This window comes from Streptomyces sp. NPDC031497 (assembly GCF_055580905.1).
Map to the genome: position 1 here is coordinate 228,507 of NZ_JBVIKO010000014.1, position 45,821 is coordinate 274,327.

Sequence of the window (45,821 nt, forward strand, 5' to 3'; positions counted from 1 at the left end):
CTACGACCCCGATCTCTCCGTCAAATGGGACTACGAGGCCGAGATCGCGCTGGTCATCGGCCGGGACGGGCGCTCGATCCCGGAAGAGAAGGCCATGGACCACGTCTTCGGCCTCCTCGTCGCCAACGACGTCTCCCAGCGCGACCTCCAGCGGGCGCACGGCGGCCAGTGGCTCAAGGGCAAGAGCATCGACGCGACCATGCCGCTCGGGCCCTGGCTGACGACGGCCGACGAGATCGGCGACCTCACCGGTCTGCGGGTGCGGTGCGAGGTCAACGGCCGGCTGCTGCAGGACGCGACCAGCGGCCAGATGGCCTTCTCCGTCCCCCGGATCATCGCCGAGCTGAGCCGCGGCATGACCCTGCGCGCCGGGGACGTGGTCCTCACCGGCACCCCGAGCGGTATCGGCAGCGCCCGCGACCCGCAGATCTTCCTCGCCGACGGCGACGTGGTCGTCACCCGAGTCGGCGGCCTCGGCGAACTCCGCAACACCGTGCGCCGGACCCGCCTCACCTGAGCGGGATCCCGGAGACGAGCAAGGGGGTCTGCCGGACCACAAGGCCCGGCAGCCCCCCACTGTCCCGTCGCCGCTAGCCGCGACGCCCCGCGGCCTGGTACTCGTCGTCCGCGGCGGGCGAGGAGCCGGTGTCGGCTCCCGGCTCCGCCCGGTCGGCGTGGCCCGGCCACCAGGCTGCGTGACCGATGAGCGCGGTGAGGCTCGGGGTGAAGAACATCGCCATGACGAACGCGGCGACCGCGATGCCGAAGGAGACCGCGAAACCCATCTCCGTGAGCAGCGCGTTGCCCGCCAGCATCATCGTGGCGAAGGTCGCCGCCAGGATGAAGCCCGCCGCGGCCACCGTCGGCCCGGCGTGCCGCAGCGCCATCCCGGCCGCCTCGCGCGGCTCCCGGCCCTCGCGGGCCTCCTCGCGGAGCCGGGCGATCATGAGGATGTTGTAGTCCGTGCCGATGGCGACCACGAAGAGATACATGATCACCGGGAGCATGAACATCAGCCCGGGCTTGTGCTGCGCATCCTGGAAGATCCAGACCGTGGCACCGAGCGTGGCACCGAAGCCCAGCCCCACCGAGGCGATGAGGTACCAGGGAGCGACCACACTGCGCAGCAGCAGCCCCAGGATCACCATGATCAGCAGGGCGGCGACCGGGAACACCGTCCGGTAGTCGTGGTTGACCGCGGAGTCGATGTCCTTGTAGATCGAGGACATGCCGCCGACGAGGGCCTCGGTGGACCCGGGAGCGTTGGCGTGAGCCACGTCCCGCACCCGGCCCACGGCGTCGATCGCCTTGTCCGTGGACGCCTCGTACTTGAGCGTGACGGTGAAGTCCGCCGTGGTACCGGCCTTGTTCACCTGGCTCATCCGGGCGTTGGCGACCCCGTCCACGGCCCCGAGCTTCGAGGCGTAGGCGTCGAACGCGGACCTGTCCAGCGGCTTGCCGTCGGTGCTGGAGAGGTAGACGTCGGTGGGCGCGGCGGCACCCGCCGAGTAGGCCGTCTGCATCTGGTCCTGGACGACCATGGACTCCTTGGTCTTGGGCATCGAGCCCGAGGCCAGGTCGAAGGTGGCCTTGTAGCCGAGTGTGCCGAGCGACAGCACGACCAGGATCAGACCGGAGACCGCCGCGGTCAGCGCCGGGCGGCGCTGCACCCCACGGCCCAGGGCCGCGAAACGCGCGTTGGCCGGTTCCTGCTGCCAGGACTTCGAGGGCCAGAACACCTTCGGGCCGATGAGCGAGACGACGGCCGGGATCAGGGTCAGACCCGCGATCAGGGTGACCGAGACCGAGATGGCCAGCGCCGGGCCCATCTGCTTGAGGAAGCCCAGCGTGGACAGCACCAGCGCGAGGAAGGCGATGATGACCGCGCCGGCCGCCGAGGCGATGGCCTCACCGACCCGGTCGACCGCGTTGATCATGGCCTGCTTGGGCTCGTCACCCGCGCGCAGGCGTTCGCGGTAACGGAACATCAGGAACAGGAAGTAGTCCGTACCCACGCCGAAGAGCACGACGATCAGGATCGACGAGACGGAACTGTTGGCCTGAAGTCCGAACAGCTTGGTGGCGTACGCGATCAGCCCGTTGGCGATGGCCGACACCAGGCCGATCAGCAGGAGCGGCAGGAACGCCAGGATCGGCGCCCGGAAGATGATCAGCAGGGTCACCAGGATGATCACGAAGGTGCCGATGCCGATCAGCGCCTCACCGCGCTTGGACGAGTCCTGCTGGTCCAGGGCCTGTGCGGCCGAGCCGCCGAGCTTGACCTCCAGATCCGTGCCCTTGGCCAGTTGCTTGATGTCGTCGCGCAACACCTTGGCGGCGTCCGCCTGGACGGGCTGACCCGCCTTCTTGCTGTCCATCTGCACCAGGGTCAGGGTGTATTTGCCGTCCTTGGACGGCGGGCCGGGGACGACCTTCTGCACCTGATCGATGTGCTTGTCGCCCAGTTCGGTGGTGATCCGGGCGACGTCCTTCAGATCGGCGTCGCTGAGCTTGCCGCCGTCGGTGCGCTGGTACAGCGCGATCGCGGACGGCGTGAAGGCGCTGGGGAACGCCTTCTGCTGGAGATATGCCGCTTTGATCGACTCGTAACTCTTGGGCAGGAAACTGCTCTCGTCGCTGTTCGAGGGCAGGCTCGGGGCGGTGGCGACGATCGCCACCGCCGCGATCAGCCACGCCACGATCGTCCAGACAGGATGTCGGACGACGACAGTGCCAATACGTCGGAACATGCGGAAGGTCCTCCTGGGTAGGAAGATCACCGCAGCCCGGGGAGCGGACCCTGGCATCGGCGACCCCGACCGGCCCGCATCCGACGGACCGGTCGCATAGTTGTCTTGCGGTCATATCGTAGGGATCACGGGTGGCGATCGGTCCAGTGGGTTTCCGGCAGCGCCACGACCGCGTCGCCCCCGGCCCTGTCATCTGTACGGCAGAGGGCCGGTCGGCGACCATCGAAGACATGATCGCCGTCCCGTCGCCCGCCCGGAAGGCCGAACCATGTCAACGATCAGTCAATGGCAGCTGCGGGCCGCGTTCGCGGTGCGGCTGTCGGAGATGTACGGCCGGGAGGTGCCCGCCTACACGACGCTGGTGGACGTCTCGCGCGAGGTCAACGAGGACGTGCTGCGGGCCCGGGGATCCGACGCCGAACGCCTCGGGTCCATCGGCCGGGTGACCGCCGAGCGGCACGGCGCCATCCGCGTCGGCACCCCGCGCGAACTGAGCCAGGTCGCCCGGGTCTTCGGTGCCCTCGGCATGCACCCGGTCGGTTTCTACGACCTGCGGGAGGCCGCCGCCAGCGCCGTCCCCGTCGTCTCCACCGCCTTCCGGCCGGTCGACGGCGCGGAACTCGCCCGCAACCCCTTCCGGGTGTTCACCTCCATGCTCACCGTCGCCGACCCGCGCTTCTTCGACCCCGGCCTGCGCACCCGCCTGGAGACCTTCCTGGCCGGCCGTGAGCTCTTTCCCCCGGAACTGCTCACGCTGGCCGACCGCGCCGCGGCCGAGCGCGAACTGCCGGCGGACGACGCCGAACGCTTCCTCCGACTGGCCGTGCGGGTCTTCGAGTTGTCGAAGGAACCGGTGGACCGGGCCTGGTACCGGACCCTGGAGCGGGTCTCCGCCGTCGCCGCCGACATCGGCGGGGTCCGCGGCACACACATCAACCATCTCACCCCGCGTGTCCTGGACATCGACGAGTTGTACCGCCGCATGACCGACCGTGGTGTCGAGATGATCGACACCATCCAGGGTCCGCCGGCCTGGAAGGGCCCCGACGTCCTGCTGCGCCAGACCTCCTTCCGCGCCCTGGCCGAATCCCGCCCCATGCGCGCCGAGGACGGCGGCGTCGTCAGCGGCTCCCTCCGGGTGCGCTTCGGCGAGGTCGAGGCCCGTGGCATCGCCCTCACCCGCGCCGGACGGGCCCACTACGACGAACTCCTCGGCCGCGTCGACGAGCAGGCGTCCCGGCACCCCACGGCGGCGCGCGGCGACCTGGCCCGCGCCGTCTGGGAGCGGCACATGCCCGGCAGCGAGGAGGAACTCGCGGCGCGGGGCCTGGCGTACTTCACCTACCGGCTCGCCGACGGGCGGCCGCGCGACGGCGGCGGTCCGCCCACCGACGTCGGTGAACTGGTCCGGCAGGGCTGGGTGCTGGCCGAGCCCGTCGTCTACGAGGACTTCCTGCCCCGCTCCGCCGCCGGCATCTTCCAGTCCAACCTCACCGGCGAGGGCACCCGCGACAACGACCAGCAGGGCACCGCCTACGACGCCGACTGGCTCTCCGGCGCCATCGACCGCGAGGTCCTCGACCCCTTCGCCCTCTACGAGCAGCAGCAGAACGGCTCCCTCGCCCAGGTCGCCCGCGCCCTGGGCCTCACCGGCACCCTCCGCTGACCCCTCACCCCTGGAGGTCCCACGATGACCAGCACCGCGCTGCCCACCACGGACGACCTGCGCACCCGCGCCCGGGACCGCCTGCGGACCATCGGCGTGCGGGTCCCGGAGGGCGCCGACCTCCCGGCGCGCACCCCCATCACCGGCGAGCACCTCTTCGGGCTGAAGGCCGCCACCGGCGACGACATCGAGGAAGCCCTCGCGGCCGCCCGTACCGCCTTCCTCACCTGGCGTACCACCCCTGCCCCGCACCGCGGCGAACTCGTGCGCAGGCTGGGGGAGTTGCTGCGCGAGCACAAGGGCGACCTGGCCGATCTGGTCACCGTCGAGGCGGGCAAGATCCGCTCCGAGGCGCTCGGCGAGGTCCAGGAGATGATCGACATCTGCGACTTCGCGGTGGGCCTGTCCCGCCAGCTGTACGGCCGTACGATCGCCTCCGAACGCCCCGGCCACCGCCTGGCCGAGACCTGGCACCCGCTGGGCGTGGTGGGCGTCATCTCGGCCTTCAACTTCCCCGTCGCCGTGTGGTCCTGGAACACCGCCGTCGCCCTGGTCTGCGGCGACACGGTGGTCTGGAAGCCCTCGGAACTCACCTCGCTGACCGCCCTGGCCTGCCACCACCTGCTCGCCCGGGCCGCCGACGAGACCGGCGCACCGCGTGACGTACACCGTCTGCTGCTCGGTGACCGCACGGTCGGCGAGCGGCTCGTCGACGACCCCCGGGTGGCCCTCGTCAGCGCCACCGGCTCCACCCGCATGGGCCGTGAGGTCGGCCCGCGTGTCGCCGCCCGGTTCGGCCGCAGCCTGCTGGAGCTCGGCGGCAACAACGCCGCGATCGTCGCCCCCTCCGCCGACCTGGATCTGGCCGTCCAGAGCATCGTCTTCGCCGCGGCCGGCACGGCGGGCCAGCGCTGCACCACACTGCGCCGCCTCATCGTCCACCGGGACATCGCCGACGCCCTCGTCGAGCGCCTGACCGCGGTCTACGGCCGGCTGCCCGTCGGCAGTCCGTTCGACGACACGACGCTGGTCGGCCCGCTCATCTCCACCGCCGCCCTGGACGCCATGCACGACGCCCTCACCCGCGTCCAGGCGCAGGGCGGCAAGGTCCTGGCCGGCGGAAACCGGCGGCTGGCGGACGCGGCACCGGCGGCCGCCTACACCGAGCCCGTCCTGGTGCGCGTCGACGAACAGACCGACGTCGTACGGGAGGAGACCTTCGCGCCGATCCTCTACGTCCTCACCTACGACACCCTCGACGAGGCGATCGCGCTGCACAACGACGTCCCGCAGGGCCTGTCGTCCAGCATCTTCACCCGGGACCAGCGGGAGGCCGAGATCTTCCTGTCCGCGGCCGGCTCCGACTGCGGCATCGCCAATGTCAACATCGGCACCTCCGGAGCGGAGATCGGCGGCGCCTTCGGCGGCGAGAAGGACACCGGCGGCGGCCGCGAGTCCGGCTCCGACGCCTGGAAGGCGTACATGCGCGCGGCCACCAACACGGTCAACTACTCCGGCGAACTCACCCTGGCCCAGGGAGTCAGCTTCCTCTGACGGGTGGGCGGGGCCTGTCTCAGGCCCCCGGGAGCCGCTTCGCGATGTTCTCCACGACGGCCGCCGCGAGCTCCTCGGCGTCAGAGCACAGCTTCTTCTCCGGCAGCGGGGCGTACACGGTCAACTGGAACAGCTCCACGGTGCGGTCGCCGGCGGAGTCCGTGTACGTCCGGTGGGGTGTCCGTACGGTGCAGCTGTCGTCCTCGGCCTCGTCGGCGACGAAGTAGCTCCGGGTGCCGGCGACGTCCACCGGATGCCCGTCGTCGGAGTCCAGCGAGTTGTCGCGGCTGAACTGGATCTCCACCTCGCGGTCGCCGTCGTCGCTGGACCAGTCGCAGTCCCAGCCGCCGAAGCCGCGGTCCCGGTGGTCCGCGTCGACGCCGGGCACGCGGGCGAGGTCGGCCGTGCCGAGCAGGGTGCAGGCGTCGAGGCGGGCCAGGGATTCCGCGGCGGGCCGGGCCGTGCGGCGGGGCACCGGGCCGTCGTCCAGAACGCCGACGACGTGGTCGGTGGCGGCGTCGGCCAGGTCGCAGGGGTCGGGAGCGCCCGTTCCGAGCTTCTTGCCGACGATGCGGATCTGGTGGCGGTCGGCGGTCAGGACGGCCCGCTCGCAGGAGTCGTCGTCGGGTTTGAGGTCGACGACGGTGAGGTGCCCGACGACCCGGGTGGTGAGGTCGCCCTCGTAGTTGTCCTGGTCCGCGTCGAGATTGACCTGGACGTCGGCGTTGTCGTCGCCGTCGTTGTTCTTGACGAGGACGTCGCAGCGGTCGATCTCCCCGTAGTCCGGGTCCAGTTCGGTACCGCCGAAACGACTCAGGGAGGCCGCGTCGAGCAGTGTGCAGGGGTCGGCCGTGCGGGCCTCGCCCATCGTGCCCGCGGCCCCCGCGGCGGCCGGCGGCTTCGCGTCCGTGACGGTACTCCCGGCGCCCGCGTCCTTCGAGTCCCACGGGGCGAGCAGGACCAGCCCGGTCGTGCCCGCGGCCACCGTGGCCACGGCCGCGACGAGCAGCGGGCGGCGGCGACGGCGTACCGGGCGGGGCAGCCGGAGCGTGAGCGGGGTGAGGTCGATGGTGCGCCGGTCGTGCAGGTGCGCGGGCGGGCCGGCCGCCTTCAGCAGGAGCCTGCGCGCCCGTGCCGCGTCGGGGCGGTGCCGGGGCTCCAACACCAGCAGCGCGGCGAGCGGTTCGGCCAGCGGGCCGGCCCGGCGCGCGGTCTCGATATGTCCCTCGATCGCCCGGGCGACGTACGCCATCGGGTGCTCGGCCTCCCCGTACGGCGACCGGCCCTCGATCGCCGCGAACAGTGCGGCGCCCAGCGAGAACACGTCGGCCTTCTCGCCGGGCTGCTCCCCCCTGGCCACCTCGGGGGCCAGATAGCGGGGTTTGCCGCGCACCCCGCCCGTCACGCTCTGGGTGGCGTCGCTCCACAGGGCCCGGGAGATCCCGAAGTCGGTGAGCCGCGCCACCCCTTCGGCGGTGACCAGGATGTTCTCCGGAGTCACATCGCCGTGCACCACGCCCTCGGCATGCGACTTCGCCAGCGCGTCCGCTATCTGGCAGCCGACGGAGCCGACGTCCTCGGGGGAGAGCGGACCGTCCTCGGCCATGAGCTGGGCGAGGCTGCGCGAGGGCACGTACTCCATGACGATCCAGCAGGTGGCGCCCTCGTCGACGAAGTCGAAGACGCCCACGATGTTCGGATGGTGCAGCCGCCCCGCGTTGCGCGCCTCGCCCATCAAGCGTTGCGTGGCCCGGGGGTCGTCCAGGCGCGCGCACTTGACCGCGACCCGCCGCCGCAACCGCTCGTCCCAGGCCTGCCAGACGACACCCATGCCGCCCCGGCCGATGGCCTCCCGCAGCACGTACCGGCCGGAGATCCTGTCTCCTGCCTCGGGTTCTACCAGCACCGCCCCGCCCCTCGCCGCACGTCACCCGCGTGGTGATAACTCACGGTGGCGGAGTGTAGTCACCCGTGATCTGCCCCACAGGGCCTGACGGAGACCGGCCCAGAACCCTCACAGCACGCGTCATGCCGACGGCTCGTCCAACTCCCCGGAGGCAGCACCGTCCTGGCCGCCGACCGGCGTGCCGGCCGCTCCGGCGGGCAGCAGAAAGGCGGTGAGCGCGGCCGTGTCGTCCTGCAACTGGTCGCCGCTGTAGGCCAGCAGATCCTGATGGAGCCGTTCCAGCAGCTCCGGGGGAGGCATCGGACCCCACGAGCGCAGCCGCTGGAGCAGGGGGTAGAAGGAACCGTCCGGGTCGCGGGTCTCGGTGACGCCGTCCGTGTAGAGCAGCAGTTGGTCGCCCGGGCCGAAGGCGTAGGTGTCGACGTGATAGGGGTCCCCGACGAGCATGCCGAGGTTCAGGGGCGGCCCCGACCGCCCCCGGTCCAGCTCGCTCACCTCGCCGGGGCGGATGAGCAGCGGCGGCGGATGGCCGCAGTTGAGGACGCGGACGATCCTCTCGTCGTCGGGGATCTCGGCGAAGACGGCGGTGACGAACCGCTCGCCGGTCTCGCTTCCGCCGAGCAAATGGGCCCTGCGCGTCATGCTGATGTCCACCCGCTCCACCAGGGCGTTGAGGTCGGGTTCGTCGTGTGCGGCCTCTCGGAACGCGCCCAGCATGGCGGCCGCGGTCTCCACGGCGAGCAGGCCCTTGCCGCGCACGTCGCCGATGAGCAGCCGGACCCCGTACGCGGTCGGCACGGCCTCGTAGAGGTCGCCGCCGATCCGTGCCTCCGCGGCGGCGGACAGGTAGAAGCTCTCCAGCAGCAGGTTCCCGATCCGGTACGGGACCGGTCTGAGCAGGACGCGCTGGGCGATCTCGGCCACGGACCGGACGTCGGCCAGGGTGCGTTCCCGGCGGATCCGGTGCGCGGCCAGGATCGTGCCCAGGGCGCCCACCAGGGCCGTACACGCGTAGGCGGCGACGTAATGCCGTTCCCAGAGGTAGCCGACGTCGCGTCCCGCGCAGCACGGGGTTCCGGCCAGTAAAAGTTCGAGGCCGATGCCGAAGACGGTGGCGCCGGCGACGACGACCGGCGGGTGCGCGAAGGCGGTCACCAGGGGGAGGGCGATCAGCGCGAAGCTGACCGGCCACTGCACGGGGGTGACCGGCTCGATCAGCAGTACAGCGACGACGTACAGGACCGGAAGCCAGCGCATCCACCCGGGGGGCGCGGGCAGTGCTGGGTTGCGACCGTCGTGCCTCACCCGGGACTCCTGGCATACGAATCTCGACAAGAGACCCAGCCTCGCGGGCCGCCGCCCGCCGCGCCGGTGATTGCTCCACTCAGCGGCATGTTCCGGTGTCCGCAGCAGCATTCGCTTTCGATATCGAAACATTCGAAGATTTGGCGAGCGTGTTCCTGATCTTGAATTGGCTGAATGTCGACAGAGTCGATCACTGACTCGCTTGCCAGGGATATGAAGTGCGCAAATGGGTGACCGGTTAGAGCGAAGGTTTCGAAATAATCACCGAAACTGTTGACAGGTGACATGGGCAGACCAACACTCCCCACCAAGCCACACCCGCACAGGCCATACGAGGAGGCACCGCATGAACCCGCTCGACCACGCACTGAGCCGCCGCAGCGCCGGCGCCCTGCTGCTGGGCGCCGCCGCCGGGCTGGCCCTGCCCGGCACCGCCCGCGCCGCCACCGTCATCACGACGAACCAGACCGGCACCAACAACGGCTACTACTACTCGTTCTGGACCGACGCGCAGGGCACCGTCTCCATGACCCTGGGCTCCGGCGGCAACTACAGCACCAGCTGGCGCAACACCGGCAACTTCGTCTGCGGCAAGGGCTGGAGCACCGGCGCCCGCCGCAACGTGACCTACTCGGGCGGCTTCAGCCCGTCCGGCAACGGCTACCTGTCCCTGTACGGCTGGACGTCCAACCCGCTCGTCGAGTACTACATCGTCGACAACTGGGGCACCTACCGGCCCACCGGCACGTACAAGGGCAGCGTCACCAGCGACGGCGGCACCTACGACATCTACCTCACGACGCGGTACAACGCCCCGTCCGTCGAAGGCACCAAGACCTTCAACCAGTACTGGAGCGTCCGCCAGTCGAAGCGCACCGGCGGCACCATCACCACCGGCAACCACTTCGACGCCTGGGCCAGGGCCGGCATGTCCCTCGGCAGCTTCAGCTACTACCAGATCCTCGCGACCGAGGGCTACCAGAGCAGCGGCAGCTCCACCATCACGGTGGCGTGATGAGTGCCGTGTCGGAGCGCTCGTCACGCCCCTTGCTGGCGACCGCCGCCGCCCTCGCGCTGGCCGCCGCGGGCACGCTCGCCGTCGGCGCCGGCCCGGCCCACTCCGCCGGCTGCACCGGCTACGTCGGTCTCACCTTCGACGACGGACCGTCCACCGCCCACACGCCGGGCCTGCTCAGCGCCCTGAAGGCGAACGGACTGCGGGCCACCCTGTTCAACGAGGGCCAGTACGCGGCCGCCTATCCGGCCCAGGTCCGGGCCGAGGTGAGCGCGGGCATGTGGGTCGGCAACCACAGCTACACCCACCCCCATCTCACCCAGCAGACCCAGGCGGGGATCGACTCGGAGATCTCCCGCACCCAGGCCGCCATCGCCGGCGCCGGTGGCGGGACACCGGTGCTGTTCCGGCCGCCGTACGGCGAGACCAACGCGACCGTGCGCACGGTCGAGGCCAAGTACGGGCTGAAAGAGATCATCTGGGACGTCGACTCGCAGGACTGGAACGGCGCGAGCACCGACGCGATCGTGCAGGCCGTCTCCCGGCTCACCAGCGGCCAGATCATCCTCATGCACGAGTGGCCGGCCAACACGCTCGCCGCGATCCCGCGCATCGCGGGGACCCTCACGGCCAAGGGACTGTGTTCCGGCCGGATCTCCCCGGGGACCGGCCGCGCGGTCGCTCCCTGACAGCACCGGCACGCGTGGCGCGGCGGCTCGTCAACCGCCGCGCCATCCTCATGAATTCGGATGAACGGGATCTTTCGCGTGCTCTCCGCCGCTAGGTTCGTGGCCGTGGACTACTACGACCTGGGCAGTCACAGCCGGCGCGTGACGACGTCGTCCCCCGAGGCGCAGACGTGGTTCGACCGGGGGCTCGTCTGGACCTACGCCTTCAACCACGAGGAGGCCGTCCGCTGTTTCGAGGCGGCCGGCACCGCCGACCCGGAATGCGCCATAGCCGACTGGGGCGTGGCCTATGCCCTCGGCCCCAACTACAACAAGCCCTGGGAGTTCTTCGACCAGGAGGACCTGGCACGCACGGTGGAGCGCACGCACGCCGCCGTGGAGCGCGCCCACGCCAAGGCCACCCACGCGACCCCTGTGGAGCGCGCCCTCGTCGAGGCACTGCGCGCCCGCTACCCGCAGACCGCGGCCCCCGACGCCAAGGCCTGCTCGGTGTGGAACACGGCCTACGCCGAGAGCATGCGCGGGGTGTACGAACGGGCGCCCGACGACCTCGACGTGGCCACCTTGTACGCCGACGCCCTGATGAACCTCACCCCCTGGCAGCTCTGGGACATCCGCGGCGGCCGGCCGGCCGAGGGCGCCCGGACACCGGAGGCCAAGGCCGTACTGGAACAGGCCCTCGGGACCGAGGAGGGCACCCGCCACCCCGGCCTGCTGCACCTCTACATCCACCTGATGGAGATGTCACCCACCCCCGAGACCGCCCTGCCCGTCGCCGACCTGCTGCGCGACCTCGTCCCCGACGCCGGGCACCTCCAGCACATGCCCTCGCACCTGGAAGTCCTCTGCGGCGACTACCGGCGCGTGCTCTCCGACAACGCCGCGGCCGTCGCCGCCGACGAGAAGTACCACGCCCGCGCCGGCGCGATGAACTTCTACACCCTCTACCGCTGCCACAACCTGCACTTCCGGATCTACGGCGCGATGTTCCTGGGCCGTCTCCAGGACGCCCTCGCCACGGCCGACCGGCTCGAAGCCGCCGTACCCGAAGAACTGCTGCGCGTGGAGAGCCCGCCGATGGCCGACTGGCTGGAGGGCTTCCTGGCGATGCGGGTGCACGTCCTGATCCGGTTCGGCCGCTGGGACGACATCCTGCGCCTGCCGCTGCCCGCCGACCCCCGGCTGTACTGCGTGACCACCGCGATGCTGCACTACGCGCGCGGGGTCGCCCACTCCGCCACCGGCCGGACCGCCGAGGCCGAGGCGGACCGCACCCGCTTCCGGGAGGCGGCCGCCGCCGTCCCCGGGACCCGCATGCTGTTCAACAACACCTGCGCCGACATCCTGGCCGTCGCCGCCGCCATGCTCGACGGCGAACTGGCCTACCGCAAGGGCGACTTCGACACCGCCTTCACCGCCCTGCGCCGCTCGATCGACCTGGACGACAACCTTCCCTACGACGAACCCTGGGGCTGGATGCAGCCCACCCGGCACGCCTACGGCGCCCTGCTCCTGGAGCGCGGCCGGGTCGAGGAGGCCGAGGCGGTCTACCGGGCCGATCTGGGCCTGGACGACACCCTGCCCCGGCCGTTGCAGCATCCCGGCAACGTCTGGTCCCTGCACGGCTTCCACGAATGCCTCCAGCGGCTCGGCAAGGAGGGGGAGGCGCGGATCGTGGCCCAGCAGCTGAAGCTCGCGGCGGCCACTGCGGACGTACCGATCCGCGCGTCCTGCTACTGCCGGACCGACTGCTGCCGTACGCCTTAGAGCGTCCGCTCAGAGCGTCCGCGCGACCAGCAGTGCCACGTCGTCGTGGTCGTCCGGGTGGCGCAGGCCGTGCAGCAGCAGGTCGCAGGTCTCCTCCAGCGGCCGGTTCGGCTCGTCCAGGAAGCCGAGCAGGACGCCGAGACGGTCGTCGATGGGATGGCGGCGGGTCTCGACGAGGCCGTCGGTGTACAGGACCAGCAGGTCACCGGCGGCGAGGTCGACGGTGCTGGTCTCGAAGGGGATGCCGCCGACACCGAGCGGGGCGGCGGGCGGCAGCTCCAGCAGGGCAGGCGGCCCTCCGGAGTGCACCAGCGCGGGCGGCATGTGGCCCGCGTTGGCGATCTCGCAGCTCCGGGTGTGCGGGTCGTACACCGCGTAGAGACAGGTGACGATGTAGTGCTCCAGATCGCAGGTGATCTTGTCCAGGTGCTGGAGCACAGCGGCCGGGGGCAGCTCCAGGTCCGCGTAGGCGCAGGTGGCGGTGCGCAGCCGGCCCATGGTGGCGGCCGCGTCGATGCCGTTGCCCATCACGTCACCGACGACCAGCGCGGTCCGGTCCTCCGACAGCGGGATCACGTCGTACCAGTCGCCGCCGACCTCGCTGGTCGCCTGGGCGGGCTGGTAGCGGGAGGCCAGTTCGAGGCCCGTGTGATGCGGCGGGTGGTCGGGGAGCAGGCTGCGCTGGAGGGTGAGGGCGGTGTTACGGACGCTCTGGAACCAGCGGGCGTTGTCGATGGCCACGGCGGCACGGCCGGCCAGCTCCATGGCGAGGACGACGTCGTCCTCGTCGAAGGGCAGCGGATTGCGGGTCCGCTTCAGGTCCAGGGCGCCGAGCACCTCCCCATGGGCGATCAGCGGCACCGCGAGATACGAGTGCACACCGGCCTGAGCCAGCAGCTCGCCCGCCTCCGCGTTGCGGGCGATGCGTGGCAGATCGTGTGCGCCGACCTGCGGGACCAGGACCGGCCGTGCGGTGTGCACACACAGCGTCACCAGCCGGTCGCCTTCGTAGGCCGCGAGGTCACCGGGCGGGTCGGCGGCGCGCAGCGCGACCGTCGGATGGGCCGCCTCGAGAGCGAGGGCACGGAACAGCTCAGGGCCGTTCTCCGGTCTGCGGGAGCGGCGCAGGGCCAGCGCCGAGTCCAGTACGTCCACCGCGACCACGTCCGCGAGGACCGGGGTGGCGATCTCGGCCAGCTCGTGCGCCGTGCGTTCCACCTCCAGCGAGGTGCCCACCCGGGCCGAGGCGTCCGCGATGAGGGCGAGCCGGCGCCGGGCCCGGTCGGCCTCGGCGGCCGCCCGGTGCCGCTCGGTGACGTCGACGACCGAGGTCGCCGCGCCCAGGACGCGGCCGCCGGGATCCTCCAGCCGGTAGAACGACAGCGACCAGGCGTGCTCACGCTCGGGATCGGTCGGCGGACGGCCCACGTGGTACTGGTCGAGGAGCGGAGTGCCGGTGGTGAGCACCTGGCGCAGCGCGGATTCGACGCTGTCGATGTCGGGCAACGGCAGGGTCTCCCGCAGATGGCGGCCGATGTGCTCCTCGGCGGGGACGCCGTCGATCCGCTCCAGCGCCGGGTTCACCAGGAGATAGCGCAGATCCGGGTCGAGAAGGGCCAGGCCGATCGGGGACTGGTTGATCAGCCGCTCGCACAGCGCCAGGTCGGTCTCCACCCGCTGGAGCATGGCGTGGTCGGCCACGATGCCCAGCGCGTACACGTCGCCGAGATCGTCCAGCAGCCGCATGGTGCGGAACTCCATCAGCCGGCTGCCGCCGTCCTTGCACCGGACCGGGAAGGCCCCGGCCCAGCTGCGACCGGTCTCCATCACCTCCATGAACATGTTCACCGCGGCCTTCAGATGCTCCGGGTGAATGAGCAGTCGCGCCGCGTTCTGCCTCAGGGCCTCCTCGGCCGTGTAGCCGAAGAGTTCCTCGGCCTGTGGGGTCCAGAACACGATCCGGCCCTGCGAGTCCAGCGCCACCGCGGCCACGCTCAGCACGTCCAGCAGCCCGGTCGGGCGTGTTCCGCCGAGGCCGTACCCGTCACCGCCGGAGCCGTCCGAGCCACCGGCCCGCAGGAATCCCACAGCCATGCCACCACCACCTCCACCGGCCGGCGGCCCGACACCGTCGCCACGGCACTTCCATGCTGCCCCCGGCCGCCCGACCGCGCCGACCCAGGCCGAGTACCCCGATCCGCGCGGGGCTCCCGCCCTGTGCCCGCGTGACCTCGAAGCCCCACCCGCGTTCCCCCCGGGGAGCTGTGCGGAGTGAGTGGACAAGCAGGAACATTGGGGTACGTAGAGGATGTAACCAATGGATTTTGCGCGAGAAGATTTCGACGTGCCGCCCTCCATGGGCCCGCGCGACCTCCTCGACGCCTCCAGCGACGCGGCGGCGGTGCTGTCGGCCGAGGGCGTCGTGGTCGGCTGGACCCGTGGTGCCGAGGCACTGCTCGGCCGCCCGGCCGCCGAGGTGGTCGGCCGTCCCGCGGCACAGCTGCTCGCCATGCGCGCCGACCCGGCGCGCGCCGCCGGAGTCGCCGAGCGGTGCCGCTCCGGCATGGGATGGAGCGGGCTCATCCCGGTACGGCACCGCGACGGCCACACCCTCGACGTGGACCTGCGGGTCTCCGCAGCCTTCGACATCGACGGAGACGAGTGTTTCCTGCTCTCCGCCCGTGAGCGGCGGCCGCAGTGGACGGTGGGCCAGTCCGTCCTCGACGGGTTCCTGACCCGCTCGCCGATCGGCCTGGCCCTGATGAACCCGGAGCTGCGCTATGTGTGGCTGAACGACACCCTGGAGCGCTTCGGCGGAGTGCCCCGGGAGCAGCGCCTGGGCCGCCGGCTGAGCGAGCTGCTGCCCGGGCTGCAGGCGACCACCATCGAAGGCCTGATGCGCAAGGTGCTCACCACCCGGGAGCCGGTCAAGGACTACGAGTACCTCGGCTGGAGCTGGGCCGATCCCCACCGCCAACGCGCCTACTCCACCTCGTTCTTCCCGCTCGTCGACGCCGAGGACACGGTGACCGGCGTCTGCTACATGGTCTCCGACGTCACCGAGCGCTGGAACGCCCGCCAGCGGCTGTCGATGGTCAACGAGGCCGGCACCAGGGTCGGCACCACCCTCGACGTGCTGCGCACCGCCCAGGAACTCGCCGACTTCGCCGTCCCCCGCTTCGCCGACTTCGTCGTCGTCGACCTCCTGGAGCCCGTTCTCAGTACCGAGGACCACGGCACCTGGCTGAGCGACGCCGGCCCGGTCCCCACCGGGCCGGTGATGCGGCGTGCCGCGCTGAAGACCGTCCGGGACGGCAACCCCGAGGCCGTGGCGTACATCGGCGACCCGGTGGACTTCCTGCCCCCGACGTACGGCATCGACCTGCTCATCAACGGCGACCCGATCCTCATCCCCGAGCTCGACCCGGAGGACCCCCTGTGGCTCGCCGAGCAGCCCGAGCGGACGGCGCGTATGCGGGAGTTCGGACTGCACTCCCTCATCGCGGTCCCGATGCGGGCCCGCAACACCGCCCTGGGCCTCGCCACCTTCGCCCGCTCGCTCAACCCGGTCTCCTTCCAGCCCGACGACGTCCTGCTCGCCCAGGAGCTGGTCGCGCGCGCCGCCGTCTGCGTCGACAACGCCCGCCGCTACACCAGGGAGCACACGGCGGCCGTCACCCTCCAGCGCAGCCTGCTGCCCCAGGCCCTCACGGGCGGCACGGCCCTGGAGGTGGCGTCCTCCTATCTGCCGGCGGACGCCTCGGACGGCGTCGGCGGTGACTGGTTCGACGTGATCCCGCTGTCCGGGGCCCGGGTCGGCCTGGTGGTCGGCGACGTCGTCGGCCACGGCCTCACCGCGGCGGCGAGCATGGGCCGGCTGCGCACCGCCGTCCAGACCCTCGCCGACATGGAGCTGCCCCCCGACGAACTCCTCGCCCACCTCGACGACCTGGTGCTGCGGCTGGGGGAGGAGGAGAGCGGGAGCACGGCCTCCCAGGACAGCACGGCCACGTTCGTCGGGGCGACCTGTCTGTACGCGGTCTACGATCCGGTGACCCGGCGGTGCTCCATGGCCCGGGCCGGGCACCCGCCGCCGGTCGTCGTGGCACCCGACGGTCGGGCCTGGTTCGCCGAGATGCCCGCCGGACCACCGCTCGGGCTCGGCGGCATGGCCTTCGAGGCCACCGAGATCGAACTCGCCGAGAACAGCCTCCTCGGCCTCTACACCGACGGCCTCATCGAAGGCGCCGACCAGGACGTCGAACGGGGCATGGCCCGCCTGCGCGCCGCACTGGCCGACCCCGGCGCCGACCTCGCCACGCTGTGCACGGCCACCGTGCAACAGCTGCTCCCGGTGCCCCAGCCCGACGACATCGCCCTGCTCCTGGCCCGCACCCACGCCCTGGGCGCCGACCACGTGGTCTCCTGGGAGGTGCCCGTGGACCCCGCCGCCGTCGCCGACGTCCGGGCCCGGGCGGCCCGCCAGGTGGTGGCGTGGGGCTACGACGAGCTGGCGATGACCACCGAACTCATCGTCAGCGAGCTGGTCACCAACGCCATCCGCTACGCCCAGCCGCCCATCCGGCTGAAGCTGCTGCGCGACTCCCGGCTGACCTGCGAGGTCGCCGACGCCAGCAGCACCGCACCCCGGCTGCGGCACGCCCGCAGCACGGACGAGGGCGGCCGCGGCCTCTTCCTGGTGGCCCAGCTAGCCCACCGCTGGGGCGCCCGCTACACCGGAGAGGGCAAGATCATCTGGGCGGAGCAGGAGATCCCGCGGGACTAGTACTCCAGTTGTAGATCGTGATCTTGCCGGTGGGGCGGGGCTACGGCCATGGGAACGCAGCGAAATCGGATCGCGTGGCGCGGTCGGGGGCTGGCACGCTGCTTCCCATGGATCATCCGGAAGTACTGCTCATCGGAGGGCGTGCCGGTGTCGGCAAGACGACGGTGGGGTGGGAGGTTTCGGCGCGACTGCGCGCCGCCGCGGTCTCGCACGCGATCGTCGAGGGTGACTTCATGGGCCAGGTGCATCCGGCACCGGAGGGGGATCCCCACCGCTCGGAGATCACTGAGAGCAATCTGACGGCCGTCTGGGCGAATTTCGCCCGGCTCGGCTACCACCGCCTGATCTATACGAACACCGTGAGTGTGCTGCCCGAGGCGACGGGCATGTTCGAGCGCGCCATGGGGGCGGGCGTGCGGATCGTACGAGTGCTGCTCACCGCCTCCGATTCCACTACCGGCGAGCGGCTGGCAGGCCGGGAACTCGGCTCGGAGCTGGAGCAGGAGCTGAGGGGCAGTGCCCGCAAGGCGCGGCTTCTGGATGAGCGGGCACCCACGGACACGGTGCGGGTGGCGACCGACGGGCGGCCTGTCGTGGACATCGCGCTTGAAGTGGTGGCCGCCACCGGCTGGATCAGGCGGCACTCCACTGAGCGATCCTGATCTTGCTGGTCGGGGCCTGTCAGGGAAGGGTGCGGCCAACGGTGATCATCAGTGTGTGAAGACAGAAGATCAGTCGGTGGCCGTAGGTCACAGCATAGATCCTGCCCGGTGGCAGGAAACGTTCGAGGCCCTGATGGGCCGTATCGCGGGGCGGTTCGGCCGTGTGGAACCACGGCGTCGGGCACGGGAGTTCGTGCTTGTTTTGCTATCTGACCTGCCGCGCAAGAACTGCTGGACGCTCGCCGAGCACACCGGTGATGCGACCCAATACGGCCTGCAGCACCTGCTGTCGAGGGCCAAGTGGGACGCCGACGCGGTACGCGACGACATCCGCGGCTTCGTCGTCAGGAAACTGCACGGTGACACGGCGGTGCTGGTCGTCGACGAGACCGGCGACCTCAAGAAGGGCGCCGCTACGGTGGGCGTGCAGCGCCAGTACACCGGGACCGCCGGACGCATCGAGAACAGCCAGGTCGCCGTCTACCTCGCCTACTCCGCCCTGCGGGGCCACGCGACGATCGATCGGGAACTGTATGTTCCGCGCTCCTGGACCGAGGACACGGCCCGCTGTCAGGCCGCCGGGATACCCGACACCGTCGGCTTCGCCACAAAGGCCCCGCACTCGCCTCCCGCATGATCGGCCGAGCACTGGACGCCGGCGTTCGCGCGTCCTGGCTGGCCGGGGACGAAGTCTACGGAGGCAACCCGCATCTGCGGACCGAGCTGGAGAGACGCTAGATCGGCTACGTACTCGCCGTCGCCCGTGACCACCAGGTCACCACCAACGCGGGCAAGTTCCGCATCGATGCCCTGGTCAAGAAGCTGCCGAAACGGGCCTGGCAGAAACTCTCAGCCGGCGCCGGAGCCAAGGGCCACCGCTTCTACGACTGGGCCCTGGCCGACATCGCCGACGACCGGCCCGGCCACCACCAGTTGCTCGTCCGCCGCAACCGGCGCACCGGCGAACTCGCCTTCTGCCGCTGCTATTCAGCTACCCACGTGCCGCTGTCCACCCTGGTGCAGGTCGCCGGACGCAGATGGACTGTCGAGGAGACCTTCCAGTCCGGCAAGGAGCTGGCCGGACTGGACGAACACCAGGTCAGACGCTGGACGTCCTGGCACCGCTGGGTCACCCTCGCGATGCTCGCCCACGTCCGTCACTCGCCGAGGTGGTCGCGGTGCGCCACGTCGACGGTCGACGCCTGCTCCCCGAGAACCCCAGCGGTCACCGGAGTCGCCGTCCGGACCACGTTCGGACCGTTCGGACAACGATGTCGGCCGGACGGGAGGCGGGACGGGCGTCCGGGGACCTGTCGAATTCGCATGCTTGGCCGTACGCTGTCAATTCCGAAGGATTCGGCAGCAATTGGGGGGGGCCGCCATGTCCGGGGATGCCTACGGTCCGCATCAGGGACCGCCGAACCAAGAGCCGCCGAATCAGGGGCCTTCGCATGAGGGGCCGGCGCCTCAGGGAGCGCCGGCTCACAGCGCTCCCGGCTTCGGGATCCCGGACCGGGGTTTGCCCGGTCAGGGTTCTCCGGGCCAGGGTTCTCCGGGCCAGGGTTTCGCGGGACCGGGGTACTCGCAGCCGGGCTTCCAGCTCCCGGGTTCCTTCGTGCCGCCCATGCCGTCGAGTCCGCCGCCCGCCCCGCCGGACGCCCTGCGCGCCGCCGCCGTGGCCCTGCTCAACCTGACCGGCCTCGGCCTCGGCTATCTGCTCGTCCGGCGATGGATCCCGCTGGCCGCGTGTCTGGCGGCGACCGTCGTCCTGCTGCTCGTCGCCCTGCCCGCGGACGCCGACGGCGTGCCCGGGTCGGCGCTCGTCGTCTATGCCGTGTTCCTGCTGCTCGCGGCCCTCCACGGCGCGTCCGTCGGCCTGCGCACCCGGCTGGTGTGGCCGGGGCAGCGGCCCGTCGCACTCGCGCTGGGCGTCGTCCTGCTCGCCGTCCCGGTGGGCGGCGCGCTCTGGTACGACAGCGCCCACAAGGAAGCCGTCGAACGCGCGCTCCTCGACCGCCTCGCCGCCGCCGACGAACGGGTCGACGCGGCCGGGCGGAAGGACTTCGCCACCGCCAAGTCCGCCTACCAGGACGCCCTGGCCGTCTACCGTGACCTCGCGGTCCACCACTCCGGCTCCCGGGCCGCCGGGCAGGTCCCCGACCGTATGAGGACGTACTACACGACGGTCGCGGCGGCCTACGGTCACAAGGACTACTGCACGGCGGTCGAACCGCTGAAATACCTGCGGACGGTGCCCAACTCCATGCCCAGGGACCAGCTCGGCACGCTCACGCACTGGCCCGACGACCGGCTGGCCACCTCGCTGTACCAGTGCGGAGCGGGCGGCCTGGCCGACGGCGAGGGCGACTGGGTCCCCCAGTTCGGCGAGCTCCTGGACACCTTCCCCGACTCCGGCCAGGCCGCCAAGGTCGTCCCCGCCGTCGACGCGGCCGAGAAGAAGGCGGCGAAGGCCGTCTCCGGGAAGGATCCCTGCGGCGCCGTCAAGCAGTTGGAGGCGCTGAACACCCAGATCCTCCAGCTGTCGAACGGGACCAGTGCCGAGGCCGACGGCCTGGTCAAGGTCGCCGGCCGGGCCGACCGCAGCGGTGACGCGGGGAAGTACACGTGCGGTGTCAAGCAGTACGAGGACGGCGACTACGCGCAGGCGCAGGCGACCATGCAGCAGTTCGTCACCGACAGCCCGCACGACAGGAACCGTGACCGCGCCCGCAAGATCTCCATCGGCGCGGAGGTCGCCCAGACGCTCCCGGCCGCCGGCAAGAAGCTGCCCACCATGGCATCGGGCGGCGGCATCTCGGTGACCGTCAGGAACGACAGTCCCGATGAGATCACCGTCCTGTACACCGGCCCGGTCACCGGCAGCTTCACCCTCGGCGCGTGCGGGAGCTGCGAGGCGTACTCGTTCGCCAGCTCGCTCCTGCCCGGATGGGAGCCGTGCGGCGACAGCGGCAAGAACTACCCGCAGCGCACGATCAGCCTCCCGCCCGGCACCACGTACTTCGTGCACAAACCGAAGAACGACAGCACGGCCTCCCCGGGCTCCGACACCGCCAAGCTGCGCTACGGCTACATCTACACGGAGTGCGCGTACACGACGCAGAGCCTGGGGTCGTCGTCCTACTGAGCAGGCTGTTCAGTAGAGGTTGTCCCGGTACTGCTGCTCGGCGATCGCGGTGAGCTGCCCGAGCTGGTCGCCGAGGTTGTCCGCCATCTTGGCGGCGTTCTCGGCGACATGCATCGTGAAGAAGTCGCCGCCGAGCAGGACGGCGTCGGCGAGGTGGCGCGGGTCGCCCTCCCACAGCTTCGAGCGGACCACCGCCTTGCCGCACTGGGAGAACACCTCCCGCACGCGGACGACGATCGCCAGCACGGCCGGCTTGCCGTCGGCACCGAGCATGTTCAGCAGCTCGGGGTCGTCACTGATGAACGCGTCCCCGTTCACGCGTACGACCTCGCGCAGTCCGGGCACGAGGAACACCAGGCCCACCCCCGGGTTGCGGGTGAGGTTCTCGAACGTGTCGGCGAGTTTGTTGCCGGGACGGTCCGGGACGGCCAGGGTCCACGGGTCGAGCACCCGTACGGCTCCCGGGGGGTCGCCCTTGGGACTGATGTCGAGGTTCCCGGCGTCGTCCGCCGTGGCGAGGCAGAAGAACGTGCTGTGGGCGATGAACCTGGTGATGAACTCGCCGAGGTGGTCCTCCTTCTTGTCCGCGATGAAGGGTGCCGGGTATCCGATGATCTCCCGGACGCGGTCCATGGCGATGGGGTGGTAGTCGTCGGCGGCGGTCCGTCCCGCGGGCGCGGCGCGGGTGTCGTCGTGGCGGCTCATGGCGGTCCTCCTGGCAGTGGCTCGGATGTCCTCACAGGTCCAGGACGAGGCGTCCGCTCCGGGCGCGGGAGACGCAGAGGTACATGCGGTCGCCGGCGGCGCGGTCCTCGGCGATGAGGATGTCGTCGCGGTGGTCGGGCTCGCCGTCCAGGACCCGTGTCTCGCACGTGCCGCAGACGCCCTCGCGGCAGGAACCGGTCACCGGCAGCCCCGCGTCCTCCAGCGCGCTCAGGATGGTCCGGCCGGCCGGCACGGTCACCGTGCGCTCGGACCGGGCGCACACCACCTCGACCTCGGTGTCGGGGTGGGCCGGCCTGGGGCGTGGCCGGAACCGCTCCAGGCGCACCGAGCCGGGAGCCCAGTGCGCGGCCCCGTCCTCGACCGCGGTCAGCAGGGACTCCGGGCCGCAGGCGTAGATGGCGGTGTCCGGGCGCGGCCGCTCCAGCCACTCGCCCAGCGGGATCCGCCCGCCCCGGTCCCCGGGGTAGAGCCGGACGTCGTCGGCATGGCCGGCCAGCTCGTCGAGGAAGGCCATCGAGCCGGCGGTGCGGCCGCCGTAGAGGAGCTGCCACGGTACGCCCCAGGCGACCGCCTGTCTGACCATCGCCAGGATCGGGGTGATCCCGATCCCGCCCGCGATGAACAGGTAGGCCTTCTCCTGCCGGAAACCGAAGTTGTCCGACGGTCCGCGGAGCCGCACCGGCTGCCCCGGCCGCAGGAAGGCGTGCACGTATTCCGAGCCGCCCCGGCTCGCCCGCTCCCGCCGTACCCCGATGCGATAGCGGGACCGGTCGTCCGGGGACCCGCACAGCGAGTACTGCCGTACGATCCCGGTGGGCAGCGCGAGTTCGACATGGGCACCCGGCCGCCAGGGCGGCAGCTCCGACCCGTCCGCGGCGGAGAACTCGACCGAGACCACCCCCGCGGCCTCCCAGCGCAGTTGGCGCACCATCACCTGCATGTCAGCCATCGTCGCCTCCGTCCTGTGCGGCCCGGCCGGTCATCGTGCGCCGGATCCCCCGGTCCTCGATCCGCACCTCGCGGTCCGGTGTCCCGTCGCCGCCGGCCGCGCCCGGTGCCCCGCGGGCCGCCGGCAGGTCCGGTTCGGGCAGCGCCGCGTGGGCGGGGGAGGAACTCGCCATCGATGAACATGACCCACTCCTCTCTCTTGTCCAGTGGACAATACTCTCGCCATCTGACCTTGTCCATTGGACAAGAGGTGCTGTCGTGCGAAGGATGCCGAGGCGTCATGGTCGGCGCTGACCAGCTGATTGGCCCTGTCGGTCGCGGATGTCGAACTCTCCGGCGCCCCGGCTGCCGTATCGCCGCCGGGGTATATTTCCCGCGGGGTATTTCCCACTGGACAAGAGGGGTCGTGAAGGAAGGCACCATGGTCGTCAGTCGTGCGGCGGTCGTCGACGCGGCACTGGACGTGCTCGACGAGGAGGGCCTGGACAAGGTGACGATGCGAGCCGTCGCCGACCGGCTGGGCGTACGGCACAACACGGTGCGCTGGCACGCGGACAGCAAGCAGCGACTGCTCGTCCTCATGTCGGACGCCGTCCTCGCGGGCCTGGACACCGATGCCCTGCCCGTTCCGTGGGAGGAGCGGGTCCGGGCGCTGGCCCGCTGGTGCCGGGGGGCGATCCTGGCGCATCGTGACGCGGCGCGGTTGATCGCGGGGCTCGCCACGACGGAGACCAACACCTACCGGTTCGCCGACACGATGATCCAGACCCTTCTCGACGCCGGATTCCCGCCGCGCACCGCGTCCTGGGCCAACTGGACGGTTTTCTATCTGATCCTGGGCATCACACAGGAACAGCAGGCCCAGCCCGCCGAGGCGCCCGACCTCGCGACCGCCTTCGACGACGCGGAATTCCCCGCTCTGCGGAAGGCCTCCGCGTACATCACCGCCGGCACCTTCGACGAGCGCTTCGAATTCGCCCTCGACATGCAGGTGACCGCGTTGCGGGCGGAGCTGTCCCGAGGCGCATAGGCGCTGCGCCCGCCCCGAACGCCCTCAAGCCGCCCACGTACGGGACGCGGCCGGAGTCCTGCTGGTCGAACAGGCGGCACACGGCGCCGACTTGGGAGAGGACGGCTTCGGAGCGTGCGGGCATGCCGGATGTCCCGGAGCGGGGGCGAAGAACGAGTCGGGCGGGCGTGGGCCGATGTCCGGGTGCCACCGTCCGTCGACCTTCCTCGGCACGCGGTGGGTCAGGCGTCAGCGGCGTTCACCTTAGGTTGCAGGCCCAAGGGCATCTCCGCAGGCCACGCCTCGGTATACGGTCCGTAGCGCTCGCCCCGACAGAACTGGCCCACGTCAACGGAGATTCCGGCCGAACCCACCGCGCAGGCGCCGCGCGGCCGGCCGACGGGATCGACATGACGGGGCCCGGGCTGTCGGACCGGCGGTAGAGCCGCGGTGCGCCAGTCGATCGGGAGTCGACGGGCCGCCGGTCACCGCCCCCGCACGTCGCCCTGTCACTCCACTGCTTCGAGGTGCCCTGTGGCCATGCCTTCTCCTGCCTCGTCCCCGTCCGCGCCGCCCGACACGGGCACCCGGCACATCACGGCCACCGTCGTGCTGGCCTGCCTGGGTGTGTTCGTCTCCTACCTGCCCGTCGTCGGTGTCTCCGTCGCGCTTCCGGTCATGCAACAGGCCCTCGACGCTTCCACCGTCGGGCTCCAGTGGATCACCGACGCCTTCATCCTGCCGACCGCGGCACTGCTGCTGACCTGCGGCATGGTGGGTGACCTGTACGGCCGCAAGAAGACGTATCTGGCCGGGCTGGTGCTGTTCTGCCTCGGCTGCCTGGTGTGCCTGACCGCCGGCAGTGTCGTCCAGGTCTGTGTGGGCCAGGCGCTCACCGGCGTCGGCACGGCCGCGCTGCTGCCGTCCACGCTCGCCCTGATCGGTCATGTCATCCCGGACCCCCGTAAGCGCGCCCGGGCGATAGCCCTGTGGACGGCCGCCCTCGGTCTCGGACTCACCCTCGGCCCGGTCGTCAACGGCGTCATCGTGGAGCACGCCAGCTGGCGCTGGATCTTCCTGCCCTCGCTCGTCCTCGCCGTGGTCACGGCCGTGATCGGCGCCGTCGTCCTGACCGACTCCCGCGCCGAGCGCGAACGCCACCTGGACATCCCCGGGCAGCTCCTGGCCGTCGTCGCCATCACCGGACTGGTCTACGGCGTCATCGAGGGCGGCAGCGACGGCTGGGCGTCGGCCCAGGCCGTGATCGCCTTCGTGGCCGCCGCCTTCGGTGCGGTCGGCTTCGTGTTCGTGGAACTCCGTTCCTCCTGCCCGATGCTGGACATGCGCCTGTTCAAGTCCGCGGCGTTCTCGGGGGCCGCGCTCGTCATGGCCGTCACCCTGTTCGCCCAGGTCGGTCTGGTCTTCGCGCTGAGCGAGTACTTCGGGCTCGTCCACCACGCCTCGACGCTGGACATCGGCATCCGTCTCATCGCCATCAACGGCTTCACGGTGGTGCTCGGCCCGCTGGTCGGGCGGCTGATGAACCGGGTCACGCCCGGCCTCCTGCTGGTCACCGGTCTGGTGATCGGCGGAATCGGCGCCCTCGTCATGAACGTCTTCCAGGCCGACACCGGCACCGGCGAGGCCGCCCTGGTCATCGCGGTGCTCGGCATCGGTATCGCGCTCGCCATGGCGCCGATCACCACCATCGCCATGGACGCCCTGCCGCACCGGCTCGGGGGCACCGCCGCCGCGGCCAACAGCGCGCTCCGCCAGATCGGCAGCGCCCTCGGCCCGGCCGTCTTCGGCGTCATCCTCACCCACCGCACCCTGGCCACCCTGCCCGGACACCTCGCCTCGTCCGGGCTGAGCCCCGCCGACCAGGGGCAGGTCGGGGGACTGGTCTCCGGTGTCGGTATCCAGGCCGGAGCCTTCCTGCACCTGAACACCCCCGAGAGCACCGGCCGGGCCCAGGCCGCCTACGGCGCGAGCTTCACCGACGCCCTGCACACCTGCGCCCTCGTCGGCGGGATCGGGATGCTGGTGGCCGCGGTCATCGCCGTAGCCCTGATCGGGATCCGTCCGGCACGGGCTCCGCGGGCGGCGGCGGAAGCGACGGCACACCCCGCCGGGGCCGCGAGCTGACGGGCACCGCGAAGCGGGGGGGCGTCGTCGGACGGGCGGCCGCTCCGCCCGGCCCACCCGCGTGTGCGGAAGTCTGGGGTGTCTATCACCCCGTTCTCGAAATCCCACCCCTTTTTTTCCCCGGCGACCACCTTGATGTGGCGGCCGTCGACGCGGGTGAGGGCCGAGTCGAAGATCGCCGAGGCCGGGTTGCCCGTGATGTCCGACGAGACCAGCGGGTCGTCCGAGTACTCGAGGACGCCCACGAGCGGACCCTCCGCGGCGGCACGGTACGCCGCCAGCACGTCGTCGCGTGTCACGTCACGGGCGACCGTCGTGTTGAGCTCCACGATCGAGCCGACCGGCACCGGCACCCGGATCGAGTCGCCGGACAGCCTGCCGTCGAGGTTCGGCAGCACCAGGCCGATCGCCTTGGCGGCGCCGGTCGTGGTCGGCACGATGTTGACACCGGCGGCACGGGCGCGACGGGGGTCGCGGTGCGGCCCGTCCTGGAGGTTCTGCTCCTGCGTGTAGGCGTGCACCGTGGTCATGAACCCGTGCTCGATACCGGCGAGTTCGTCGAGAACGGCGGCCAGCGGCGCGAGCGCGTTGGTCGTGCACGAGGCGTTGGAGACGATCGTGTGCGTGTCCGGGTCGTAGGCATCGGTGTTCACGCCGTACGCGAGCGTGACGTCGGCACCGTCCGACGGCGCGCTGACCAGGACCTTCCTCGCGCCCGCGTCGAGGTGGGCGCGGGCCGCCTTGGCCGACGTGAAGCGGCCGGTCGACTCCAGCACGATGTCCACGCCGAGAGCGGCCCAGGGAAGCTGCGCCGGGTCCCGCTCGGCGAGCACCTTGATACGACGGCCGTCGACGACGAGGACGTCCCCGTCCACGGTCACCGGGCGGCCGAGGCGCCCTGCCGTCGAGTCGAAGGCGAGCAGCCGTGCGAGAGCGGTGGGCTCCGTGAGGTCGTTGACGGCGACGACCTCCAGGTCGCTGTCCCGCTCCAGCAGCGCGCGCAGCACGTTGCGTCCGATGCGGCCGAATCCGTTGATGGCGATGCGAGTCATAAGTGGTGTCCCTTCGCTGTGCCACCAGGTTCGCTGGCCGTACCCACCCACGACAGCGGCGAGATCGCCATGGTTCAAAAGGATCCCGCCAATCCGCCGCGAGACCGGGGGAAGCGCCGGGATCACCGTCGGCCGCGCCCTCTTCCAGGGGTCTCGCGGCTCGAGCCGTGGTCAGGCGGCGGCGTACACGTCGGCCCAGTGGATCGCGTGGCCCCGTTCCAGACGGTCGCCGTGTGCGGTGGTGAGGAAGTCGATGATCTCCAGGCCGCGGCCGTGCTCTTCGGGGGTGCAACTGGCCGCCCAGTCGCCGTCCGTGGCCGCCGGGCCCCCGTCGGAGACCTCGATGTGCACCCGGTGGCTGGACAGGTCATGGCTCAGCCTCAGGTTCAGCGGCGGCTCGGCGTGCTCCACGGCGTTGGTGACGAGTTCGGAGACGGTCAGCAGCACCGAGTCGGCCGGGGCGTCGGCGACCTGCCATCGGGCGAGTACGTCCTTGGTGATCTGACGGGCCTCGCCGGCGGCTTCCGGGCGGTGGGCCAGGGGCCAGGCGAGGGGTGGGGTGCAGGCGCAGGTCACGGTCATCACCTTCTCCGTCCGGCGCCCCTCAGGGCTCGCCACTATCTATATCACTGTCTATATAGTTTGTCTATATGTATCCTGAAATGCCCCGGTTTCGGATGGTCATCATGCCGCCACTGCTCCCCCTTGTCCTTGCTGGGCCGTCGCTAGATGTGGACATTTACTACTCAATCTATATAGACGTTATATATAGATCGTGTTATGAATATGGGTATGGATGAGACATCCGAAGAAGGAGCCCAGAAGGTAGCGGCCGCACTGCACGAGCTGACCACCGGTCTGGTCCGGTACCTCATGGCCACCTGGCAGGGCATGAGCCTGACCACCGCCGCCACGCTCGGCAGGCTCGGCCGGGAAGGCCCGGTCCGGCTGACCACGCTGGCCGCGGCGGAGAGGGTGACCCAGCCGTCGATGACCGTGCTGGTGCAGCGGCTGGAAGCCCAGGGTCTGGCATCGCGGATCAGTGATCCCGAGGACGGGCGGGTCCGCCTCGTCACCATCACGGACGCCGGGCGTGAACTCCTCGCCGAGCACCGCCGGGTGGGGGACGCCCGGGTCGCCGAACTGCTGGCCAGGTTGCCCGAGCACGACGTGCAGGTGCTGGGAGTGGCCGTACACACGGTCATGCCCATCATCCGGCGCATGCTCGGGACCGATCCGCGGTCCGCCACCAAGGACGGCGGCGGACCGCCGACCGCCTGAACCTGCGGGTCCGTTCCTCGATGTCTCCTCCCGCAGGCAGGACCTGCCTCCCGAACCACCTTTCCGGAGAGGGCGGAGAACCCATGAGCACCAACTACTCGGCACCTGACACCGACGTACTGCCGACGGACGTGCCGTACTACCCGATGCCCCGGGCGGCCGGCTGTCCGTTCGACCCGCCGCCGACCCTGCGCGCCCTGCAGGACCGGGCCCCGGTCAGCAGGGTCCGGCTGTGGGACGGCAGCACCCCGTGGCTGGTCACGCGCTACGAGGACGTACGGGCGCTGCTGGCCGATCCCCGGATCAGCTCGGACAGCACCTGCCCGCACTTCCCCCATCAGAGCCCTGCCATGAAGGAGCGCCGGCAGCTGACGCGGACGTTCATCTCCATGGACGATCCGGAGCACGCCCGGCTTCGCCGGATGGTGACCGCCACCTTCTCCATCAAGCGGGTGGAGGCCCTGCGACCGACCGTCCAAAAGATCGTCGACGGTCTGATCGACACCATGCTCGCCGGGCCCAGGCCGGTGGACCTGGTCCAGGAGTTCGCGTTGCCGGTGCCGTCACTGGTGATCTGCGAGCTGCTCGGAGTGCCCTACGCCGACCACGACTTCTTCCAGGCCAACAGCAAGATCCTGATCAGGCGCACCACCACCGTGGAACAGTCACGAGTGGCCACCCGGGAGCTGATGGACTACTTGGACCGGCTGATCGGCGTCAAGCTGGCCCACCCGGCCGACGACCTGCTCTCCACGCTGGCCGAGCGGGTCAGGACCGGTGAACTCCCCAGGTCCGAAGCGGCCGGTACGGGGATGCTGCTGCTGATCGCCGGGCACGAGACCACCGCCAACATGATCGCGCTCGGCACCCTGGCGCTGCTGCGGAACCCCGGCCAGCTGGCCCGGCTGCGCGAGAGCGACGACCCGAGGACGGTCGCCTCGGCGGTCGAGGAACTCCTGCGCTACCTCAGCATCGTGCACAGCGGACGCCGCCGGGTGGCCCTGGAGGACATCGAGGCCGGCGGCGTGACCATCCACGCCGGCGAGGGCGTCGTCCTCGCCAACGACGTCGCCAACCGCGATTCCGCCGCCTTCCCCGCCCCCGACCGGCTGGACATCGACCGCAACCCCCGCCACCACGTGGCCTTCGGCTTCGGCGTCCACCAGTGCCTGGGCCAGCCGCTGGCCCGGGTGGAGCTGCAGGTGGTCTACAGCACCCTCTACCGCCGGATCCCCACCCTGCGGCTCGCGGCGGATCTCGACCGGATCCCGTTCAAGAACGACGGGAACGTCTACGGCGTCTACGAGCTGCCCGTCACCTGGTGACCGCGGCCGACTGGCGTACAGGAAAGGAGAATCCGATGAAAGTGATCGTCGACCAGAACAAGTGCGTGGCCTCCGGCCAGTGCGTGCTCAGCGCACCGCAGGTGTTCGACCAGCGCGAGGAGGACGGCATCGTCGTCCTGCTCGCCGCGACCCCGCCCGAGGGCGTCGAGGACGACGTCCGGCAGGCCGCCGCCCTCTGTCCGGCCCAGGCCATCTGGCTGGAGGAACGGGGTGACGAACAGTGAAGCGAATCGTCGTCGTGGGAGCCTCGGCCGCAGGCCTGACCGCGGCCGAGGCCATCCGCCGCCGAGGCTGGGGCGGCACCCTCACGCTGATCGGTGCGGAGCCCCGCCCGCCGTACGACCGGCCGCCGCTGTCCAAGCAGATCCTGACCGGCGCCTGGGAACCCGAACGGGCCACCCTGCGCTCGCTGCCGGATCTCGCGCGGCTGCGGGCCGACCTGCGGCTCGGACAGCGCGCCACCGCCCTCGACGTCCCGCGCCGCCGGGTGCGCCTGGCCGACGGCGCGAGCGTCGGCTTCGACGCCCTGGTCATCGCCACCGGTGTGGCACCCCGGCGCATGCCCGACAGCGACCTGGCCGGAGTCCACGTCCTGCGCACCCTCGACGACGCGATCGCCCTGCGCGCCGCGCTGCGGGCCGGACCCCGGGTGGTCGTGGTCGGGGCCGGATTCCTCGGCACCGAGGTCGCCGCGGCCGCCCGGACCATCGGCCTGGAGGTGACCGTGGTCGAGCCGGAGCCGGTCCCGGTGCGGCGCCCGTTCGGGGACCGTGTCGGCGCACTCGTCGCCGACCTGCACCGTGACCACGGAACGCGGCTGCGCTGTGGGGTGCCGGTACGCCGTCTGCGCGGCGCGAACGGCCGGGTGACCGGAGTGGAACTCGGCGACGGCACCACGCTGCCGGCCGACGTCGTCGTCCTGGCCCTCGGTGCCACGCCCGCGACCGGCTGGCTGGCGGGTTCGGGCCTGCGCCTGGGAGACGGAGTGGAGTGCGACGCGTACTGCCGGGCCGCACCCGGCGTCTACGCCGCCGGTGACGTCGCCTCCTGGCCCAACGCGCACTTCGGCACCCGCATGCGCCTCGAACACCGGATGAACGCCACCGAACAGGCCATGGCCGCGGTCGGCAACCTGCTCGGCGACGCCACGCCGTACGCTCCCGTTCCCTACTTCTGGACCGACCAGTACGACACCAGGATCCAGGCGTACGGCATCTTCCCGCCGGGTGCGGAGGTGCGGTTCGTCCACGGCGATCCGTCGGACGGTCACTTCGCCGCCGCCTACGGGCACCACGGGAGGATGGTCGGCGTACTCGGCTGGAACGCCCCGCGCCAGGTGCGCACGCTGCGCCGCCTGGTCGTCGACCGCACGCCGTGGACAGCGTTCCGGGCGGCCCCCGCGCGCAGCCCGGCACCCGTGAACTGACCGCCGGTTCCGCATCGGAAGCGACGAGGGAGGAGCGCCGGTGACCACCGACCCGCCCTGCAGGCACCGCCCCTGGCGTCCGGGCCCGCGGTCGCCGTACCTGGATCGGCGCCGACCACCCCCGCTACAAGTGGGTGGCGCTGACCAACACCACGCTCGGCGTCCTGATCGCGAACACCTCGATCGTGCTGATTGGCCGGCCGCTACTCGCCCTTGGTGAAGGTGCGCCGGTAGTCGCTCGGCGTCGTACCGAGAATCCGCTGGAAGTGCAGCCGCAGATTCGCCCCGGTACCCAGCCCGACGTCGCCGGCGATCTGCTCGATGCTCCGCTCCGAGCGCTCCAGCAGTTCCCGGGCCAGGTCGATCCGGGCGCGCATCACCCACTGCATCGGCGTGTACCCGGTGTCCGCCACGAAGCGCCGCGAGAAGGTACGCGCCGACACCCCCGCATGCCGGGCGAGTGCGTCGAGGGTGAGCGGCTCGCCGAGCCGGTGCAGCGCCCACTCGCGGGTCACCGCGAACCGCTCACCCAGCGGTTCGGGCACACTGCGCGGTACGTACTGCGCCTGGCCGCCGCTGCGATAGGGGGCCGCGACCAGCCGCCGGGCCGCGTGGTTCGACGCGGCCACCCCGAGGTCACCGCGCAGGATGTGCAGGCACAGGTCGATGCCCGAGGCGGCGCCGGCCGACGTCAGCACGCTGCCCTCGTCGACGAACAGCACGTTCTCGTCGACCTTGACCAGCGGATGTCTCTCGGCGAGCGCGCGCGTGTAGTGCCAGTGCGTGGTGGCGCGCCGGCCGTCGAGCAGTCCCGTCGCGGCGAGCGCGAAGGCCCCCGTCGAGATGGCCGCCAGCCGCGCGCCCCGCGCGTGCGCGGCGACCAGCGCGTCGACGACGGCCCGCGGCGGGTCCTCCCGGTCCGGGAACCGGTAGCCGGGCACGAACACGATCTCCGCCCACTCCAGCGCGTCGAGGCCATGAGCGACGTGGTACGACAGCCCGTCGCCGCCGGTGACCAGACCGGGCGCCGCACCGCACACCCGTACCTCGTACGGCATGCTCGCCCGGGTCGTGAACACCTGCGCCGGGATACCGACGTCGAGGGGCTTCGCCCCCTCCAGCACGAGGACGGCGACACGATGCAGGCAGGTGGGAGGCACGTCGAACAGGGTACGAGGACACGACCGGCGCCCGGTACGGCCCGCACACCGGGCTCGACGGCGTCAGAGCTCCTCTTCCATCCGGATCACCTTGCGCAGCTCCGCCGCCGCTCCCTCCGGAGTCTCGCCCGCACGCTGATCGAGCAGCGCGGCGGCGATGCCGTCGAGCTTGCGCTGAATGGCGTGTTCCGCGCGACGCTCGGAGTTCTTCAGCAGGGCCAGCAGCAGCAGGTTCAGGGAGGTCATCACATCACCGACGAGGAGCTGCCAGCTCAGGTCGAGTCCCGAGACGTGGACGGCGACGAAGGCCCCGACCATGGCCAGGCAGAAACACATGAACAGCAGCGAGCTGGTGACGTTCGAGGCCGTCTCCGCCAGCCGCTCGAACCAGCCCCGGCCATTGCGGGTGCGCTCGGCAGGATGCGTCATGGACATGGGAGCTTCGACGCCCGACCCTCCACGCCGGTGCGGTGCCGTTCACCGCGTTCGGCGCCCGGGTACCCCACCACCACGTACTTCACCCGCCTCCCGGCCGCCGCGCCACGCACACGAACTCCCGCACCGGCCGGTCGGGCGCACCCCCGGCCTCGTCCAGCGCGAACCCCGCCGCGACCAGATCCGCCTCGGCCTCCGCCCGCACCCGGAACCGCGCCGTCGACCTTCGGGATCTCCGTCACCCGGAAGGTCTTCAACCTGTGTCACGAGGACGTGTGACGGATGCGCCCCCTGTCTTCAACGGTCGGCGCATGCACGCCGGTGTCGCCGACGTGCACAACCTGTGCTGGAAGCTGGCCGGTGTGCTCCACGGCTGGGCCGGACCGTCCCTGTTGGGAACGTACGGGACAGAGCGGCAACCGGTGGCCTGCGAGACCCTGCGCCAGCCGGTCGGGAACACCCGGCTGCTGATCCAGGTGCAGAACCTGCGCAACGAGCAGCTCCGCGGCGGCGTCTCGGCGTCGGTCGAACTGCCCTGGTCGGAACGGTACTTCGCACAACTCGGCCTGGTGCTCGGCGCGACCTACCGTTCCGAGGCCGTGCTCACCGGCCACGCCGACCCGCCTCCCGAGCCCTCCAGTACCGAGTACGTCCCCACCGCGGAGCCGGGCCACCGCATGCCCCACCACTGGCTCACCCCCGACCGCTCCACGCTCGACACGCTCGGAGCGTGGTTCACCCTGCTGAGCCCGGCCCCGGCCCGCTGGCAGCGACAGGCCGTCGCCCCCTGGCCGTTGCGTGTCGAGGCGCTGCCCCGCGAACACGCCGACCGTTACCGGCTGAGCCCGCACGGCGGAGCACTTCTCGTCCGCCCGGACGGCCATGTCGCCGCCCGCTGGGACGAACCCCCGCCGGACGACTCCACCCTGCGGCACGCCCTGAGCGCCGTCACGTCGTACGCGCCGGCCAGGTGACCGGGAAACCGTCGGCGACGGACGCCCACCGCATCGCCGGCGCGGACACACCGGCCGGCCGGAGGGAGAGGCCTACGCGACGGCGGGCTATCCGCGGCCCGGTGCAGTGCGCGGGGGAGCGGTACTGTCCCTGACCACCAGACGGGCCGGGACGAGATCGGTGCCGGGACGGGAGTCGTCCCGGGTGCGGATCTGGCGCAGGACGCCCTGGACGCAGCGGCGGCCGACCTCGGCGAAGTCCTGGTGGACGGTGGTGAGGGGCGGGATGAAGAAGGCCGCGTCGGGCGTGTCGTCGAACCCGACGACACTCACGTCGGCGGGCACGGACCGGCCTTGCTCGTGGAAGGCGCGCAGCAGGCCCAGGGCCATCTGGTCGTTGGACGCGAACACCGCGGTGCACTCCGGCTCCTGGGCGAGCGCGAGTCCGGCCGCGTAACCGGACTCGGCCGACCAGTCGCCGTGCAGCGGCGCCGGAACGGGGCGCCTCGCCGCCTCCAGCTCGGCCCGCCAGGCCTGGGTGCGGCGCTGGCCCGCGTACGACGTCCCCGGACCGGTCACATGCCATACGGTCCGGTGGCCCAGCTCCAGCAGATGCCGTACGGCCTTCCGGGCGCCGTCGGCCTGGTCGGTGTCGACCACGCTGTAGCGGTCCCCGGCGTCCGAGTCCACGACCACGACATGGACGCCCGGCGGCAGTTGGACCGTGCTGGTGTCGAGCAGATGGATCTCCATGATGACGATGACGGCGTCCACCGCCAGCTCGCCCATCCGGGTGAAAGCCCCCAGCACGTTGTCCTGTGTGGCCATGTCGATGGGGATGAGGGTGATCGCGTACCCCTCGGCCGCCGCGTGCGTGGCGATCGCCTCCACGGTCCGGCTGCTGCCCGTGGAGGCGAGGCTGAACAGGATCACGCCGATGGTGTTGAACCGGCCGTAACGCAGGGCGCGGGCCGCGCTGTTGGGCCGGTAGCCGAGCTCCCGCATCGCGGCCAGCACCTGCTCCCGGGTGGAACCGATCACCCCGGCATGGCCGTTGGAGACCCGGGAGACCGTCTGTGAGGAGACCCCGGCGAGCTTGGCGACGTCCGCCATCGAGACCCGCTGCTTACGGCGCCCGCCCGGCACTCCGGAACCGCCCCGCCGCGCACCGCCCGTGGCCGGCGTCACCCGTGGCACCGGCTCGTTCAGCTCCATCGGCTCACCCCTCAAGTCTCCTTCGCGTACCGGATGTTACGGAGCGGGAAACCTTGACGGCCGCAGGGGCGGATGCCACGATTCCGACGCTTCCGAGTTTACGTGAACATCGCCGCGTGCCCAGCCCGGACGGAGATCTCCCCGCCGCGTCGTGCAGCGGATGTTCACGTGAACACGCCGGGTCGATGTTTACGTGAACACGCGACCGGGACAACGAGCCACCGCGCCGAGCCGCCGTCTCCTGAAAGGGCACGTTGATGCGCAAGACCCCCGCCGGAACCCGGATCACCCCTCGTACCCGCGCCGCCCTGGCGGCGGTCGCGATCGCCGCGGTCGGCGCCACGACCCTCACCGGCGGCCCCGCCTCCGCCGCGTCACCGGGCCACGGCACCAGCCAGTTCAAGGGTGTCAACTGGGCCGACCCGCGCGACAACTACGCCGACGACCCGGTGGTCCTGTCCGGCCTGTCGCTCTCCGACAGCTACGCGCAGACCTACGCCAAGGCGACCCGGGTGATCGCGGCGTTCCGCGCCAACCTCGGGGCCAACACCGTACGGCTGCCCATCAACCCGTACACGGTGAACGGCTCCTACTGGAAGTCGTACCGCGGGGTCATCGACGCGGCCTCGGCGCAGGGCTTCAAGGTGATCGTCTCCTACTGGGAGGGCACCGGCGCGAACAAGGACGGCTTCATCGACGACGAGGCCACCTACTGGCCGATGTGGAACACCGTCGTCAAGGCCTACCGGCACGACCCGCACGTCTACTTCGAGCCGATGAACGAGCCGCACGGCTACACCGACGCCGAGTGGGCCGACCTCGCCGCCAAGTGGCTGGCGGCCTACCCGTCCGTCCCGCACGACCGGGTCTTCGTCAGCGGCGCCGGCTACAACGACCACGTCACCACCGTCTGCGCCGACCCACGCCTGAAGGGCACCTACCTCTCCCTGCACCACTACGGCTTCTGGAAGAGCTACGCCACCTACGACCAGTGGGCGGCCGACCTGAAGGAACGTCTCGGCGACTGCGCGGGCCGGACCGTCGCCGACGAGTTCGGCGCTCCGATGACCACGGGCCTCGACTACAACGTGCCGACGCCCGACGACAACTCCGTCAACTTCATCCAGGCCGACACGGACCTGTTCCGCAAGCTCGGCATGGGCTCGGTGTACTGGCCCGGCCTGCGCACCGACGACACTTACTCGATCCAGAAGCTGGTCGGCGACGCGTCCCGCCCCTGGCTGGCCACCACGAACCAGTCCGGTGCCGACCGCCTCGCCTGGGCGTGGGGCCGCGGCCGGCCGGTGAGCGGCTGACCGGCTCAGGGAGGGCCGCGGCGCGTGACGAGCACCGCGGCCCGGCGGCACGACCTATCGGCCCCGGCGGCCCGCCGCCGAGGCGAAGCCCAGCCAGGTACGCCGGTTGCCCGCCCAGCACCAGCCCACCTTGGGCGCGTTGCGGCGCTCACGGCCGTCCCGTCCGGTGCCGTTGCTGATCCAGATCGCCGGAGTGCGGGAGTCCGGGCCGCCGTTGGCCTTGCGCAGTCGCTAACCAGTCGTCATGAAGCAGTGGTTGCGTTTCAGGACGGCGGGCTGTTGCAGCACCCAGTGGATGCCCTCGCTGAGCAGCAGCGGGGTGCGGTCCTGCGCGGTGAGCGCGGGCAGCGCCTCGTCAGGGCTCCAGTTCGCCATCCGGTCGCCCCGGTCGAGGGAGACGGCCCACCGGGTTGTCACTGCGAATCCCTACAGACGGCGCAGATACGTCAGACCGGGGCGGCCGGAGAGCCGTGTCTCGCCGGTGACGGCGAAGCCGACACGGGCGAGTACGGCCTGGGACGCGGCGTTGTCGAGGGTGGTCGCGGCCCGCAGGGTGGTCAGTCCGTACCGGGTGGCGGCGAGGCCGCAGATCTCCCGCACGGCCGAGGTGGCCAGCCCCCGTCCCGTGGCCCGCTGCGCCATCCGGTAGCCGAGGTCGGCGCCCCCGTCCGCCACGTCGAACAGGTTGAACCGCCCCAGCACCTCGCCCGCCTCCCCGACCAGCACGTGGAAGTAGCAGGTCCCGGCCTCCTGTTCGGCCAGCAGCGCGCGGTGGCGCTCCTCGAACCGGGCGAAGTAGTCGTCGCCGCGGTCGGGGATGATCGCCGCGAAAAAGGCGCGGTTCTCCTCCTCGAAGGCGAGGAGCGCCGGGGCGTGGTCCGGACGGAGCAGGTGCAGCTCGGGCATGCGGAGGAGAGTAGGCACCCCGGCGGTGCGCCCGCCAGCGTATTAGGGCCTGTCTGACAATTCCCGTCGTCGCCCGGAGGGCGGCCTCGCGGCGTCAGGTGCGTGCTCTCGGCGTGCCGGGCGTAGGCCCTCGTACTGGACGTACTTGGGTCTGCGCCCGGTGCGGCGAGTGGGGGCACCTCCCACGCCCTTGAGGCAGTGGGGGAGCGTGTCACCAACGTCCCGGGACAGCACACCTAGCCCTTGCGCAGGTCCTTGACCCGGCGGAGCTTGCCGACCGAGCGCTCCAGGGTCTCCGGGTCGACGACGGCGACCTCCACGGTGACCCCGACGCCGTCCTTGATGCCCTGGGCGATCGCCTTCGTGGCGGCCTCGCGGTCGGCGGCACCGGCGTCGGGCCGTGCCTCCACGCGGACGGTCATGTGGTCCATCCGGCCCCGCTGGGTGAGCTGGATCTGGAAGTGGGGGGCCACGCCGGGCGTCCGCAGCACGATCTCCTCCACCTGACTGGGGAAGACGTTGACCCCACGCAGGATGATCATGTCGTCGCAGCGGCCGGTGATCTTCTCGATCCGGCGCAGTCCGGGACGCGCGGTGCCCGGCAGCAGCCGCGTCAGGTCCCGGGTGCGGTAGCGGATGATGGGCAGCGCTTCCTTGGTGAGCGAGGTGAAGACCAGCTCGCCGCTGTCGCCCTCGGCCAGCACCTCGTCGGTCAGCGGGTCCACGACCTCGGGGAGGAAATGGTCCTCCCAGACGTGCAGTCCGTCCTTGGTCTCCACGCACTCCTGGGCGACACCCGGACCGATGACCTCGGACAGTCCGTAGATGTCGACCGCGTGGATGTCCAGGCGCTCCTCGATCTCACGGCGCATCTCCTCCGTCCAGGGTTCGGCGCCGAAGATGCCGACCTCCAGGGAGGTGGAGCGGGGATCGATGCCCTGACGCTCGAACTCGTCGAGCAGGGTCAGCATGTAGGAGGGCGTGACCATGATGATCTCGGGACGGAAGTCCTGGATGATCTGCACCTGGCGTGCGGTCATGCCGCCGGAGGCGGGGATCACGGTGCAGCCGGCGCGTTCCGCGCCGTAGTGGGCCCCCAGGCCGCCGGTGAACAGGCCGTAGCCGTAGGAGATGTGCACCTTGTGGCCGGGCCGGCCGCCCGCGGCGCGGATGGAGCGGGCGACGACGTCCGCCCACATGGACAGGTCGTTGTCGGTGTAGCCGACCACGGTCGGGCGGCCGGTGGTGCCGCTGGAGGCGTGCACGCGCCGCACCTCGGACATCGGGACGGCGAACATGCCGAAGGGGTAGGTGTCCCGCAGGTCGGCCTTGGTCGTGAAGGGGAAGCGGGCGAGGTCCGCGAGGGTGTGGCAGTCCTCGGGCCGCACCCCGGCAGCGTCGAACTTCCCGCGGTACAGCTCCACGTTGTCGTAGGCGTGCCGCAGTGTCGTGCGCAGCCGGGTGAGCTGGAGCGCCGCCAGCTCCTCGCGGGACATCCGCTCGGCGTCGTCCAGGAGTGCCTCGGGAAGTGGCTCTCCCCGGCGGGTGGCCCTCGGCTCGGGCGCGATCACTTCGCTGCTCATCACGGCTCCTCAATCCGCGCGCGGAGGGTGCGACTGCGCCCGCGGAACTCCGCGATCACTTCGTCTCCGCGCGCAACGCTCACGTCGTAGACACCGCTGCGGCCGAACCGAACGCGCTCCCGCGCCGTGGCCACCAGCACATCGCCTTCGTACGCGGGCGCGATGAAGTCGATGTCGGCGCCGGCGGCGACGGTCACGGGGCCGTGGCTGTTGCAGGCACAGGCGAACGCCGAGTCGGCGAGGAGGAAGAGATAGCCGCCGTGGGCGATCCGGTGCCCGTTGACCTGGGAGGACGTCACGGTCATCCGTAGTACGGCGGTCCCTTCGCCGTACTCGAGCAGCTCGATGCCGAGCCCTCGTGACGCCTCGTCCGCGGCGAACATCGTCTCGACGGGGCCAGGCGTCGTATCCGGTACCCGGGTCGTCATTTCCACCACCTTGTGGACCGACCGAACATTCGGTTAGCGTGCGGTGTGGTCAAGTAATCCAGTAAGCCCTCCGCATGTCAAGAGGTGCACCGCATGCCGCGAAAGGCCCCTGAGGGACCCGGCCACTTCGCGCGTCACCGCCCGCTGATCGAGCGTGCGGCGGACGCCGTCACGAGCCGCGATCACCGGTCCCGCGCCTGGTCCGGGCCCGTCTCCCTCGTCTTCGTGGCCCCACGGTCGCGCCGCCCTGTCCCCACCGCAGCCGAGGAGGCCGCCTGATGCCGGACGTCTACCTGATCGACGGGGCCCGCACCCCGCAGGGCCGCTACGGCGGCGCCCTGGCCGGTGTGCGCCCCGACGACCTCGCCGCCCTCGTCGTCGCCGAAGCCGTCCGGCGTGCCGGCGTGCCCGGCGAGGCCGTGGACGAGGTCGTCCTCGGTGCCGCCAACCAGGCGGGCGAGGACAACCGGGACGTGGCCCGGATGGCGGCGCTGCTCGCCGGGCTGCCGCACACCGTGCCCGGGTACACCGTCAACCGCCTGTGCGCGTCCGGCCTGACGGCGGTGGCCTCGGCGGCCCAGACGATCCGCGCCGGAGAGGCGGACCTCGTGGTCGCCGGGGGAGTGGAGTCGATGACCCGGGCGCCCTGGGTCATGGAGAAGCCCGGTACCCCGTGGGCCAAGCCGGGGCAGGTGCACGACACCGCCCTGGGCTGGCGGTTCACCAACCCGCGCTTCACCGCCGCCGACCGGGCCGTCCCCCGTGGCACCGGACCGGAGACGCCGAAGGTCACGCTGTCCATGGGCGAGACCGCGGAGGAGGTCGCGGCCCTGGACGGCATCACCCGCGCCGAGTCCGACGCCTTCGCCCTGCGCAGCCACCAGCGGGCCGTGGCCGCCCAGGAGGCGGGCCGCTTCGACCGCGAGATCGTCCCCGTCCCCGTGCGTGACGGCGAGGTGACCCGCGACGAGGGCCCTCGCCCCGCCACCACCCTGGAGAAGCTGGGCTCCCTGCGGACCGTCTTCCGCGAGGACGGCGTCGTCACCGCCGGCTCGTCCTCCCCGCTGTCCGACGGCGCGGCGGCCCTGATCGTCGCCGGCGCCGAGGCGGTGGAGCGCTACGGCCTCACCCCCCGGGCCCGGATCGTCGCCTCGGCCTCCGCCGGTGTGCAGCCCAACCTGATGGGGCTGGGCCCGGTCCCCGCCACCGAGAAGGTGCTGGCCCGGGCCGGCTGGGGGACCGGCGACCTGGACGCCGTGGAACTCAACGAGGCGTTCGCCGTACAGGCCCTGGCCGTCATCCGCCGTCTCAAGCTCGACGAGGGCAAGGTCAACGCCGACGGCGGCGCCATCGCCCTCGGGCATCCGCTCGGCTGCTCCGGCGCCCGCATCCTGCTGACCCTCCTCGGCCGCCTGGAACGGGAGAACGGCCGCCGCGGCCTGGCCACGCTCTGCGTGGGTGTGGGCCAGGGCGTCGCGCTCCTGGTGGAGCGGGTGTGACCACCTCTGTGTCGTACGCGCACGACACGCTGCCGGTGGCGGAGCGAGCCGACCGGCTCGTCGTCGCCCGCCACCGCCCCGAGGCCCGTGCCGCCCTCGGCGGCCGCGTGATCGTCGAGGACCGCCTGGCGGGTTCTCCTGAGAAGAGGACCGCATGACAGGTTCTCCTGAGAAGAATGAGGAGTCGCGCATGACGTCGGCACCCGACACCGTCGCGGTCATCGGCGGCGGCCGGATGGGGGCGGGGATCGCCCAGTCCTTCGCCACCGCCGGTTCCGCCGTCACCGTGGTGGAGAGCGGTGAAGAGGCAGCCGCGGCGGCGCTGGAGCGGATCGGCGGCAGCCTGCGGCGGGCCGGGGAGCGCGGCCGTCTGAGCGAGCCCGCGGAGCGGGTGGCCGGCCGGGTGACCGTCGTACCCACGGTGGACGCCCTGCCGCCGGGGACAGAACTGGTCGTGGAAGCGGTACCGGAGGACGCGGCGCTCAAGGCCCGCCTCCTGAAGGCCGCCGAGGAAGCCGTGGGCGACACGACCGTCCTGGCCACCAACACCAGCTCGCTGTCGGTCACCGACCTCGCCGCCGTCCTCAGGCGGCCGGACAGGTTCCTCGGTATGCACTTCTTCAACCCGGTGCCCGCCTCCGCGCTGGTCGAGATCGTCGTCGCGCCCGACACCGCCGAGGGCACCGTCCGGGCCGCTCTGGAGTGGACCAGGGCGCTGGGCAAGCAGGACGTCGTCGTCAAGGACTCGCCCGGCTTCGCCAGCAGCCGGCTCGGCCTGGCCCTGGGGCTTGAGGCGATCCGGATGGTCGAGGAGGGCGTCGCCGCCCCCGAGGCCATCGACGACGCGATGCGGCTCGGCTACAAGCACCCCATGGGGCCACTGCGCCTGACCGACCTGGTCGGACTCGACGTCCGGCTCGCCATCGCCGAACACCTCCACGCGACCCTCGGCGACCGGTTCGCCCCGCCGCGGCTGCTGCGCGACAAGGTGGCCCGCGGTGAACTCGGACAGAAGACGGGCCAGGGTTTCTACGCCTGGTGACCGGCGCGGGCCGCCGCCGTGTGACCGTGCGCACCGTCCCCGGCGGACGGCGGCCGCCTTCTGCCGGGGACCGATCCGGTGCGGCCCTTGCCAGATCAGGGAGTGCATACCTTATGATGAACCGAACGAATGGTCGGTAGGGAGTGGGTGGAGATGACTGAAGCGGCCGGAAGGGACGCCGAGCACGACCTGGAGTCCCATTTCGAGACGACGATCTCGCGCGACCAGCGGATCGAACCGCGCGACTGGATGCCGGAGGGCTACCGCAGGACCCTGGTCCGGCAGATCGCCCAGCACGCGCACTCGGAGATCATCGGCATGCAGCCGGAAGGCGAGTGGATCACCCGGGCGCCCTCGCTGCGCCGCAAGGCCATCCTGTTCGCCAAGGTCCAGGACGAGGCGGGCCACGGCCTGTACCTGTACTCCGCCGCCGAGACCCTGGGCATCGACCGGGCGGAACTCACCCAGCGCCTCCTCGAAGGCCGCCAGAAGTACTCGTCGATCTTCAACTACCCCACGCCCAGCTTCGCGGACGTCGGGGTCATCGGCTGGTTCGTCGACGGCGCGGCCATCTGCAACCAGGTCCCCCTGTGCCGCAGCTCGTACGGGCCCTACGCCCGCGCGATGGTGCGGATCTGCAAGGAGGAGTCCTTCCACCAACGGCAGGGCTACGAACTGCTGATGACGATGATGCGCGGCACCGACGCCCAGCGGGAGATGGTGCAGGACGCGGTGGACCGCTGGTGGTGGCCGTCCCTGATGATGTTCGGTCCGCCCGACGACGACTCGCCCAACTCCGCGCAGTCGATGGCCTGGAAGATCAAGCGGCACAGCAACGACGAACTGCGCCAGCGCTTCGTCGACATGACCGTGCCCCAGGCGGCCAAGCTCGGCGTGACCCTGCCCGACCCCGAGCTGCGCTGGAACGAGGAGCGCGGCCGCCACGACTTCGGCACCCCCGACTTCTCCGAACTCAAGGAAGTCATCAGCGGCAACGGCCCCTGCAACGCACAGCGGATGCAGCGCAGGCGCGAGGCCCACGAGGAGGGCGCCTGGGTGCGTGCGGCCGCCGGCGCGCACGCCGCCAAGCAGGCCGCCCGGGCACGTAAGGAGGCAGTCGCATGAGCGACTCGGAGAACTGGCCCCTGTACGAGGTGTTCATCCGCGGCAAGCGCGGCCTCAACCACGTGCACGTCGGATCGCTGCACGCCGCGGACGACCAGATGGCCCTCACCCACGCCCGCGATCTGTACACCCGGCGCAACGAAGGCGTCAGCATCTGGGCCGTGCGCTCGGACCACATCGCCGCCTCCAGCCGGGACGAGAAGGACCCCTTCTTCGCCCCCAGCGCCGACAAGGTCTACCGGCACCCGACCTTCTACGACATCCCCGACGATGTCCCGCACATCTAGGAGCCGGTGATGAGCGACGACCACGTCTACCTGTCGCTGGCCGAGGGCCACGACGACGGCGACGCCCGCTGGGCCTTCGGCACCGGCTTCGAAGACCCGCTGTACGGCGTCGACACCGCCGTACCCGAGGGCGTCGACGCCGCCGCGCTGGCCGCCCGGTGCCTTGCGCTGGGCGACGACGCGCTGGTCCTGGCCCAGCGGCTCGCCGAATGGGTCACCCGCGCCCCCGAGCTGGAGGAGGAGGTGGCGCTGGCCAACATCGGGCTCGACCTGCTCGGCCAGGCACGGCTGCTGTACGCGCGCTGCGGCCAGGTGGACGGCACCGGCCGTACGGAGGACGCCTACGCCTACTTCCGCGACGCCGGCGACTTCCGCAACGTACGCCTCGCCGAACTCCCCAACGGCGACTTCGCCTTCTCCGTCCTGCGGCTGCTGGTGTTCGCCAGCTGGCGCCTCGCCCACTTCACCGAACTGGCCGCCGCACCCGACCCGGTGCTCGCCGCGATCGCCGCCAAAGGCGTGAAGGAGCTGGCCTACCACCGGCAGTACGCCGCCGAATGGGTCGTACGCCTGGGCGACGGCACCGAAGAGTCCCACGCGCGCATGCTGACCGCCCTGGAATCGCAGGCGCCCTACTGGGAGGAACTGTTCGCCGCCGAGGACATGCGCGAGGCGGTCCTCGCCGATCTCCAGCAGGTCCTCGACGCGGCCGGACTCCCCGTGCCGCACACCGCGGCCCTGCCCGGCCACGGCCGGCACGGCGGACACACCGCACATCTCGCCCCGCTCCTGGCCGAGCTGCAGAGCGTGGCCCGCGCGCACCCGGAGGCGACATGGTGACGGTCCTGTCCGACGTCCGGCGGGCCCGGCAGATCGCCGAACAGGTCCCCGACCCCGAGCTTCCCATGCTCACCCTGGCCGACCTGGGGGTGCTGCGGACCGTGACGATCGAGTCCGACGGCACCGTGATCGCCGGTCTCACCCCCACCTATTCGGGCTGCCCCGCCATGGCCGAGATGCGCGCGGGGGTCGCCGCCCGCCTGCGGGACGCCGGGTTCGACCGCGTCGAGATCCGCACGGTCCTCGACCCGCCGTGGACGAGCGACTGGATCACCGCCGAAGGGCGCCGCAAGCTGGCCGCACACGGCATCGCCCCGCCCGGGACGGCCCCGCGGCACCTCACCGGTCCCGTCCCGCTGAACCTGTCACCGACCCGGCGCACGCTCGCCTGCCCGCGCTGCGGATCGGCCGACACCGAGGAGACCTCCCGCTTCGCGGCCACCTCCTGCAAGGCGCTGTGGCGGTGCCTGGCCTGCCGCGAGCCGTTCGAGTACGTCAAGGAGATCTGATGGCAGAGCTGATGGCACCGACCGCCGGTGCCCCCGCGAGGACAGCCCGCCGGCGCCGCCCAGCCTTCCATCCCCTGCGCGTCGCCGCCGTCCAGCGCCTGTGCGAGGACGCCGTGGCGGTCACCTTCGACATCCCCGAGGCCCTGGCGGAGGAGTTCGCCTTCGGCCCCGGCCAGTCGCTCACCCTGCGCCGCGAGATCGACGGCCGCGACGAGCGGCGCTCCTACTCGATCTGCTCGCCCGTCGGCGCACCGCCCCGCATCGGCGTCCGGGAGGTGCCCGGCGGCCTCTTCTCCTCCTGGCTGGTCCACGAGGTTCGGCCCGGCGACACCGTCCAGGTGATGGCCCCGACCGGAGCCTTCACCCCCGACCTCACGGTGCCCGGCCACCATGTGCTCATCGCCGCGGGCTCCGGCATCACTCCCATGATGTCCATCGCCGAGTCCGTCCTGGCGGCCGACGACCGCTCCAGGGTCACCCTGTTCTACGGCAACCGGCGCACCGACACCGTGATGTTCGCCGACGAACTGGCCGACCTGAAGGACGAGTACCGCACCCGCTTCCACCTCGCCCATGTCCTGTCGCGCGAGCCCCGCGAGGCCGAGATCCTCTCCGGCCGCCTGGACGGCGACCGCCTGGCCGCCCTCGTCGCGGGACTGATCGACGCTCCCGCCGCCGATCACTGGTGGCTGTGCGGCCCGCACGGCATGGTGCTCGACGCCCAGCAGGTCCTGGCCGGGCTGGGCGTTCCCGGCGGGCGGATCCACCAGGAACTCTTCTTCGCCGACGAGCCGATCGAACCCGTCCGCCATGAGGAGGCGGTGGCGACGGGCCCGGCCAGCGAGGTCACCGTCACCCTGGACGGCCGCTCCACCACCGCCCTGCTGCCGCGCGGCACCGCACTCCTCGACTCCGCCGCCCGCATCCGACCGGACCTCCCCTTCGCCTGCAAGGGCGGCGTCTGCGGCACCTGCCGGGCACGGATCACCGACGGCGAAGCGGACATGCGCCGCAACTACGCCCTCGAACCGGCCGAGGTGGACGCCGGCTATGTGCTGACCTGCCAGACGTACCCGGTCTCCGAGAAACTGACGGTCGACTACGACAGCTGACCGACCGGGAGGGGGAGTGCCCGCGGGAGTTGGGTTCCCTGCCGGTCGGGCGTCGTCGTCCGCACCCTGCGCCGCGACGCCCCCGGGCATACGGCGTGGGGGGGGGGGGGGGGGGGGGGGGGGGGGGGGGGGGGGGGAGAGGGGGGGGGGGGGGGGGGGGGGGGGGGGGGGGGGGGGGGGGGGGGGGGGGGGGGGGGGGGGGGGGGGGGGGGGGGGGGGGGGGGGGGGGGGGG

38 protein-coding genes and 4 pseudogenes (1 of these 42 only partly in view) are annotated in these 45,821 nt (G+C 71.5%); 26 read left to right on the top strand and 16 right to left on the bottom strand.

The window, feature by feature from the left end; translation table 11 throughout:
* Positions 1–517, top strand: the 3' portion of a protein-coding gene (locus ACZ5K7_RS27705) for a fumarylacetoacetate hydrolase family protein (protein WP_351696343.1). It extends 368 nt beyond the left edge of the window; 517 of the gene's 885 nt are visible here — the last part of the coding sequence; its start codon lies off the left edge, out of view; it ends in the stop codon at positions 515–517.
* A gap of 73 nt (positions 518–590) precedes the next feature.
* Here ACZ5K7_RS27705 and ACZ5K7_RS27710 read toward each other — a convergent pair whose 3' ends face one another.
* A complete protein-coding gene (locus tag ACZ5K7_RS27710; RefSeq protein ID WP_468917272.1) occupies positions 591–2,750 on the bottom strand; it encodes an MMPL family transporter in 2,160 nt (719 codons plus the stop codon).
* 268 nt (positions 2,751–3,018) lie between these two features.
* On the opposite strand from ACZ5K7_RS27710, the gene hglS reads away from it, so the two are divergent.
* Together hglS and amaB are read left to right on the top strand one after the other, a co-directional pair.
* Positions 3,019–4,416, top strand: a complete 1,398-nt coding sequence (hglS, locus tag ACZ5K7_RS27715) for a 2-oxoadipate dioxygenase/decarboxylase (protein WP_468917273.1) — start codon at positions 3,019–3,021, stop codon at positions 4,414–4,416.
* A 24-nt stretch (positions 4,417–4,440) separates the two neighbouring features.
* On the top strand, positions 4,441–5,970 hold the full coding sequence (gene amaB / locus ACZ5K7_RS27720) for an L-piperidine-6-carboxylate dehydrogenase (RefSeq protein WP_468917274.1): 1,530 nt from the start codon (positions 4,441–4,443) through the stop codon (positions 5,968–5,970).
* A gap of 19 nt (positions 5,971–5,989) precedes the next feature.
* Here amaB and ACZ5K7_RS27725 read toward each other — a convergent pair whose 3' ends face one another.
* The gene (locus tag ACZ5K7_RS27725; protein ID WP_468917275.1) at positions 5,990–7,876 is read right to left on the bottom strand and encodes a serine/threonine-protein kinase; all 1,887 of its coding nucleotides are present in this window, start codon (positions 7,874–7,876) and stop codon (positions 5,990–5,992) included.
* 120 nt (positions 7,877–7,996) lie between these two features.
* Complete coding sequence (locus ACZ5K7_RS27730; RefSeq protein ID WP_351696330.1) at positions 7,997–9,181, bottom strand: PP2C family protein-serine/threonine phosphatase; 1,185 nt, start codon at positions 9,179–9,181, stop codon at positions 7,997–7,999.
* A 346-nt stretch (positions 9,182–9,527) separates the two neighbouring features.
* Between ACZ5K7_RS27730 and ACZ5K7_RS27735 the strand changes: the two genes are divergently transcribed.
* The 3 genes and pseudogenes from ACZ5K7_RS27735 to ACZ5K7_RS27745 all read left to right on the top strand — a co-directional run bounded on the left by ACZ5K7_RS27735 (position 9,528) and on the right by ACZ5K7_RS27745 (position 12,652).
* Positions 9,528–10,196, top strand: coding sequence for a glycoside hydrolase family 11 protein (locus tag ACZ5K7_RS27735; RefSeq protein ID WP_351696328.1), 669 nt, complete (start codon positions 9,528–9,530; stop codon positions 10,194–10,196).
* Positions 10,196–10,882, top strand: a pseudogene (locus ACZ5K7_RS27740) (polysaccharide deacetylase family protein); the annotation flags it as partial. The gene ACZ5K7_RS27735 and the pseudogene ACZ5K7_RS27740, both read left to right, overlap by 1 nt.
* 63 nt (positions 10,883–10,945) lie before the next feature.
* Positions 10,946–12,652, top strand: a complete 1,707-nt coding sequence (locus ACZ5K7_RS27745; RefSeq protein ID WP_468917277.1) for a tetratricopeptide repeat protein — start codon at positions 10,946–10,948, stop codon at positions 12,650–12,652.
* 9 nt (positions 12,653–12,661) lie between these two features.
* Here the strand turns inward: ACZ5K7_RS27745 and ACZ5K7_RS27750 are convergent, their stop codons facing one another.
* Positions 12,662–14,746 (bottom strand): SpoIIE family protein phosphatase, encoded by a 2,085-nt coding sequence (locus ACZ5K7_RS27750; RefSeq protein ID WP_468917278.1) that lies wholly within the window; start codon positions 14,744–14,746, stop codon positions 12,662–12,664.
* Positions 14,747–14,969: 223 nt separating this feature from the next.
* Here ACZ5K7_RS27750 and ACZ5K7_RS27755 point away from each other — a divergent pair, with 223 nt between their 5' ends.
* From ACZ5K7_RS27755 to ACZ5K7_RS27770, 4 genes and pseudogenes are all read left to right on the top strand, one after another.
* The gene (locus tag ACZ5K7_RS27755) at positions 14,970–17,438 is read left to right on the top strand and encodes a SpoIIE family protein phosphatase (protein WP_468917279.1); all 2,469 of its coding nucleotides are present in this window, start codon (positions 14,970–14,972) and stop codon (positions 17,436–17,438) included.
* Positions 17,439–17,545: 107 nt separating this feature from the next.
* Positions 17,546–18,100, top strand: coding sequence for an AAA family ATPase (locus tag ACZ5K7_RS27760; protein WP_450973448.1), 555 nt, complete (start codon positions 17,546–17,548; stop codon positions 18,098–18,100).
* A gap of 133 nt (positions 18,101–18,233) precedes the next feature.
* Positions 18,234–19,252, top strand: a pseudogene (locus ACZ5K7_RS27765) (IS701 family transposase); the annotation flags it as partial.
* Between the two features lie 472 nt (positions 19,253–19,724).
* Positions 19,725–21,245 (top strand): hypothetical protein, encoded by a 1,521-nt coding sequence (locus tag ACZ5K7_RS27770; protein ID WP_468917280.1) that lies wholly within the window; start codon positions 19,725–19,727, stop codon positions 21,243–21,245.
* A 9-nt stretch (positions 21,246–21,254) separates the two neighbouring features.
* Here the strand turns inward: ACZ5K7_RS27770 and ACZ5K7_RS27775 are convergent, their stop codons facing one another.
* Genes ACZ5K7_RS27775 through ACZ5K7_RS27785 form a run of 3 tightly spaced genes read right to left on the bottom strand, consistent with a single transcriptional unit; the run spans position 21,255 to position 23,092 of the window.
* Positions 21,255–21,950, bottom strand: coding sequence for an MSMEG_1061 family FMN-dependent PPOX-type flavoprotein (locus tag ACZ5K7_RS27775; protein ID WP_468917283.1), 696 nt, complete (start codon positions 21,948–21,950; stop codon positions 21,255–21,257).
* A 31-nt stretch (positions 21,951–21,981) separates the two neighbouring features.
* Entirely contained in the window at positions 21,982–22,920 is a 939-nt protein-coding gene (locus ACZ5K7_RS27780; RefSeq protein ID WP_468917286.1) for a PDR/VanB family oxidoreductase, read from the bottom strand.
* Positions 22,913–23,092, bottom strand: a complete 180-nt coding sequence (locus tag ACZ5K7_RS27785) for a hypothetical protein (protein ID WP_468917289.1) — start codon at positions 23,090–23,092, stop codon at positions 22,913–22,915. The genes ACZ5K7_RS27780 and ACZ5K7_RS27785 overlap by 8 nt, the downstream gene beginning before the upstream one ends.
* A 248-nt stretch (positions 23,093–23,340) precedes the next feature.
* Here ACZ5K7_RS27785 and ACZ5K7_RS27790 point away from each other — a divergent pair, with 248 nt between their 5' ends.
* Both ACZ5K7_RS27790 and ACZ5K7_RS27795 read left to right on the top strand, forming a co-directional pair.
* Positions 23,341–23,949: a TetR/AcrR family transcriptional regulator C-terminal domain-containing protein gene (locus ACZ5K7_RS27790; protein ID WP_468917292.1), complete on the top strand. Its 609-nt coding sequence runs from the start codon at positions 23,341–23,343 to the stop codon at positions 23,947–23,949.
* A 519-nt stretch (positions 23,950–24,468) separates the two neighbouring features.
* Positions 24,469–26,073: an MFS transporter gene (locus ACZ5K7_RS27795; protein ID WP_468917295.1), complete on the top strand. Its 1,605-nt coding sequence runs from the start codon at positions 24,469–24,471 to the stop codon at positions 26,071–26,073.
* 68 nt (positions 26,074–26,141) lie between these two features.
* On the opposite strand, the pseudogene gap reads toward ACZ5K7_RS27795, so the two are convergent.
* Both gap and ACZ5K7_RS27805 read right to left on the bottom strand, forming a co-directional pair.
* Positions 26,142–27,125, bottom strand: a pseudogene (gap, locus tag ACZ5K7_RS27800) (type I glyceraldehyde-3-phosphate dehydrogenase); the annotation flags it as partial.
* A 171-nt stretch (positions 27,126–27,296) separates the two neighbouring features.
* Positions 27,297–27,707: an ATP-binding protein gene (locus tag ACZ5K7_RS27805; protein ID WP_351712580.1), complete on the bottom strand. Its 411-nt coding sequence runs from the start codon at positions 27,705–27,707 to the stop codon at positions 27,297–27,299.
* 210 nt (positions 27,708–27,917) lie between these two features.
* Here ACZ5K7_RS27805 and ACZ5K7_RS27810 point away from each other — a divergent pair, with 210 nt between their 5' ends.
* The 4 genes from ACZ5K7_RS27810 (at position 27,918) to ACZ5K7_RS27825 (ending at position 31,178) form a co-directional block, all read left to right on the top strand.
* Complete coding sequence (locus ACZ5K7_RS27810) at positions 27,918–28,406, top strand: MarR family winged helix-turn-helix transcriptional regulator (RefSeq protein WP_351712582.1); 489 nt, start codon at positions 27,918–27,920, stop codon at positions 28,404–28,406.
* Positions 28,407–28,489: 83 nt separating this feature from the next.
* On the top strand, positions 28,490–29,731 hold the full coding sequence (locus ACZ5K7_RS27815) for a cytochrome P450 (RefSeq protein WP_468917300.1): 1,242 nt from the start codon (positions 28,490–28,492) through the stop codon (positions 29,729–29,731).
* A gap of 35 nt (positions 29,732–29,766) precedes the next feature.
* The gene (locus ACZ5K7_RS27820; protein ID WP_351712586.1) at positions 29,767–29,976 is read left to right on the top strand and encodes a ferredoxin; all 210 of its coding nucleotides are present in this window, start codon (positions 29,767–29,769) and stop codon (positions 29,974–29,976) included.
* Entirely contained in the window at positions 29,973–31,178 is a 1,206-nt protein-coding gene (locus ACZ5K7_RS27825) for an NAD(P)/FAD-dependent oxidoreductase (protein ID WP_468917303.1), read from the top strand. Before ACZ5K7_RS27820 ends, ACZ5K7_RS27825 begins: the two co-directional genes overlap by 4 nt.
* 203 nt (positions 31,179–31,381) lie before the next feature.
* On the opposite strand, the gene ACZ5K7_RS27830 is transcribed toward ACZ5K7_RS27825, so the two are convergent.
* The gene (locus ACZ5K7_RS27830) at positions 31,382–32,338 is read right to left on the bottom strand and encodes a GlxA family transcriptional regulator (RefSeq protein WP_351712590.1); all 957 of its coding nucleotides are present in this window, start codon (positions 32,336–32,338) and stop codon (positions 31,382–31,384) included.
* A gap of 63 nt (positions 32,339–32,401) precedes the next feature.
* Positions 32,402–32,767 carry a hypothetical protein gene (locus ACZ5K7_RS27835; protein ID WP_468917307.1) on the bottom strand — a complete coding sequence of 122 codons (366 nt, stop codon included), beginning with the start codon at positions 32,765–32,767 and terminating at the stop codon, positions 32,402–32,404.
* Between the two features lie 317 nt (positions 32,768–33,084).
* On the opposite strand from ACZ5K7_RS27835, the gene ACZ5K7_RS27840 reads away from it, so the two are divergent.
* Positions 33,085–33,747, top strand: a complete 663-nt coding sequence (locus ACZ5K7_RS27840; RefSeq protein ID WP_468917310.1) for an aromatic-ring hydroxylase C-terminal domain-containing protein — start codon at positions 33,085–33,087, stop codon at positions 33,745–33,747.
* 87 nt (positions 33,748–33,834) lie between these two features.
* On the opposite strand, the gene ACZ5K7_RS27845 is transcribed toward ACZ5K7_RS27840, so the two are convergent.
* Positions 33,835–34,941, bottom strand: a complete 1,107-nt coding sequence (locus tag ACZ5K7_RS27845) for a LacI family DNA-binding transcriptional regulator (protein ID WP_468917313.1) — start codon at positions 34,939–34,941, stop codon at positions 33,835–33,837.
* Positions 34,942–35,198: 257 nt separating this feature from the next.
* On the opposite strand from ACZ5K7_RS27845, the gene ACZ5K7_RS27850 reads away from it, so the two are divergent.
* Positions 35,199–36,257 carry a glycoside hydrolase family 5 protein gene (locus ACZ5K7_RS27850; protein ID WP_351712594.1) on the top strand — a complete coding sequence of 353 codons (1,059 nt, stop codon included), beginning with the start codon at positions 35,199–35,201 and terminating at the stop codon, positions 36,255–36,257.
* 54 nt (positions 36,258–36,311) lie between these two features.
* Here ACZ5K7_RS27850 and ACZ5K7_RS27855 read toward each other — a convergent pair.
* The 4 genes and pseudogenes from ACZ5K7_RS27855 to paaI all read right to left on the bottom strand — a co-directional run.
* A pseudogene (locus tag ACZ5K7_RS27855) lies at positions 36,312–36,650 on the bottom strand (DUF5701 family protein); the annotation flags it as partial.
* 33 nt (positions 36,651–36,683) lie between these two features.
* On the bottom strand, positions 36,684–37,163 hold the full coding sequence (locus ACZ5K7_RS27860; RefSeq protein WP_468917317.1) for a GNAT family N-acetyltransferase: 480 nt from the start codon (positions 37,161–37,163) through the stop codon (positions 36,684–36,686).
* Between the two features lie 236 nt (positions 37,164–37,399).
* Complete coding sequence (paaK, locus tag ACZ5K7_RS27865; RefSeq protein ID WP_351712597.1) at positions 37,400–38,746, bottom strand: phenylacetate--CoA ligase PaaK; 1,347 nt, start codon at positions 38,744–38,746, stop codon at positions 37,400–37,402.
* Positions 38,746–39,174 carry a hydroxyphenylacetyl-CoA thioesterase PaaI gene (gene paaI / locus ACZ5K7_RS27870; protein ID WP_351712599.1) on the bottom strand — a complete coding sequence of 143 codons (429 nt, stop codon included), beginning with the start codon at positions 39,172–39,174 and terminating at the stop codon, positions 38,746–38,748. Before paaI ends, paaK begins: the two co-directional genes overlap by 1 nt.
* 278 nt (positions 39,175–39,452) lie before the next feature.
* Between paaI and ACZ5K7_RS27875 the strand changes: the two genes are divergently transcribed.
* The 8 genes from ACZ5K7_RS27875 to paaE all read left to right on the top strand — a co-directional run bounded on the left by ACZ5K7_RS27875 (position 39,453) and on the right by paaE (position 45,588).
* Complete coding sequence (locus ACZ5K7_RS27875) at positions 39,453–40,673, top strand: thiolase family protein (protein ID WP_468917321.1); 1,221 nt, start codon at positions 39,453–39,455, stop codon at positions 40,671–40,673.
* Positions 40,670–40,831 carry a hypothetical protein gene (locus ACZ5K7_RS27880; RefSeq protein WP_468917323.1) on the top strand — a complete coding sequence of 54 codons (162 nt, stop codon included), beginning with the start codon at positions 40,670–40,672 and terminating at the stop codon, positions 40,829–40,831. Before ACZ5K7_RS27875 ends, ACZ5K7_RS27880 begins: the two co-directional genes overlap by 4 nt.
* Positions 40,832–40,863: 32 nt before the next feature.
* Positions 40,864–41,715 carry a 3-hydroxyacyl-CoA dehydrogenase family protein gene (locus ACZ5K7_RS27885; protein ID WP_450973436.1) on the top strand — a complete coding sequence of 284 codons (852 nt, stop codon included), beginning with the start codon at positions 40,864–40,866 and terminating at the stop codon, positions 41,713–41,715.
* A gap of 153 nt (positions 41,716–41,868) precedes the next feature.
* A complete protein-coding gene (gene paaA / locus ACZ5K7_RS27890) occupies positions 41,869–42,840 on the top strand; it encodes a 1,2-phenylacetyl-CoA epoxidase subunit PaaA (RefSeq protein WP_351712607.1) in 972 nt (323 codons plus the stop codon).
* Positions 42,837–43,127: a 1,2-phenylacetyl-CoA epoxidase subunit PaaB gene (paaB, locus tag ACZ5K7_RS27895; RefSeq protein ID WP_450973435.1), complete on the top strand. Its 291-nt coding sequence runs from the start codon at positions 42,837–42,839 to the stop codon at positions 43,125–43,127. Before paaA ends, paaB begins: the two co-directional genes overlap by 4 nt.
* A gap of 9 nt (positions 43,128–43,136) precedes the next feature.
* On the top strand, positions 43,137–43,967 hold the full coding sequence (paaC, locus tag ACZ5K7_RS27900) for a 1,2-phenylacetyl-CoA epoxidase subunit PaaC (protein WP_468917328.1): 831 nt from the start codon (positions 43,137–43,139) through the stop codon (positions 43,965–43,967).
* Positions 43,961–44,476 (top strand): 1,2-phenylacetyl-CoA epoxidase subunit PaaD, encoded by a 516-nt coding sequence (paaD, locus tag ACZ5K7_RS27905; RefSeq protein ID WP_468917331.1) that lies wholly within the window; start codon positions 43,961–43,963, stop codon positions 44,474–44,476. Before paaC ends, paaD begins: the two co-directional genes overlap by 7 nt.
* A gap of 11 nt (positions 44,477–44,487) precedes the next feature.
* Positions 44,488–45,588 carry a 1,2-phenylacetyl-CoA epoxidase subunit PaaE gene (gene paaE, locus ACZ5K7_RS27910; RefSeq protein WP_468917351.1) on the top strand — a complete coding sequence of 367 codons (1,101 nt, stop codon included), beginning with the start codon at positions 44,488–44,490 and terminating at the stop codon, positions 45,586–45,588.
* The last annotated feature ends 233 nt before the right edge of the window (positions 45,589–45,821 follow it).

Excerpts from the sequence above, each read along its gene's own strand:
- ACZ5K7_RS27710 (WP_468917272.1), bottom strand. The coding sequence starts at position 2,750 with ATGTTCCGACGTATTGGCACTGTCGTCGTCCGACATCCTGTCTGGACG.
- hglS (WP_468917273.1), top strand. The coding sequence starts at position 3,019 with ATGTCAACGATCAGTCAATGGCAGCTGCGGGCCGCGTTCGCGGTGCGG.
- amaB (WP_468917274.1), top strand. The coding sequence starts at position 4,441 with ATGACCAGCACCGCGCTGCCCACCACGGACGACCTGCGCACCCGCGCC.
- ACZ5K7_RS27735 (WP_351696328.1), top strand. The coding sequence starts at position 9,528 with ATGAACCCGCTCGACCACGCACTGAGCCGCCGCAGCGCCGGCGCCCTG.
- ACZ5K7_RS27745 (WP_468917277.1), top strand. The coding sequence starts at position 10,946 with ATGAACGGGATCTTTCGCGTGCTCTCCGCCGCTAGGTTCGTGGCCGTG.
- ACZ5K7_RS27750 (WP_468917278.1), bottom strand. The coding sequence starts at position 14,746 with ATGGCTGTGGGATTCCTGCGGGCCGGTGGCTCGGACGGCTCCGGCGGT.
- ACZ5K7_RS27755 (WP_468917279.1), top strand. The coding sequence starts at position 14,970 with ATGGATTTTGCGCGAGAAGATTTCGACGTGCCGCCCTCCATGGGCCCG.
- ACZ5K7_RS27760 (WP_450973448.1), top strand. The coding sequence starts at position 17,546 with ATGGATCATCCGGAAGTACTGCTCATCGGAGGGCGTGCCGGTGTCGGC.
- ACZ5K7_RS27770 (WP_468917280.1), top strand. The coding sequence starts at position 19,725 with ATGCCGTCGAGTCCGCCGCCCGCCCCGCCGGACGCCCTGCGCGCCGCC.
- ACZ5K7_RS27775 (WP_468917283.1), bottom strand. The coding sequence starts at position 21,950 with ATGAGCCGCCACGACGACACCCGCGCCGCGCCCGCGGGACGGACCGCC.
- ACZ5K7_RS27780 (WP_468917286.1), bottom strand. The coding sequence starts at position 22,920 with ATGGCTGACATGCAGGTGATGGTGCGCCAACTGCGCTGGGAGGCCGCG.
- ACZ5K7_RS27785 (WP_468917289.1), bottom strand. The coding sequence starts at position 23,092 with ATGGCGAGTTCCTCCCCCGCCCACGCGGCGCTGCCCGAACCGGACCTG.
- ACZ5K7_RS27790 (WP_468917292.1), top strand. The coding sequence starts at position 23,341 with ATGGTCGTCAGTCGTGCGGCGGTCGTCGACGCGGCACTGGACGTGCTC.
- ACZ5K7_RS27795 (WP_468917295.1), top strand. The coding sequence starts at position 24,469 with ATGCCTTCTCCTGCCTCGTCCCCGTCCGCGCCGCCCGACACGGGCACC.
- ACZ5K7_RS27805 (WP_351712580.1), bottom strand. The coding sequence starts at position 27,707 with ATGACCGTGACCTGCGCCTGCACCCCACCCCTCGCCTGGCCCCTGGCC.
- ACZ5K7_RS27810 (WP_351712582.1), top strand. The coding sequence starts at position 27,918 with ATGGATGAGACATCCGAAGAAGGAGCCCAGAAGGTAGCGGCCGCACTG.
- ACZ5K7_RS27815 (WP_468917300.1), top strand. The coding sequence starts at position 28,490 with ATGAGCACCAACTACTCGGCACCTGACACCGACGTACTGCCGACGGAC.
- ACZ5K7_RS27820 (WP_351712586.1), top strand. The coding sequence starts at position 29,767 with ATGAAAGTGATCGTCGACCAGAACAAGTGCGTGGCCTCCGGCCAGTGC.
- ACZ5K7_RS27835 (WP_468917307.1), bottom strand. The coding sequence starts at position 32,767 with ATGACGCATCCTGCCGAGCGCACCCGCAATGGCCGGGGCTGGTTCGAG.
- ACZ5K7_RS27840 (WP_468917310.1), top strand. The coding sequence starts at position 33,085 with ATGCACGCCGGTGTCGCCGACGTGCACAACCTGTGCTGGAAGCTGGCC.
- ACZ5K7_RS27845 (WP_468917313.1), bottom strand. The coding sequence starts at position 34,941 with ATGGAGCTGAACGAGCCGGTGCCACGGGTGACGCCGGCCACGGGCGGT.
- ACZ5K7_RS27850 (WP_351712594.1), top strand. The coding sequence starts at position 35,199 with ATGCGCAAGACCCCCGCCGGAACCCGGATCACCCCTCGTACCCGCGCC.
- ACZ5K7_RS27860 (WP_468917317.1), bottom strand. The coding sequence starts at position 37,163 with ATGCCCGAGCTGCACCTGCTCCGTCCGGACCACGCCCCGGCGCTCCTC.
- paaK (WP_351712597.1), bottom strand. The coding sequence starts at position 38,746 with ATGAGCAGCGAAGTGATCGCGCCCGAGCCGAGGGCCACCCGCCGGGGA.
- paaI (WP_351712599.1), bottom strand. The coding sequence starts at position 39,174 with ATGACGACCCGGGTACCGGATACGACGCCTGGCCCCGTCGAGACGATG.
- ACZ5K7_RS27875 (WP_468917321.1), top strand. The coding sequence starts at position 39,453 with ATGCCGGACGTCTACCTGATCGACGGGGCCCGCACCCCGCAGGGCCGC.
- ACZ5K7_RS27885 (WP_450973436.1), top strand. The coding sequence starts at position 40,864 with ATGACGTCGGCACCCGACACCGTCGCGGTCATCGGCGGCGGCCGGATG.
- paaA (WP_351712607.1), top strand. The coding sequence starts at position 41,869 with ATGACTGAAGCGGCCGGAAGGGACGCCGAGCACGACCTGGAGTCCCAT.
- paaB (WP_450973435.1), top strand. The coding sequence starts at position 42,837 with ATGAGCGACTCGGAGAACTGGCCCCTGTACGAGGTGTTCATCCGCGGC.
- paaC (WP_468917328.1), top strand. The coding sequence starts at position 43,137 with ATGAGCGACGACCACGTCTACCTGTCGCTGGCCGAGGGCCACGACGAC.
- paaD (WP_468917331.1), top strand. The coding sequence starts at position 43,961 with ATGGTGACGGTCCTGTCCGACGTCCGGCGGGCCCGGCAGATCGCCGAA.
- paaE (WP_468917351.1), top strand. The coding sequence starts at position 44,488 with ATGGCACCGACCGCCGGTGCCCCCGCGAGGACAGCCCGCCGGCGCCGC.